This is a genomic window from Corynebacterium sp. HMSC05E07, assembly GCF_001807225.1.
Lineage (GTDB): Bacteria > Actinomycetota > Actinomycetes > Mycobacteriales > Mycobacteriaceae > Corynebacterium > Corynebacterium singulare.
Map to the genome: position 1 here is coordinate 55020 of NZ_KV788244.1, position 56550 is coordinate 111569.

57 protein-coding genes, 4 tRNA genes, 1 pseudogene and 1 riboswitch (1 of these 63 cut by a window edge) are annotated in these 56550 nt (G+C 59.9%); of the genes and pseudogenes, 18 read left to right on the forward strand and 44 right to left on the reverse strand.

Translation table 11 applies throughout. From position 1 onward, the window contains the following. Window positions 1–100: 100 nt before the first annotated feature. From HMPREF3149_RS08490 to HMPREF3149_RS08500, 3 genes are all read right to left on the reverse strand, one after another. Window positions 101–1003: a DUF559 domain-containing protein gene (locus HMPREF3149_RS08490; protein ID WP_070537460.1), complete on the reverse strand. Its 903-nt coding sequence runs from the start codon at window positions 1001–1003 to the stop codon at window positions 101–103. Window positions 1004–1221: 218 nt separating this feature from the next. Beyond that, window positions 1222–3252, reverse strand: a complete 2031-nt coding sequence (locus HMPREF3149_RS08495; RefSeq protein WP_070537461.1) for a sucrose-specific PTS transporter subunit IIBC — start codon at window positions 3250–3252, stop codon at window positions 1222–1224. Between the two features lie 111 nt (window positions 3253–3363). Next, window positions 3364–4686 (reverse strand): glycoside hydrolase family 32 protein, encoded by a 1323-nt coding sequence (locus tag HMPREF3149_RS08500; protein WP_070537462.1) that lies wholly within the window; start codon window positions 4684–4686, stop codon window positions 3364–3366. A gap of 21 nt (window positions 4687–4707) precedes the next feature. On the opposite strand from HMPREF3149_RS08500, the gene HMPREF3149_RS08505 reads away from it, so the two are divergent. Beyond that, entirely contained in the window at window positions 4708–5577 is an 870-nt protein-coding gene (locus HMPREF3149_RS08505; RefSeq protein ID WP_070537522.1) for a carbohydrate kinase family protein, read from the forward strand. Further along, complete coding sequence (locus HMPREF3149_RS08510; RefSeq protein WP_070537463.1) at window positions 5574–5978, forward strand: hypothetical protein; 405 nt, start codon at window positions 5574–5576, stop codon at window positions 5976–5978. Before HMPREF3149_RS08505 ends, HMPREF3149_RS08510 begins: the two co-directional genes overlap by 4 nt. A gap of 6 nt (window positions 5979–5984) precedes the next feature. Here HMPREF3149_RS08510 and HMPREF3149_RS08515 read toward each other — a convergent pair whose 3' ends face one another. The 12 genes from HMPREF3149_RS08515 to rpsJ form a co-directional block, all read right to left on the reverse strand. Then, the gene (locus HMPREF3149_RS08515) at window positions 5985–6347 is read right to left on the reverse strand and encodes a hypothetical protein (RefSeq protein WP_070537464.1); all 363 of its coding nucleotides are present in this window, start codon (window positions 6345–6347) and stop codon (window positions 5985–5987) included. A gap of 144 nt (window positions 6348–6491) precedes the next feature. Further along, window positions 6492–6773: a 30S ribosomal protein S17 gene (gene rpsQ, locus HMPREF3149_RS08520; protein WP_042529302.1), complete on the reverse strand. Its 282-nt coding sequence runs from the start codon at window positions 6771–6773 to the stop codon at window positions 6492–6494. 2 nt (window positions 6774–6775) lie between these two features. Further along, window positions 6776–7006, reverse strand: a complete 231-nt coding sequence (rpmC, locus tag HMPREF3149_RS08525) for a 50S ribosomal protein L29 (protein WP_005276944.1) — start codon at window positions 7004–7006, stop codon at window positions 6776–6778. Beyond that, window positions 7006–7422, reverse strand: coding sequence for a 50S ribosomal protein L16 (gene rplP / locus HMPREF3149_RS08530; RefSeq protein ID WP_039673713.1), 417 nt, complete (start codon window positions 7420–7422; stop codon window positions 7006–7008). The genes rpmC and rplP overlap by 1 nt, the downstream gene beginning before the upstream one ends. 3 nt (window positions 7423–7425) lie before the next feature. Then, complete coding sequence (gene rpsC / locus HMPREF3149_RS08535; RefSeq protein WP_042529299.1) at window positions 7426–8169, reverse strand: 30S ribosomal protein S3; 744 nt, start codon at window positions 8167–8169, stop codon at window positions 7426–7428. Further along, complete coding sequence (gene rplV / locus HMPREF3149_RS08540; protein WP_042529297.1) at window positions 8169–8531, reverse strand: 50S ribosomal protein L22; 363 nt, start codon at window positions 8529–8531, stop codon at window positions 8169–8171. Before rplV ends, rpsC begins: the two co-directional genes overlap by 1 nt. Window positions 8532–8534: 3 nt before the next feature. Further along, window positions 8535–8813 (reverse strand): 30S ribosomal protein S19, encoded by a 279-nt coding sequence (gene rpsS / locus HMPREF3149_RS08545; protein ID WP_010189646.1) that lies wholly within the window; start codon window positions 8811–8813, stop codon window positions 8535–8537. Window positions 8814–8826: 13 nt separating this feature from the next. After that, window positions 8827–9663, reverse strand: a complete 837-nt coding sequence (rplB, locus tag HMPREF3149_RS08550; RefSeq protein ID WP_042529295.1) for a 50S ribosomal protein L2 — start codon at window positions 9661–9663, stop codon at window positions 8827–8829. 39 nt (window positions 9664–9702) lie between these two features. Beyond that, window positions 9703–10008, reverse strand: a complete 306-nt coding sequence (gene rplW, locus HMPREF3149_RS08555) for a 50S ribosomal protein L23 (protein WP_042529293.1) — start codon at window positions 10006–10008, stop codon at window positions 9703–9705. Further along, complete coding sequence (rplD, locus tag HMPREF3149_RS08560; RefSeq protein ID WP_042529291.1) at window positions 10008–10670, reverse strand: 50S ribosomal protein L4; 663 nt, start codon at window positions 10668–10670, stop codon at window positions 10008–10010. The genes rplW and rplD overlap by 1 nt, the downstream gene beginning before the upstream one ends. Beyond that, window positions 10667–11323: a 50S ribosomal protein L3 gene (gene rplC, locus HMPREF3149_RS08565; protein ID WP_042529289.1), complete on the reverse strand. Its 657-nt coding sequence runs from the start codon at window positions 11321–11323 to the stop codon at window positions 10667–10669. Before rplC ends, rplD begins: the two co-directional genes overlap by 4 nt. A gap of 35 nt (window positions 11324–11358) precedes the next feature. Continuing rightward, window positions 11359–11664, reverse strand: a complete 306-nt coding sequence (gene rpsJ, locus HMPREF3149_RS08570) for a 30S ribosomal protein S10 (protein ID WP_003848085.1) — start codon at window positions 11662–11664, stop codon at window positions 11359–11361. Between the two features lie 661 nt (window positions 11665–12325). On the opposite strand from rpsJ, the gene HMPREF3149_RS08575 reads away from it, so the two are divergent. From HMPREF3149_RS08575 to HMPREF3149_RS08600, 6 genes are read left to right on the forward strand one after another with little or no spacing between them, the layout of a single operon-like run. After that, window positions 12326–12814: an Asp23/Gls24 family envelope stress response protein gene (locus HMPREF3149_RS08575; protein ID WP_070537465.1), complete on the forward strand. Its 489-nt coding sequence runs from the start codon at window positions 12326–12328 to the stop codon at window positions 12812–12814. After that, window positions 12815–13150: a hypothetical protein gene (locus HMPREF3149_RS08580; RefSeq protein WP_042529285.1), complete on the forward strand. Its 336-nt coding sequence runs from the start codon at window positions 12815–12817 to the stop codon at window positions 13148–13150. Window positions 13151–13158: 8 nt separating this feature from the next. After that, window positions 13159–13353 (forward strand): hypothetical protein, encoded by a 195-nt coding sequence (locus HMPREF3149_RS08585; RefSeq protein ID WP_042529283.1) that lies wholly within the window; start codon window positions 13159–13161, stop codon window positions 13351–13353. Beyond that, window positions 13353–14312 (forward strand): Asp23/Gls24 family envelope stress response protein, encoded by a 960-nt coding sequence (locus HMPREF3149_RS08590; RefSeq protein ID WP_246819972.1) that lies wholly within the window; start codon window positions 13353–13355, stop codon window positions 14310–14312. Before HMPREF3149_RS08585 ends, HMPREF3149_RS08590 begins: the two co-directional genes overlap by 1 nt. Beyond that, window positions 14305–14883 carry a DUF6286 domain-containing protein gene (locus tag HMPREF3149_RS08595; protein ID WP_070537466.1) on the forward strand — a complete coding sequence of 193 codons (579 nt, stop codon included), beginning with the start codon at window positions 14305–14307 and terminating at the stop codon, window positions 14881–14883. Before HMPREF3149_RS08590 ends, HMPREF3149_RS08595 begins: the two co-directional genes overlap by 8 nt. After that, window positions 14876–15442, forward strand: a complete 567-nt coding sequence (locus HMPREF3149_RS08600; RefSeq protein ID WP_070537467.1) for a hypothetical protein — start codon at window positions 14876–14878, stop codon at window positions 15440–15442. Before HMPREF3149_RS08595 ends, HMPREF3149_RS08600 begins: the two co-directional genes overlap by 8 nt. A gap of 136 nt (window positions 15443–15578) precedes the next feature. On the opposite strand, the gene HMPREF3149_RS08605 is transcribed toward HMPREF3149_RS08600, so the two are convergent. The 9 genes from HMPREF3149_RS08605 to HMPREF3149_RS08645 form a co-directional block, all read right to left on the reverse strand. Then, window positions 15579–16301, reverse strand: a complete 723-nt coding sequence (locus tag HMPREF3149_RS08605) for a hypothetical protein (protein ID WP_070537468.1) — start codon at window positions 16299–16301, stop codon at window positions 15579–15581. A gap of 97 nt (window positions 16302–16398) precedes the next feature. Then, window positions 16399–17589: an elongation factor Tu gene (gene tuf / locus HMPREF3149_RS08610; RefSeq protein ID WP_042529275.1), complete on the reverse strand. Its 1191-nt coding sequence runs from the start codon at window positions 17587–17589 to the stop codon at window positions 16399–16401. Window positions 17590–17951: 362 nt separating this feature from the next. Next, window positions 17952–20081, reverse strand: coding sequence for an elongation factor G (gene fusA / locus HMPREF3149_RS08615; RefSeq protein ID WP_042529272.1), 2130 nt, complete (start codon window positions 20079–20081; stop codon window positions 17952–17954). Between the two features lie 391 nt (window positions 20082–20472). Then, the gene (gene rpsG, locus HMPREF3149_RS08620) at window positions 20473–20940 is read right to left on the reverse strand and encodes a 30S ribosomal protein S7 (protein WP_042529270.1); all 468 of its coding nucleotides are present in this window, start codon (window positions 20938–20940) and stop codon (window positions 20473–20475) included. A gap of 6 nt (window positions 20941–20946) precedes the next feature. Continuing rightward, entirely contained in the window at window positions 20947–21318 is a 372-nt protein-coding gene (gene rpsL, locus HMPREF3149_RS08625) for a 30S ribosomal protein S12 (protein ID WP_005286791.1), read from the reverse strand. A gap of 216 nt (window positions 21319–21534) precedes the next feature. Further along, the gene (locus HMPREF3149_RS08630; RefSeq protein ID WP_070537469.1) at window positions 21535–22104 is read right to left on the reverse strand and encodes an isopentenyl transferase family protein; all 570 of its coding nucleotides are present in this window, start codon (window positions 22102–22104) and stop codon (window positions 21535–21537) included. Between the two features lie 55 nt (window positions 22105–22159). Next, window positions 22160–22951, reverse strand: a complete 792-nt coding sequence (locus HMPREF3149_RS08635) for an energy-coupling factor transporter transmembrane component T family protein (RefSeq protein WP_070537470.1) — start codon at window positions 22949–22951, stop codon at window positions 22160–22162. Window positions 22952–22976: 25 nt separating this feature from the next. Further along, window positions 22977–24386 carry an ABC transporter ATP-binding protein gene (locus tag HMPREF3149_RS08640; protein WP_070537471.1) on the reverse strand — a complete coding sequence of 470 codons (1410 nt, stop codon included), beginning with the start codon at window positions 24384–24386 and terminating at the stop codon, window positions 22977–22979. Window positions 24387–24418: 32 nt separating this feature from the next. Continuing rightward, window positions 24419–25048 (reverse strand): ECF transporter S component, encoded by a 630-nt coding sequence (locus HMPREF3149_RS08645; protein WP_070537472.1) that lies wholly within the window; start codon window positions 25046–25048, stop codon window positions 24419–24421. Then, a riboswitch (TPP riboswitch) is annotated at window positions 25037–25173 on the reverse strand. Its footprint overlaps the gene before it by 12 nt. Before the next feature lie 166 nt (window positions 25174–25339). Between HMPREF3149_RS08645 and HMPREF3149_RS08650 the strand changes: the two genes are divergently transcribed. Beyond that, window positions 25340–26347 carry an acyl-CoA thioester hydrolase/BAAT C-terminal domain-containing protein gene (locus HMPREF3149_RS08650; RefSeq protein WP_070537473.1) on the forward strand — a complete coding sequence of 336 codons (1008 nt, stop codon included), beginning with the start codon at window positions 25340–25342 and terminating at the stop codon, window positions 26345–26347. A gap of 501 nt (window positions 26348–26848) precedes the next feature. On the opposite strand, the gene HMPREF3149_RS08655 is transcribed toward HMPREF3149_RS08650, so the two are convergent. From HMPREF3149_RS08655 to HMPREF3149_RS08665, 3 genes are all read right to left on the reverse strand, one after another. Continuing rightward, window positions 26849–30841: a DNA-directed RNA polymerase subunit beta' gene (locus tag HMPREF3149_RS08655; RefSeq protein WP_070537474.1), complete on the reverse strand. Its 3993-nt coding sequence runs from the start codon at window positions 30839–30841 to the stop codon at window positions 26849–26851. Window positions 30842–30933: 92 nt separating this feature from the next. After that, window positions 30934–34413 (reverse strand): DNA-directed RNA polymerase subunit beta, encoded by a 3480-nt coding sequence (locus tag HMPREF3149_RS08660; protein ID WP_042529257.1) that lies wholly within the window; start codon window positions 34411–34413, stop codon window positions 30934–30936. Window positions 34414–34694: 281 nt separating this feature from the next. Beyond that, window positions 34695–35651, reverse strand: coding sequence for a cell envelope lipid trafficking protein PgfA (locus HMPREF3149_RS08665; protein WP_070537475.1), 957 nt, complete (start codon window positions 35649–35651; stop codon window positions 34695–34697). A 371-nt stretch (window positions 35652–36022) separates the two neighbouring features. On the opposite strand from HMPREF3149_RS08665, the gene HMPREF3149_RS08670 reads away from it, so the two are divergent. From HMPREF3149_RS08670 to HMPREF3149_RS08680, 3 genes are all read left to right on the forward strand, one after another. Then, window positions 36023–37018 carry an ATP-grasp domain-containing protein gene (locus tag HMPREF3149_RS08670; protein ID WP_070537476.1) on the forward strand — a complete coding sequence of 332 codons (996 nt, stop codon included), beginning with the start codon at window positions 36023–36025 and terminating at the stop codon, window positions 37016–37018. 244 nt (window positions 37019–37262) lie between these two features. After that, window positions 37263–38072, forward strand: coding sequence for a SagB/ThcOx family dehydrogenase (locus HMPREF3149_RS08675; protein WP_239180495.1), 810 nt, complete (start codon window positions 37263–37265; stop codon window positions 38070–38072). Window positions 38073–38158: 86 nt separating this feature from the next. Then, the gene (locus tag HMPREF3149_RS08680; RefSeq protein WP_256366436.1) at window positions 38159–39343 is read left to right on the forward strand and encodes an MFS transporter; all 1185 of its coding nucleotides are present in this window, start codon (window positions 38159–38161) and stop codon (window positions 39341–39343) included. Between the two features lie 17 nt (window positions 39344–39360). Here HMPREF3149_RS08680 and HMPREF3149_RS08685 read toward each other — a convergent pair whose 3' ends face one another. The 8 genes from HMPREF3149_RS08685 to HMPREF3149_RS08715 all read right to left on the reverse strand — a co-directional run bounded on the left by HMPREF3149_RS08685 (window position 39361) and on the right by HMPREF3149_RS08715 (window position 45322). Beyond that, window positions 39361–39705, reverse strand: coding sequence for a HigA family addiction module antitoxin (locus tag HMPREF3149_RS08685; RefSeq protein ID WP_371440967.1), 345 nt, complete (start codon window positions 39703–39705; stop codon window positions 39361–39363). Then, window positions 39683–39961, reverse strand: coding sequence for a type II toxin-antitoxin system RelE/ParE family toxin (locus HMPREF3149_RS13090; RefSeq protein WP_042529249.1), 279 nt, complete (start codon window positions 39959–39961; stop codon window positions 39683–39685). Before HMPREF3149_RS13090 ends, HMPREF3149_RS08685 begins: the two co-directional genes overlap by 23 nt. A 167-nt stretch (window positions 39962–40128) precedes the next feature. Next, window positions 40129–40515 (reverse strand): 50S ribosomal protein L7/L12, encoded by a 387-nt coding sequence (gene rplL, locus HMPREF3149_RS08690; RefSeq protein ID WP_039673587.1) that lies wholly within the window; start codon window positions 40513–40515, stop codon window positions 40129–40131. Window positions 40516–40600: 85 nt separating this feature from the next. After that, window positions 40601–41122, reverse strand: a complete 522-nt coding sequence (gene rplJ, locus HMPREF3149_RS08695) for a 50S ribosomal protein L10 (protein ID WP_042529246.1) — start codon at window positions 41120–41122, stop codon at window positions 40601–40603. A gap of 336 nt (window positions 41123–41458) precedes the next feature. Continuing rightward, window positions 41459–42253, reverse strand: coding sequence for an ABC transporter ATP-binding protein (locus tag HMPREF3149_RS08700; RefSeq protein WP_070537480.1), 795 nt, complete (start codon window positions 42251–42253; stop codon window positions 41459–41461). A 7-nt stretch (window positions 42254–42260) separates the two neighbouring features. Beyond that, window positions 42261–43313, reverse strand: coding sequence for a FecCD family ABC transporter permease (locus HMPREF3149_RS08705; protein ID WP_070537481.1), 1053 nt, complete (start codon window positions 43311–43313; stop codon window positions 42261–42263). After that, window positions 43310–44254, reverse strand: a complete 945-nt coding sequence (locus tag HMPREF3149_RS08710) for a FecCD family ABC transporter permease (protein ID WP_070537526.1) — start codon at window positions 44252–44254, stop codon at window positions 43310–43312. Before HMPREF3149_RS08710 ends, HMPREF3149_RS08705 begins: the two co-directional genes overlap by 4 nt. Window positions 44255–44377: 123 nt before the next feature. Continuing rightward, window positions 44378–45322, reverse strand: a complete 945-nt coding sequence (locus tag HMPREF3149_RS08715; RefSeq protein WP_070537482.1) for an ABC transporter substrate-binding protein — start codon at window positions 45320–45322, stop codon at window positions 44378–44380. Window positions 45323–45446: 124 nt separating this feature from the next. On the opposite strand from HMPREF3149_RS08715, the gene HMPREF3149_RS08720 reads away from it, so the two are divergent. The 5 genes and pseudogenes from HMPREF3149_RS08720 (at window position 45447) to HMPREF3149_RS08740 (ending at window position 50897) form a co-directional block, all read left to right on the forward strand. Continuing rightward, window positions 45447–46241 carry a siderophore-interacting protein gene (locus HMPREF3149_RS08720; RefSeq protein WP_070537483.1) on the forward strand — a complete coding sequence of 265 codons (795 nt, stop codon included), beginning with the start codon at window positions 45447–45449 and terminating at the stop codon, window positions 46239–46241. A 722-nt stretch (window positions 46242–46963) separates the two neighbouring features. Further along, a pseudogene (locus HMPREF3149_RS08725) lies at window positions 46964–47122 on the forward strand (FAD-binding domain-containing protein); the annotation flags it as partial. An 84-nt stretch (window positions 47123–47206) separates the two neighbouring features. Further along, window positions 47207–48214, forward strand: coding sequence for a pyridoxal-phosphate dependent enzyme (locus HMPREF3149_RS08730; protein ID WP_371440968.1), 1008 nt, complete (start codon window positions 47207–47209; stop codon window positions 48212–48214). Further along, complete coding sequence (locus HMPREF3149_RS08735) at window positions 48211–49512, forward strand: FAD/NAD(P)-binding protein (RefSeq protein ID WP_070537486.1); 1302 nt, start codon at window positions 48211–48213, stop codon at window positions 49510–49512. The genes HMPREF3149_RS08730 and HMPREF3149_RS08735 overlap by 4 nt, the downstream gene beginning before the upstream one ends. Then, complete coding sequence (locus HMPREF3149_RS08740) at window positions 49509–50897, forward strand: type III PLP-dependent enzyme domain-containing protein (RefSeq protein ID WP_070537487.1); 1389 nt, start codon at window positions 49509–49511, stop codon at window positions 50895–50897. The genes HMPREF3149_RS08735 and HMPREF3149_RS08740 overlap by 4 nt, the downstream gene beginning before the upstream one ends. 103 nt (window positions 50898–51000) lie before the next feature. On the opposite strand, the gene rplA is transcribed toward HMPREF3149_RS08740, so the two are convergent. From rplA to HMPREF3149_RS08785, 9 genes are all read right to left on the reverse strand, one after another. Then, window positions 51001–51705, reverse strand: coding sequence for a 50S ribosomal protein L1 (rplA, locus tag HMPREF3149_RS08745; protein WP_070537488.1), 705 nt, complete (start codon window positions 51703–51705; stop codon window positions 51001–51003). Between the two features lie 100 nt (window positions 51706–51805). Continuing rightward, complete coding sequence (gene rplK, locus HMPREF3149_RS08750) at window positions 51806–52249, reverse strand: 50S ribosomal protein L11 (RefSeq protein ID WP_070537489.1); 444 nt, start codon at window positions 52247–52249, stop codon at window positions 51806–51808. Window positions 52250–52413: 164 nt separating this feature from the next. Then, window positions 52414–53382 carry a transcription termination/antitermination protein NusG gene (gene nusG / locus HMPREF3149_RS08755; protein WP_070537490.1) on the reverse strand — a complete coding sequence of 323 codons (969 nt, stop codon included), beginning with the start codon at window positions 53380–53382 and terminating at the stop codon, window positions 52414–52416. Between the two features lie 125 nt (window positions 53383–53507). Continuing rightward, on the reverse strand, window positions 53508–53834 hold the full coding sequence (gene secE / locus HMPREF3149_RS08760) for a preprotein translocase subunit SecE (RefSeq protein WP_070537491.1): 327 nt from the start codon (window positions 53832–53834) through the stop codon (window positions 53508–53510). A 25-nt stretch (window positions 53835–53859) separates the two neighbouring features. Then, window positions 53860–53935, reverse strand: a tRNA-Trp gene (locus tag HMPREF3149_RS08765). A 129-nt stretch (window positions 53936–54064) separates the two neighbouring features. Continuing rightward, window positions 54065–54136 (reverse strand) — tRNA-Met (locus HMPREF3149_RS08770). Between the two features lie 34 nt (window positions 54137–54170). Continuing rightward, window positions 54171–54246, reverse strand: a tRNA-Thr gene (locus HMPREF3149_RS08775). A 278-nt stretch (window positions 54247–54524) separates the two neighbouring features. Continuing rightward, window positions 54525–54606: transfer RNA gene (locus HMPREF3149_RS08780), tRNA-Tyr, on the reverse strand. Window positions 54607–54682: 76 nt separating this feature from the next. Then, window positions 54683–55687, reverse strand: coding sequence for a polyprenyl synthetase family protein (locus HMPREF3149_RS08785; RefSeq protein ID WP_070537492.1), 1005 nt, complete (start codon window positions 55685–55687; stop codon window positions 54683–54685). Window positions 55688–55780: 93 nt separating this feature from the next. Here HMPREF3149_RS08785 and HMPREF3149_RS08790 point away from each other — a divergent pair, with 93 nt between their 5' ends. Further along, window positions 55781–56550: the 5' portion of a geranylgeranyl reductase family protein gene (locus HMPREF3149_RS08790; RefSeq protein ID WP_070537493.1), read on the forward strand. 472 nt of this gene lie beyond the right edge of the window; only the first 770 of its 1242 coding nucleotides appear in the window; the start codon lies at window positions 55781–55783; its stop codon lies off the right edge, out of view.

Below are 56550 nucleotides of genomic sequence, written 5' to 3' on the forward strand. Positions count from 1 at the left end.
GAGGCCAGACCTGCAAGGCGACTCATGCAGGTCGTCGCCAAGCAGTGCACATGCGCTTGGCGACGCCCACCTGCACCGTTCGGTTTTCACCTCTGCACTTTTAGTGCCTCGGGCCGCGCTGGAGATGCTCCCCGATTACCTTTTGAAAGTATTCTGGGCGCGAGTTCAGTTGCTCCGGACTGAAGCGCAGGACAACAAAGCCCTTATTGAGAATGTCTTGCTGGCGGCGATGCTCAGCGAGAATCACCTCATCAATATCGCGGCGATATTTCACGTTGCCATCAATCTCGACGACGAGCCACCCATTAATAACAAGGTCTGCGCGATAGGTCCCGATCTCGTACTGGGCTTTCACCGAGCGCAGTTCTGGATAGTCGGCTGCGATAATCAGGGCACGCGCATAAGATTCCCACGGCGACTCCGCGGTATTGATACTCGCCGCCACCGCCTGACGCGCCGCAGCGACGCCTTTGACCCTGCCCATCGCGCCCAACTCTTCATCGATCCAGACTTTCCCAACGTTTCGCCCCCGCACCGCATCAACGGCAACAAGGCCCTCCTCGAATCCGTGGAAGCGCGCTATGTCCAGTGCAGTTCGCTCAAGGGACGTGACACGAATCCCATGAACAACGCTTTCTTTCCCACGCAGATCCGTGCGTCGGTAGCGCACATTCCTCGACTTAGCTCTTTGTGGCACAGAATTCGAGGGAAGCGTTGCCTCCCATTCTTGGGGAGGGACAATGAGGGGAATGCCGTGGATGAGGGCTGCCGTTTTCCCCACTAGCGTCGCCTTCGGCAGGGTTAGCCCTAGCGCATACGCCCGTGCAGCCTGCTGCTGCCAAGACTTGAGTTGCCTCCACTGAACCATCGGCAGTACGTAACACCAGGCGAGTTTCGCCACCTTGTCGGCATGCACTTTCTTCCACAGCGGATCACTGTTGGGCAAGGCGCGAAGATCAATAAGGTTCTGATCGAGGTAGGTAAAGAGTTGTTCATTGTTCATGCACAACTTTTAACCCAATCCCTGCACTTTCGCCACAGATGCACCCGTGATGCATATGTGCAGACCTGGAAGCCGAACGGTGCAGGTGGGCTTCATCGCGCGGTGACGCAGCGCTTGACGACGACCTGCATGAGTCGACTTCCAGGTCTGGACACATGGAAATCCTTGCTGGACTGACAAGGCCCCGACGTATGCCGGGGCCGCGTGGCGATAACAGTTTAGGCGTTCGAGGCTGGGACGGCGGAGCTGCCCGCAGCTGAACCGGAGCCAGCCGACTCAGCAGCAGAAGCCGGTTTGGGGTCGACGGTGAGCAGGGCGTCGCCGAAGCTCACATCCTCCCCTGGGCGATACGCCGGCAGTACCGGTCCGGTTTTCTTGGAGTTGGACACCACAATCGGGGTGGTCACCGGATAGTCGGCGGCCTTGATGGCCTCGACATCGAACTCGCAGAGAAGATCACCAGCCTTGACTTCATCGCCCTTGGAGACATGCGCGGTGAAGTGCTCGCCTTTGAGGTTTACCGTGTCGAAGCCAATGTGCATGAGGATGTCCACGTTGTTGCCATCAGCGTCCTTGCCGCGGACGGCATAAGCGTGCTTGGAGGGGAAGGTGACGGTGACCTTGCCATCAATCGGGGAGACGAGGCGCCCCTCGGTGGGCTCAATCGCCGCACCCGCGCCGAGCTTCCCAGCAGCAAACATCGGGTCTGAGACTGACTCCAAAGCGATGGCCTTTCCAGCCATCGGGGAGGCCACACGGTAGGCATTCGGGTCCGCGGTGACGGCAGGAGCCGCGCTTGCCGACGCCCCACCAGCCCCCACCTCATCCGGATCAATCGAGCCGTTCTTGCCCCTGAGGTAATGGCCGTAGGCAAAGGCCACGCCGAAGGAGAGAATCAGGGAGACAAACGCGCAGATGAAGAACTGCGTGTAATCCTCCGGGCGCATGGAGACGAAACCGATGAAGCCGGCGGCGCCGAGTGCGGTGGCTTTGACGTCGAAAAGCGCAATGAGCGTCGAAGCAATGGCTGAGGCTCCCATGCCAATGTAGAACGGCCAGCGTAGGCGCAAGTTCACACCGAAGATGGCGGGCTCAGTAATACCGAAGAGCGCGGAGACGCCCGAGGCGCCGGAGAGGCCCTTGAGCTTCTCCGAGCGGGTGAGGAAGTACACCGCGAGGGCCACGCCGCCCTGTGCGATGTTGGCCATGGACGCCACTGCAAAGATGAAGGAGCCGCCCTCGTTCCACAGCATCGTCTCAATCGGCGGGAAGGACTGGTGAAGACCAGTGATGACGATGGGTGAGTAGAACAGACCGAAGATGAAACCGCCGACCGGTCCGGCAAAGGTGTAGAGGTCATTGAGGCCAGCACCGAGCATATCGCCGGCCGTGCGCAGCACCGGGCCCACCGCCATGAAGGTGATAAAACCGGTCACCAGGAGCGTGAGCAGCGGAGTGAGCAAGAAGTCCACCGTGCCCTTGAGGTGCTTGTGCAGGAATTTCTCAATCGTGGCCAGGATCCACGCGATGACCAAAATGGGCAGGATGGAGCCTTGGTAGCCTGCCTGCGCGACGTCGAGGCCGAAGATGTTCCAGTAGGACATCTCCCCTGCCTCGATGGTGGCAGCCACCTGGTAACCGTTGACCAGGTCCGGCATCACCATGGCCATGGCCATACCGGCGCCGAGGAACTCGTTACCGCCAAAGCGCTTGGTAGCGGTGAAGCCGACGAGAATGGGCAGGAAGGCAAAGGGGGCTGAGGCAAGCAGGTTAATAAGCCCGGCAACGTCCGCCATGGCAGGGAACATCTCGATGACTGACTGTTCGCCGAACAGCCCGTTGGCGGTCAACACGTTGTTGAGCGCCATAAGCAGACCGCCACCGACCAGAATCGGGATGAGCGGCACGAAGATGTCTGCAAGGATCTTCACCGCACGGGAGAACCAGTTGCCGGAATCCGCCGCGATATCCTTGAGCTTGTCCGTTGAGACAGCGATGTCCTTGGTGGTCAAGTTGTTGAGCTGGTCAAAGACTATGTTGACATCGCCCGGCCCAACGATGACCTGGAACATGCCCCCAGCCTCAAAGATGCCTTTAAGGTCCGGATCGTTTTCCAACGCGGCCGTGTCGACCTTCTTGCTGTCTTTGAGCACCATGCGCAGGCGGGTGGCGCAGTGGGCAAGCGCCACAATGTTGTCTTCGCCACCGATGGCTGCGAGTGTCCGCGCCGCGACCTGTGAGTGATCCATAACGGCGTGCCTCCTACTGTGAAATGGATTAAATAGCGTCAGACTCCATTAGACACGCCATACCAACATAAAGCCAAGTAATCGGGCAAAAATGTAGGAAAACTCACCGTCCTACCGGACTTCCCAGCCTCGCCAGCGACTGTCCTCCGCACCAAAGACCGCAGACGCCGCCGCAATCCTTCCATCACCCGCAAAAACCTCCACCGCACAACCATCCGCAATAAGTTCCAGCGAACCAGCCGGACAGGGCACGACACGTTCGTCATCCCCCAAGGACAACCGCAGCTCGCCAGAGCCATACTCAACACGGAAGGACTCAGCACCAGAGGAATCAACGAGTACGTACGTCCCCTCACCCCCAGTCAGCGTAGCCACCGAGCCGAACCCCTCACGTGCCGTCTTCTGTGGCACAGAAGCAAGGTCCCACAGCGGCTCCTGACGCAGCCAACCATCCTCCAGCCAGACGCGCCGCGGCAGCGTCAGCGTGTGAACCCACCCCTCGGCAACCGTCGGAGTCTCATCTTGCGCGGGCAAGCCCATCCAGCCCAGCATAATGGCTTCGCCCTCCCTTTCCACCAGCTGCGGCGCGTAAAACTGGTGGCCATAGTCCAGCTCGCTGAAGCCACGCTCAACGTGGAACACCGTGCCCTCTAGGCGTCCCACGAGGTAGCCGCACTGGTCGGAGGAGGCGTAATGGGTGGCGTCGTCAAGCACAGGCTCCAAACCCTGCGGGCAGATGACGAGGACGTCTTTGTCTTCCCCCGTGGCGCGGTCCTGCAGCGTAACAAGGTTAGGACACTCCCACATGTACCCACCCGGCACGAGGTCAGGGCTCAAGCCCAGCTCGGCCCTGGAAACATCGAAGGTGATAGGCCCCTGGTAGGACCACACCCCCAGATCCGTGGAACGGTAGAGCACCACGTGGCCAGTCTCATCGGAGGCCTGCGCACCGAGCACCATGCGCCAGCCCTGCGCATCACGAGTAATCTGCGGGTCGCGGTAGTGCCCCGTGAAGCCTTCAGCCGGACCATCGATGAGGGGGTTCGCCACATCGCGCTGGTAGATACCGCCTTCCGGGCCACCGGCCTCCACTACACGCACCCGATTCTGCGAGGGAATGCGCACGCCCCCGCGCTTGAGGTTGCCGGTGTAGAACAGCCACACATCCTTGCCATCAACAACAGCGCCACCCGAATAGCAGCCATGCGCGTCATACTCACGCACCGGGTACAGCGCATCCGGAGCATGACGCCACGGCTGCGGGCTACTCACCAACCCCACTGCGTGCCCCCAACCGGCCTGTTTTGCCGCGTGCGGGAAATAGGGGTCGTGCTGGTAATAGACGTGCAGTGTATCGCCATCGAGGAAAAGCCCGTTCGGGTCATTAAGGCGGCCGCTCGGCGGAGAGACGTGGAAATGCGGACGGTAATTCATGTCCTCGATACTATGGCGATTATGGACATTATGGTGTGTGGCGAAGGCCTCGTGGACCTTGTACCGCGCGAGCCTGGACGGCTGGCGGATTTACAACCGGCGTTGGGAGGCGGCCCCTTCAACGTCGCGGTAGCGGCGGGGCGTCTGGGCGCTGACGTGGGCTTCCAGTCGCGGTTGTCCACCGACGCCTTCGGGTGTGCGCTGGTGGATCATCTCACTAACCAAGGAGTTGATACTTCCCTCGTGCAGCGCGGCGACGAGCCCACAACCTTGGCGGTCTGCAGCATCGCGGAGGATGGCTCGGCCGCCTACTCCTTCTATACGGAGGGCACAGCGGACCGTGCCGTGGAGCCTGTGCTTGTCGACGTCCCCTGGGCCTGCTTCGGCACCGTCTCCCTCGCCCTCGAGCCGGGGGCGTCGCGCTATGCTGCGCTCCTCACAAACCTGGCCGCACGCGGCACGAACATCGCACTAGACCCCAACATTCGCCCCTTCTTCGCCACCGAGAAGCACCGCGAATTTCTCCTGTCGCTGCTCCCGCACGTGACTCTGCTCAAGCTCAGCGAGGAGGAAGTCGAATTCCTCGGGGCCGAGGCCCTCGAGGAGGTGCCAGTTGTGGTTACTACGCTCGGCGGTGAGGGCCTGAGCGTACGCACAAGCTCGGTGTCGGTGCAGGCTCCGCCGGTAGCCGTCGACGTGGCCGATACCATCGGCGCTGGGGACACCGTCATGGCCGCATTGCTCTCGCAGTTGGTTGACAAGGATCCGGCGGCGTTGACAGAAACAGAATGGCAGCGCGTGCTCCACTTTGCGGCCACTGCCGCTGCCATCACTGTCGCCCGCACCGGCGCGCAGCCGCCCACCCGCGCCGAGGTGGAGGCGAAACTGTGACTTATCCGCTGCGCACAGGCGCGCTCCAGGCCCTGCTCTTCATCCTGTCTATTGGGTGTTTCGTGCTTCCCGTCATTGCCGGCACAGGGGCGCTGCTTAGCGTGCCGATTGCCGCAGGGCTATCGGCACTACTGGCGGTGCTCATGCTCATCGATTCCTCCTACCACGCCTTCTCCCCCGACCAGCGCGCCACCCGCGGACTGCGGATGGTGTCTGCGCTCGCAGCAGTGGCGCTCATCGCGGGTTGGGTGCTGTGGCTGATGATTTACAACACCTTTGACAAGCCCATGGGCACCGAATATCGGCTTGGCACCTTCCTGCTGACGGTGGGTACGGTGCTTACTGCCTTTGGTGCCGCCATTGCGCTCACCCACCACCGAGCGCGCGACGCTGGGCGCTAGAGAACGTCACCAGACTTCTTCGCCAGCGCACCGGCGCGCGCCCCACCCCCGGAGGCCGCGCCGCACCAGAAGCTCAGGTACATCATCGCCCGTGGCTTCCACGATTGCGTACTGGAACCCGGACTTGGGCCCAGGCGTTCCAGTGTCTGGGCCGCGATCCTCATGGGGATAGTTAAACTCGATATGCTCCGAATCCGAGAGGACCTCTGTGTAGAGTTCACGGGCCGGCTCCGCCGGGTCGGGAGAACTGGCCTCCTGGGTCGTCGTCGTGGGGGCGGCATCACGTGAAAGCTCAGGGTCCTGGCTAGAGCAACCGACAAGGGACACCACGGCCGCCGTCGAGGGAGCGAGGGATGAGCGAGAGAGCATAGCAGAGAGCGCCTTTCTCATAGCCAACCCTATGAACGGGAGCAGTACGCGCTGCGGCCATGACAGCCCACGGGAAGCATTCTTGGCACAAAAATAACCCCCACGCGTCAACGTGGGGGTCATTTAGAGTGGGAGGGCTAGATTTTACTTAGCCTTCTCCACGATCTCGACGAGACGGAAGTGCTTGTCCTTCGACAGCGGGCGGGTCTCGGCGATGAGAACGCGGTCGCCGATGCCGGCGGTGTTCTCCTCATCGTGCGCCTTAACCTTCTTGTTAGAACGCATGATCTTGCCGTAGAGGGCGTGCTGCTTGCGGTCCTCGAGCTCGACAACGATGGTCTTGTCCATCTTGTCGGAGACAACGATGCCGGTGCGGGTCTTGCGAGCGCCCTTTTCCTTCTTAGTGTTCACGTTTGCCTCACTCATGATTAAGCCTCAGCTCCCGGAGCAACGGACAGGCCCAGCTCTCGCTCGCGCAGAACGGTGTAGATGCGGGCAATGTCGCGCTTAACCGTGCCGATGCGGCGGTTGTTGGTCAGCTGGCCGGTGGCCTTCTGGAAACGAAGGTTGAAGAGCTCTTCCTTCGCGTCCTTCAGGCGGGTTTCCAGCTCAGCATTGTCGAGCTCACGGAACTCGTGGGCGGGGGTACCGGTAGCCATTAGAACTGGTCCTCCTTCTTGATGATGCGGACCTTGCACGGAAGCTTCTGACCAGCGCGGCGCAGGGCCTCGATGGCGGTTTCCTCGTTCGGGTAGGTCATCTCGAAGAGGACGCGGCCCGGCTTGACGTTGGCAACCCACTTCTCGACGGGGCCCTTACCGGAACCCATACGAACACCGAGAGGCTTCTGGGTCAGCGGACGGTCCGGGAAAATGTTAATCCAGACCTTACCGCCACGCTTGACGTGGCGGTTGATGGCAATACGTGCGGCCTCAATCTGGCGGTTGGTGATGTACGCCGGCTCGAGAGCCTGGATGGCGTAGTCACCGAAGTTGATGCGGTTACCGCCCTTGGACACACCCGAGCGGCTCGGGCGGTGCTGACGGCGGTACTTAACACGCTTAGGAATCAGCATGGATTAGCCCTCCTGCTTCTGCTGTGCGCGCTGGCGACGCTGGCCACCGCGGCGGGAGCGACCATTGCGGTCACGGCCACGGCCCTGCGCCGGAGCGTTCAGTTCGGACTCACGCACGCCACCGACGACGTCACCCTTGTAGATCCACACCTTGATGCCAATGCGGCCAAAGGTGGTGTGGGCCTCTGCGGTGCCGTAGTCGATTTCGGCGCGAAGGGTGTGCAGCGGAACGCGACCTTCGTGGTAGCGCTCAACGCGGGACATTTCAGCACCACCCAGGCGGCCGGACAGCAAAATCTTGATGCCCTTAACCTGTGGCTGGCGCATAGCGGACTGGATAGCCTTGCGCATTGCACGACGGAATGCGACACGGTTAACCAGCTGCTCCGCGATGGACTGAGCAACCAGGGTTGCGTTAGCGTCGACCTGCTTGACCTCGAGAATGTTGAGGGCAACCATCTTGCCCGTGAGCTTCTCCAGCTCACGGCGGATGCGGTCGGCCTCAGCGCCGCGGCGGCCGATCACGATGCCCGGGCGGGCAGTGTGAATGTCGACGCGGACGCGGTCGCGGGTGCGCTCGATGACGACGTCGGCGATGCCGGCGCGGTCGAGGCCCTTCTCCAGGTACTGGCGGATCTTGATGTCTTCGGCTACGTAGTTGGCGTAGTCCTTATCGGCGTACCAGTGGGTCTTCCAGTCGGAAGTGATGCCCAAACGTAGGCCGTGAGGATGGATCTTCTGGCCCATTACTTGGCCCCTTCCTTCTGGCTCTCGACAACCACGGTGATGTGGCTGGTGCGCTTACGAATCATGAATGCGCGGCCCTGTGCGCGCGGCTGGAAACGACGCATGGTCGGGCCCTCGTTGGCGTATGCCTCGGAGATGACCAGGGTGCGCGGATCCAGGCCGAAGTTGTTCTCTGCGTTGGCAGCTGCGGATGCAACAACCTTGGCTACCGGCTTAGCGGCGCCCTGCGGAGCGTACTTCAGGATTGCAAGTGCCTCGGCTACGGACTTACCGCGGACCAGGTCGATGACGCGGCGTGCCTTCATCGGGGTAACGCGGACGTAGCGAGCCGTTGCGGATGCGGAGGTGATGGTGTCACTCATCGCTTATCGACGTCCCTTCTTGTCGTCCTTGACGTGACCCTTAAAGGTCTTGGTGGGTGCGAACTCGCCGAGCTTGTGACCAACCATGGAATCCTCGACGAACACCGGCACATGCTTACGGCCGTCGTGGACGGCGAAGGTGTGACCGATGAAGTCAGGAAGGATGGTGGAACGGCGAGACCAGGTCTTGATGACCTGCTTGGTGCCGGCCTCGTTCTGAGCATCTACCTTGTTGAGGAGGTGCTCATCGACGAACGGGCCCTTCTTCAGGCTGCGTGGCATTGTTTACCTCCTCTTAGCGCTTCTTGTTCGGGCGACGACGGCGCACGATCATGTTGTTCGAGTAACGGTTCGGGTTGCGGGTGCGGCCTTCCTTGTGGCCCCACGGCGACACCGGGTGGCGACCACCCGAGGTCTTACCCTCACCACCACCGTGCGGGTGGTCGACCGGGTTCATGACGACACCACGGACGGTCGGGCGGACGCCCTTCCAGCGCATACGGCCGGCCTTACCCCAGCGGATGTTCATCTGGTCAGCGTTGCCGACCTCACCCACGGTGGCGCGGCAACGGATGTCGACGCGACGGATTTCGGAGGACGGCATACGCAGAACAGCGTACTTGCCTTCCTTACCCAGCAGCTGGATGGAAGCACCAGCGGAGCGGGCCAGCTTAGCGCCAGCGCCCGGCTTGAGTTCCACAGCGTGGATGGTGGTACCGGTCGGGATGTTACGCAGCGGCAGGTTGTTACCAACCTTGATATCTGCGTTCGGGCCGGACTCGACGACGGTGCCCTGCTTCAGGCCCTTCGGGGCGATGATGTAGCGCTTTTCGCCATCTGCATAGTGCAGGAGAGCGATGTTAGCGGTACGGTTCGGGTCGTACTCGATGTGAGCGACCTTTGCAGGGATGCCGTCCTTGTCGGTACGACGGAAGTCGATCAGACGGTAACGGCGCTTGTGGCCACCGCCGATGTGGCGGGTGGTGATGCGGCCGTAGTTGTTACGACCACCAGTCTTGGTCAGCGGGCGCAGCAGGGACTTCTCCGGAGTGGAACGAGTGATCTCCTCGAACTGGGACACGGAGGATGCGCGGCGACCCGGAGTTGTCGGCTTGTACTTACGAATAGCCATAATTCTTCCTTTTCCTTATCGGCTCTTGGAGCCGTTCTGCTAGCTAGCAGAACCGCCGAAGACGTCGATGGAGTCGCTGCCTTCACGGAGCGTCACGTAGGCGCGCTTGGTGGACTTACGCTGACCGAAGCCGGTGCGGGTGCGCTTACGCTTACCTGCACGGTTCACGGTGTTGACGGAAGCAACCTTCACGCCGAAGATCTGCTCGACGGCATCTTTAATCTGGGTCTTGTTGGAGTCCGTGGAGACGTAGAACGTGTACACGTTCTGCTCCATCAGGCCGTAGGACTTCTCGGACACAACCGGTGCGATGATGACGTCGCGCGGGTTAGCGAGCTTAGCCATTACTTCTCCTCCTTAGCTTCCTCGGCAGCGCCGGTGGCGCGCTCGACGAAGGTGTGCAGAGCCTCAACGGAGAACACAACATCGTCCGAGTAGAGGACGTCGTAGGTGTTCAGCTGGCCGGCGTCCAGGATCTGGACGTTCGGCAGGTTGTTGGCGCTGCGGCGAGCATTGATGTCCTCGCGGCCGACGACCAGAAGAACGTTCTTGCGGTCGGTGAGGCGCTCGATGAAGGCCTTGGCCTGCTTGGTGGACGGGGTCTGACCCGGGACGAGCTCCTCGATGACGTGGATGCGCTCGTTGCGTGCACGGTCAGACAGTGCACCGTAGAGAGCAGCCTTGATCATGCGCTTCGGGGTGCGCTGGGAGTAGTCGCGCGGAACCGGGCCATGCACGGTGCCACCGCCGGTGTAGTGCGGTGCACGGATGGAGCCCTGGCGGGCGCGACCGGTGCCCTTCTGGCGGAACGGCTTACGGCCACCGCCGCGGACCTCGCCGCGAGTCTTGGTCTTGTGGGTGCCCTGGCGAGCAGCAGCAAGCTGAGCGTTGACAACCTGGTGCATCAAAGCGATGGATGCTTCGGTGTCAAAGAGCTCGGCCGGCAGCTCAACAGAGCCGTTGGTCTTACCGTCAGCGGTCTGGACGTCTAGCTTGAGGTTGCTCATGCGTGTGCACCGCCCTTCACTGCGGTCTTAACGGTGACGAGGCCACCGCGCGCACCCGGGATAGCACCCTTGATGAGCAGCAGGTTGGACTCGGCATCAATCTTCTGAATCTTCAGGTTCTGGGTGGTCACGCGGTCCTGGCCCATGCGGCCAGCCATGCGCTTACCCTTGAAGACGCGGCCCGGGAACGAAGCGCCACCAATACCACCAACGCGGCGGTGAGCGGCCTGGTTACCGTGGGCAGCGCCCTGGCCTGCGAAGCCGTGGCGCTTCATGGCGCCGGCGTAGCCGTGGCCCTTGGTGGTGCCGGTGACGTCAACGAAGGTTACACCCTCGAAGATGTCCACCTTGACCTCCTGGCCAACCTCATATGCAGAGGTGTCATCCATGCGGATTTCAGCAACGTGGCGACGCGGGGTCACGCCAGCCTTCTTGAAGTGACCAGCGGCCGGCTTGTTGGCCTTGCGCGGGTCCTTCTCGCCGAAGGCAATCTGGATGGCGTTGTAGCCATCGGTTTCTGCGGTACGAATCTGGGTAACCACGCACGGCCCAGCTTCGACGACGGTGACCGGCACAACGCGGTTCTCCTCGTCGAAGACCTGGGTCATGCCGAGCTTGGTGCCCAGAATGCCCTTGATCTCGTTTTCACTCATAATTAGTTCTCCACCAAATACGTTGTGTCGATCGCTTACTGGATATTCACGTCGACGCTTGCCGGAAGGTCGATGCGCATAAGAGCGTCAACGGTCTTCGGGGTCGGGTCGAGAATGTCGATGAGGCGCTTGTGAGTGCGCATCTCGAAGTGCTCGCGAGAGTCCTTGTACTTGTGCGGAGAACGAATAACGGCGTATACGTTCTTCTCGGTTGGGAGCGGCACCGGACCAACTACACGGGCACCCGTACGGGTAACGGTCTCAACGATCTTCTTGGCAGAAGCGTCGATAGCCTCGTGGTCGTAGGCCTTCAGCCGAATGCGGATCTTTTGTCCCGCCACGCTTATCCTCTTCCTCGCTTCCCCACTTTCACATTCCCGGCGTATCCGGGGCGTGAAGCGGTGGGAAATTGCTTCTCGATTTCTCTATAACGTTGTCCGGGCTTGGAGCCTTGGCGCAACGCCAGTTGTCTGACTGTCATGACGACCACGAGGTGCAGCAGAAGGCAAATGCCCACCGTGCAGTGCTCATGACGGGGTACAAGACCCGTAGTCAAAGTCAATAGGAAGAAGACTGGGGCGTTCGATCAGAGATCTGCAACCAAAGTCTTATTCATATACTGCCGCTGTTTATTTGCCATGCTCCTTCTCCGGTCCATCGTCTCGGGGGTGTCTCTGCTCAAACGCGGACCTAGCCCGATCGGATGACCTTCGAGTGCGGCCCTCACGAGCCTCACAACAAAGGTGTCATGTTCGCTTTACCAGCAACAACGCCCTACAAGCTCCTGCCTGCGGCCACGTTGCTGTGTTAAAGCAACCCCTGTATTTAAGCATGTAACCTCCCGTTTTCCAAACCGCTACGGAAACCGTGCCGAAAATCACGTTTTGGCTAAAGTTTTTGCTCTGCACCCCACGACTCAACTATTCGCCTCTAGACTCGGTGTATGGCGAGCGTGCGACGCTCGAATGACTAACCCCCGATTCGAACTGAGAAGGTTTCACCATGGCTGACAACACCACACCGAAGGACGTCGCAGAGAACACCAAGGCAGCTACCCCGGCTGCTCAGGCAGAGCGCAACGAGAATTTGGAAACCGATTTCGGCACTACCAGCATTGATGACGTCGTCGTCTCCAAGATTGCTGGCATTGCCGCCCGCGAAGTCTCTGGCGTCGCTGCACTCGGCGGCGGCGGTGCTCGCATGATGGGCTCAATTCGTGAGTCCTTTGGCGCTTCTGAGGACGTTCGTCAGGGTGTCACGGTCGAGGTTGCCAATGGATCCGCCAACATCGATATCGCCATCATCGCTGAGTACGGTGTGGCCATCCACGAGCTGGCTGAGGCAATCCGCCGCAACATCATGAATGCCGTGGAGCGCATGACTGGCCTGTCCGTCAACCGTGTCGACGTCGTTGTCCACGACGTCAAGCTGCCGAAGGACGAGAACGGGCAGGAGGACACCACCCCGGCAATCTCCCAGGGACAGGCCTAAGTGAGTCAGCAGCCCCCACAACTCACGGCGGAGGATGCCCACGCTATTGAGGAAGCGGTGACGGGCCTGCGGGGCGTCGCCAAGCTCAGCGGCGGACGCTTCGGCGAAGTCGCACTGCTCTTCCCAGGCGAGCGCATCTACGGAATCTCACGCCCCTCGCCGCGGGACGATACGCGCCTCGAAGTACACATCGTTGTTGACGTCAGCGCGGGCGAGCCTTTAGCGGCGCTCGGCGCCGCCATTCGTGACACCGTCCGCAGCACCTGGCCCGGAGCACGCACTGTCGACGTTGTCTTCGCGGATGCCGTTGAGTCCGCCGGATCCCCACAGAACTAAGGAAAACCATGAAGAACTACACCTCCCTCGGCGTCCTCGCCGGCTTGGTTCTCGCCTTTTTCATCTACCTCGGCGTCTGGTACGTCGTACTCGCGGTTCTACTGGCCGCGATTGGCGGCGTTGTCGGCGCACACTTCGACGGCCGCATCGACCTCACCGCCGTGTGGAAAGGCGTGGTCGGCCAGGATAGAGGCCAAGGCTAGTGACGACTCCGTTCGACGAGATCCCCACGGCGCAGGGCCGCACTCAGTTCTCGCTGCGGGCGATGGAAAAGGTTATTCATGCCGCCATCGCCAGTGTCCCGGGAACTGCGGCTGTCGACGCCAAACTGGCCGGCCTTGCTGGACGCGCTTTCCCGCGCGTCATGGCGCAGATGGATCCGGACGCGAAGGTCGTCGCGGTTGATGCCGATATCGCCGTGTATTGGCCCTCCCCGGTGACCGACGTGGCGTCGGCTGTACGCTCCGCCATTTCAGATACCGTCCGTGATTTCACCGGCTTTCGCACGACGCGCGTCAACGTGACGGTGGGCGGTGCAGTCGCTGGTGAACGGACCTCTGCACTGGCCGTATCGACGCGCACTCCGCTTGTCGCGCAGATTCCAGCGATTGTGTCTGCGCAGGAGCTCAAGGAGATTAAAACATCACAAGGTGTGGCGGTCCGCCAGATCGCTGTCCCCGCAGCTCCCGCCGTACGTGGCGTGGCGACTCCCCAGGCAGTACAGGTTCGCACCTCTGGTTTCGGCCCTTCCCCGCAGCGTTATGACGAGTTGCGTGACATCACCACGGCACCAGAGCGGCCTTTACGACACACCCGCGATCCGCAGCCAGCTACTGTGCGGTCGGTGACCATGCCAAGCGAATTCCGCCCACGTTCGGTCGACGTCCCCCGTCCGCTGCAACCACGACCAGTATCCGCACCGCACCCCATGGCCCTGCGCAAGGTCGACGTTCCACGCCCGGTAGAGCCGCACCACGTTACGGCCCCGCGCGCCACAGCGCTCCGCACGCCGCAAGTCGCGCCGAGCGCTACGTCGCGCAACCTCCGCCCGATTGAAATCCGGCCCTCGGCGGATTTCACCCGCCGCGTCGACATACCTCGCCCTACGCCACTGCGCGCAATTACCATCACCCCGTTTGCCGAAGGAGCCCACCATGAGTGATTCGACTCTGCCCGTCGGCTTAGGCCAACGTCCCAAGGCCTCACCGCCCGCACGCACGTGGACCGTTATCCTTGGCATCGTGCTCATCGCCGGTGCCGCCGTAGCAGGTCGCGAGGCCTGGGTTGTCGGCGCCGATGAGGGCGGTCAGTCATGGCTGCAACCGTTCATTGATGTCATGTCAAAGCCAGACATCGAGACGTGGATGCTGATTGGCGGTGGCATCGGCATCCTTGTCGGCCTTATCCTGCTGTGGGCGGCCTGTGCACCGCGTAAGACTACCCACGTCACTATCGCCTCGGAGGAAGCGTCGATGTGGTTGCGTGCTGTTGATATTGCGCGCGTGGCGTCGGCGTCTGCCCGCCGAGTACCGGGTGCCAGCGCCGCGCGCAGCCGCGCGAAGATTTCCTCGAACCGCGCCCAGGTCACTGTCACTGCGACGGGCGATCTCGAGGACTCCCAGCTCAAAGAACGCGTGACGGATGCAGTTACCGCTGCGCTCGCCGCCGTCTCCCCCACCCCCGAGCTCACCGTTCAGATCGAGAACGACCAAGAGGAGATCGCCAATGTCTAAGACACTCGCCGGCGTGGACCGGGTTATTCTCGCAATTCTTGGGCTCTTACTCATCGCGTTGGGTGCGTGGCCGATTCTCATTCACTTCGACGTCGGATTCGCTACGTACCTGGCCGATTGGGTCGACCACGAGGCGTGGGCAGGACTTCCGAAGCAGTCGTGGTGGGTCTATGCCCTCGCTGCTGCCACTGTGGTAATGGCATTGGTAGGCCTGTGGCTTATCATCGCGAATCTGCGCCACCGCCGCTTCAACGTGGTGCATTCCGACGCCTCCAATGAAGACGGCGCCATCAAAACCAGCATGAATGCCATCGCTGGTGCTGTCGCCGACACGTTGGCCAACGTCGAAGGCGTTGAGAAGGTCTCACGGCTCGTCGCCTACGACCGCGCACGCCCCACACTCCAGTACGAAATCCTCGCAGACCCGGACACCCCGATTCTGCGCATTAAGGATGCCATCGAAGTCAATGACCAGGACTTCCGTGCAGCGTTTCCTGATGCGGATGTGGACACGACGTACAAGGTACATTTCACCAAGGTGCGCAGCTCCGTCGTCTAGTTAGCTCGCTCTACTGGGGACTCCCCATAACCGCGCCACCTGACTCACGACCGAAAAGTCACGAGGCCACAGGCGCGGGCTTGATGCCCGCCAACCACACCACGGTTGGCGGGCATCTCGGCGATCCGGGAAACAGTTAGCGCGGGCACCACGGCTCCGATTCCACGAGGGTCACCTCTACCACCTCGCCGAAAGAGTGCTGTGTTCCGCGGGAAAGGTCGACCGTCAAGGGCACCCCGACAGCGCACTCGTCGATGCGATGCCATGAAAAATCTGTGCGGACTAACTCGCGGTTCTTTCGCTCCGTGACGTGAAGGCCATGGTCGAGAATGATCGTCTCCTCTGCGGTACGGATGAACCATACTCTGTCACCAACGCTGCGGCGCATGAGACCACTAAGCGAACGATTGTCTTCGCGAAGGCGCGTCACCGACTCGACGACGCCATAGCGGTGCTCAAATCCTTCGCTATCGGACAGGACGAGCGGACGGCCAGGGCCAACCGGCCGCAGCGCAGACACCTTCCACGCGACGGGCTGCCCCCTCTCCCCTTCCTTGGTCACAGGCCGCACAACCACCTGCGAGGAACCCTGGGTGGCTGCCAGCGTAACTCTGTGGGAATCGGTGACGGCGAGCCAGAGGCCATGGGTGATGAGGGAGGCGTCGGAAAGCGGGATGACCGGAGGATGCACCTGTGCCATCGCCTCTAGCCGGGCAGTGAGCTCGTCGTCGGACACGCCCCAGCCATATCCTTCCGCCGCGAGCATGCCGAAGAGAGTACCTAGGGGCAGATCAGGCTGACCCTCCCAGGCGGACCGAAGAGCCCCTAAAGTGCGGTCGATGCGAGTCGGATCAAACATGATACCCCAGCCTAGTCTTTCGTCGATCGCAAAAGCCGCCCAACCCCACTGGGATTGGGCGGCTCAAGGATGCTACTACATCCCGCTAATCAGCTGATTAGGCGATGATCTTGGTAACACGGCCAGCGCCGACGGTACGGGAGCCCTCGCGGATAGCGAAGCGCAGGCCCTCGTCCATAGCGACCGGCTGGATCAGCTCAACGGTCATCTCAACGTTGTCGCCCGGCATGACCATCTCGGTGCCCTCCGGCAGCTTGATGACGCCGGTAACGTCGGTGGTGCGGAAGTAGAACTGCGGACGGTAGTTGTCCATGAACGGGGTGTGGCGGCCGCCCTCTTCCTTCTTCAGGACGTAGACGGAACCCTCGAACTTGGTGTGCGGGGTGTAAGCGCCCGGCTTGATGCACACCTGGCCACGCTCAACCTCTTCACGCTTGGTACCACGCAGAAGCAGACCACAGTTGTCGCCAGCCTCGGTGTAGTCCATCATCTTGCGGAACATCTCGATACCGGTAACGGTGGTGGACATGGACTTGTCCTTGATACCGATGATCTCGATGTCTTCGTTAACGTTCAGGGAGCCACGCTCAACACGGCCGGTAACAACGGTACCGCGGCCGGTGATGGTGAAGATGTCCTCGATCGGCATCAGGAACGGCTTGTCCAGCTCGCGCTCCGGATCCGGAATGGAGTCATCGCAAGCCTGCATCAGGTCGACGACGGACTGTACCCACTTCTCGTCGCCCTCAAGAGCCTTCAGAGCGGAGATGTGAACGATCGGAGCGTCCTCATCGTAGTCCTGCTCAGCGAGCAGCTCGCGGATCTCCATCTCGACGAGCTCGATGATTTCCTCATCGTCAACCATGTCGCACTTGTTCAGTGCAACGAGGATGTACGGAACGCCAACCTGGCGAGCGAGCAGAACGTGCTCACGAGTCTGCGGCATCGGGCCATCGGTTGCAGCAACAACCAGGATGGCGCCGTCCATCTGAGCAGCACCGGTAATCATGTTCTTGATGTAGTCGGCGTGGCCCGGGGCGTCCACGTGTGCGTAGTGGCGCTTCGGGGTGGAGTACTCAACGTGGGAGATGTTGATGGTAATACCGCGCTCCTTCTCCTCAGGAGCCTTATCGATCATGTCGAAGGCGAAAGCGGTGTTCTCCTCCGGGTAAGCGTCAGCCAGAACCTTGGTGATCGCTGCGGTGGTGGTGGTCTTGCCGTGGTCGACGTGTCCGATGGTGCCGATGTTCACATGCGGCTTCGTACGCTCGAACTTCTCCTTTGCCACTGTTTGTCCTCCTGGACTCTATGGCGGCTACGTATTTCGCAGCCACGTGGTTTGTATTGCCATTGGCACTTCGGGCCGGGCCCATAAGCGCTAATGACGCTTTCTTTACGTGCCAGTTACACGATCCTAGATTTATGCCGCAGTTTTTTCAAACTGCCTCTTTAGGAGGTAACCCCGCGCATAACGTGCGGTCGTTGACCCTCGACAAGAATCAATTAGCAGGATCCTGGGAGGGTAACGGCCGGCTCAACACACACATCCTTTGGTGCGCACTCAGCCGACCGCTACCCCCAGTGCAGAGAGCTGGCGGTCTACTGGCGAAGACTACCAGCCCTGCAATGCGGGCTAAACGGCGGGGCCGCTTAGGCCTTGCTGCCGGTGCGCTCCTCAATGATCTCCTGTGCCACGGAGGACGGAACCTCAGCGTAGGAATCGAAGACCATGGTGAAGTTTGCACGGCCGGCGGTGGAGGAACGCAGGTCACCGATGTAACCGAACATCTCGGAAAGCGGTACCTTTGCCTTCACGACCTTGGCGCCGGAGCGGTCCTCCATGGAGAAGACCTGGCCACGGCGGGAGGAGATGTCACCGTTAACGGTACCCATGTACTCCTCCGGGGTAACGACCTCAACTGCCATGACCGGCTCAAGCAGAACCGGCTTTGCCTTGGCAACGGCCTCCTTGAGGACCTGGGAGCCAGCGAGCTTGAAGGCCATCTCAGAGGAGTCAACGTCGTGGTAAGCGCCATCCTCGAGGGTGGCCTTGATGTTCACCAGCGGGAAGCCAGCGAGGTAGCCGTACTGCATAGCATCCTGGATACCAGCGTCGACGGACGGGATGTACTCCTTCGGCACGCGGCCACCGGTGACGGCGTTCTCGAACTTGTAGGTTGCGGACTCGCCCTCTTCCAGGGTCTCCGGGTCCGGGTTGTACGGCTCGATGGTGCAGATGACCTTTGCGAACTGACCAGAACCACCGGTCTGCTTCTTGTGGGTGTAGTCCAGGGACTCGACCTTCTTGCGGATGGTCTCGCGGTAAGCAACCTGCGGGTTACCGATGTTTGCCTCAACCTTGAACTCGCGCTTCATGCGGTCAACAAGAACGTCGAGGTGAAGCTCGCCCATACCGCCGATAACGGTCTGGCCGGTCTCTTCGTCGAGCTCAACGGTGAAGGTCGGGTCCTCAGCAGCAAGCTTCTGAATAGCGGTACCCAGCTTCTCCTGGTCAGCCTTGGTCTTCGGCTCGATGGAGACCTTGATAACCGGGTCCGGGAAGTCCATGGACTCGAGGATGATCTGGTCATCCTTGTCACACAGGGTGTCACCGGTGGTGGTTTCCTTCAGACCAATGACGGCGTAGATGTTGCCGGCATCTGCCTGCTCAACCGGGTTCTCCTTGTTGGCGTGCATCTGGAAGAGCTTGCCGATGCGCTCCTTCTTACCCTTGGTGGAGTTCATAACCTCGGTACCCGGAACAACCTGGCCGGAGTACACGCGGGTGAAGGTCAGCTGACCGAAGAACGGGTGAGCAGCAATCTTGAAAGCCAGAGCGGAGAACGGGGACTCAATGGACGGCTTACGGGTGATGACCTCGTCCTCGTTGCCAACAGCGTGGCCCTGGATCTCGCCAATGTCGAGCGGGTTCGGCAGGTAGTCCACAACAGCGTCAAGCAGCGGCTGGACGCCCTTGTTGCGGTATGCGGTACCGCACAGCACCGGGTAGATCTCGGAGTTGATGGTCATCTTGCGGATGGCAGCCTTGATCTCTTCCTTCGTCAGCTCCTCGCCGCCGAAGTACTTCTCCATGAGCTCCTCATCAGACTCAGCGACAGCCTCGAGCAGCTTCTCACGGTACTCTTCAGCCTTCTCCTGCAGGTCGGCCGGGATCTCCTCGATGGTCGGCTCAGCACCGGTTTCGACCTTGCCGCGCCAGGTGATGGCTTTCATGTCGATAAGGTCGACGACGCCGTCAAAGTCATCCTCAGCACCGATCGGCAGCTGCATTACCAACGGCTTCGCGCCGAGGCGGTCGATAATGGTCTGGACGGTGAAGTAGAAATCCGCACCCAGCTTGTCCATCTTGTTCACGAAGCAGATACGCGGCACGTCGTACTTAGCAGCCTGACGCCACACCTGCTCGGACTGCGGCTCAACGCCCTCCTTGCCGTCGAAGACGGCAACGGCGCCATCGAGAACACGCAGGGAACGCTCAACCTCAACGGTGAAGTCCACGTGGCCCGGGGTGTCGATGATGTTGATCTGGTTGTTGTCCCAGAAACAGGTCACGGCAGCGGACGTAATGGTGATGCCGCGCTCCTTCTCCTGCTCCATCCAGTCAGTGGTGGAGGCACCATCGTGGGTCTCGCCGACCTTACGGTTGATACCGGTGTAGAAGAGAATACGCTCGGTCGTGGTGGTCTTACCAGCATCGATGTGAGCCATGATGCCGATGTTGCGGACCTTGTGCAGATCCTTAAGCACTTGTTGTGCCACGGTTTATACCCCAACTTAATTGTCGTCGACGCCGCATTTCCTCACTCATCAACTTCCACGTCAATGAGGCAAGTCCGACGTCTTCATGGATAGGTCTTGGTCTATTTTGCCACGTCTGGGCTAGCGCGGCAGCGCGAGGCGCCTAATACACCTCACTTGTGGGCTGCCACTGTCCCGTTGTGCATGTTACTGCATCCACTATGTGGCCGTGCATGCAGGGCGTTCAATTCCCAGATACAAAAATGGCCCGAACAACGCTATTAAAGTTTGTGGTCCGCACTGTGTGCGCCGCCATACCCCATTAAAGGGCGCCGGCGCGCACTGTTAGTGCAGGTAAACGATGATGTCGTTGTTCGGGCCATGATGCCATGTGGCGAATTTTCCGCAGGGATTACCAGCGGTAGTGGGCGAAGGCACGGTTGGCCTCAGCCATCTTGTGAGTATCCTCACGGCGCTTGACGGAAGCACCCAGGCCGTTGGAAGCATCCAGGATCTCGTTAGCGAGACGCTCGATCATGGTGTTCTCACGACGCTGACGGGTGAAGGTCACCAGCCAACGCAGAGCCAGGGTGTTAGCGCGAGCCGGCTTAACCTCAACCGGCACCTGGTAGGTAGCGCCACCCACGCGGCGGGAGCGAACCTCGAGGTCCGGGCGGATGTTGCCCAGAGCCTTCTCCAGGGTGCCGACCGGATCGGTACCGGTCTTCTCGCGGCAAGCCTCGAGAGCACCGTAGACGATGCGCTCGGCGGTGGACTTCTTGCCGTCCAGCAGGATCTTGTTCACGAGCATGGTGACCTGCTCGGAGTTGTAAACCGGGTCCTTAACTACAGGACGCTTCGGTGCAGCATTCTTACGCATTGTTGATTACTGTCCCTTCTTTGCGCCGTAGCGGGAACGAGCCTGCTTACGGTCCTTCACGCCCTGGGTATCCAGTGCGCCACGGATAATCTTGTAACGAACACCCGGGAGGTCCTTCACACGACCACCGCGGACGAGCACCATGGAGTGCTCCTGAAGGTTGTGGCCCTCGCCCGGAATGTAGGCAGAAACCTCGATACCGGAGGTCAGGCGCACACGGGCAACCTTACGGAGTGCCGAGTTCGGCTTCTTCGGGGTGGTGGTGTACACGCGGGTGCACACGCCGCGGCGCTGCGGGGAGCCCTTGAGGGCGGCCGTAGCAACCTTGGCCTTCTTGTCGTGGCGGCCCTTGCGGACCAGCTGCTGAATAGTTGGCATAGATCTTGTCTTTCTGTATGACTTCGGCTTCTACTGATCAAGGAAGGTGCGTCAAACATGCAAAAATAGGGGCTCTTCTCCGGGGCCCTTCCGCATGTCCAGAACTTCCCTCGACCACGAACGGCCGAGAAACTGATCAGACTTTTCATCTCACCAAAGATGAAACCGTTGGTTAGAGTACCACCAGCCCCCTGATCTGCCCAAATCCCAGAGTCGCTAGCTCCATTCCCAGGTCAGGTCGGCCTCAGCAGCCAGCTCGGCGAAGTAATTTTTCTCCTGGTTTTCCCACGTCTCAAACCACTCTTCATAGTCTGGGTCGCGCTCCAGCGCACGCTGGCGGCGCTGCTCGCGGGGGCCATCGATACGCACGGTCACCACAGAACCACGCTGCTGCGCTGCCGCGATGTTCTCCGCAGTGACGCAGCCAACGCCTTCAACGATAAGGTCGTCTCGCACGTCAAGGCTCGCCCAATCCCTAGGTGCGTTGGCCTCCCAATCCCAGCGCCAATAGCCTGGATTGTTCTCTCGCAGAACTTGCTCGGCCACCATGGCGGAGCCGGCCTCGAGGCCGTGCCAGCCTGGATAAAACTCGTCGAGGTGCACCACTCGCCACCCTGTGCGCTCGGCTAAAGCCACTGATGCCCAGGTCTTGCCGGCTCCGGATGGGCCGTCGATCAACACGGTCACTGGTTTCATCGGACGTTTTCGCGAGTCGGAGAGCTTGACGACGTCCTCCAACAGCCGTTCCATCTGACTGTTGTAGTCAGCATCTTGCGTGTCCTGCATGTGTTTGTTTTCACCACTTCTGGGTTTGCGCGTGCAGACAAGGTACCGCGGAGGCCTACAGACCGAAGAACCTCCACGAACCACTCAGCACCGAAACTACCACCGGTAGTGCGGCGAGGATCACACCCAGCACCATGACCAGCCAGTCTCGCTGCACAAGACGGGAAGGGCGCGCCCATGTGCGTTGGCCGCCTCCCGGCGGGGTTCGGCCAAATCCACGGGCTTCCATCGCGGTAGCCAGTTTTCCGCCTCGGCGCAGCGCTAGTACCAGTAGGCCGAAGGACATGGTGATGAGGTGCTTGACACGGCCTTCGTCAGTAAGCCCGCGGGCCCTACGCGCCATAGCGAGGTACTGCCAATCAGACGTGAACAGCGTCATCATGCGCACTCCGGCCACGGCACCAATGACGAAGCGGGACGGCAGCTTGAGGATTTGGGAGAGGGCGTCGCCCAGCTCGGTGGGATCAATAGCGCGCGCGAGCACTACCATGGGCAGCGCTACCGCAAAGACACGCAGGGTAATGGCAATGGCAAGCTCAATCGAGTTATCACTCACCGTAATGAGCCACAGCGTGAAGTATTCGCGCCCACCCGGGGCACCGTAGAGCAGCATGGAAATGCCAGAAATCGGCGCGATGAGGAAAAGGAACCAACCCGCCTTCAGCATGCGCAGCCACGACACCCCACACAGTGGCGCAAAGATCAAGGTCAACGCCAGTGATACTCCGCCGGACACCACGTCCACCGAAAGCAGCAACGGGGTAACCCACACGAACATGAGAAAGATTCGGGTCAGCGGATTAACTCCGCTCAAGAGGCCGGCGGCGGGCGCGCCCTTTGTACTCATCGAAGAAGGATGAGACGAAGAAGGATTAGGCACGGGTCACCTCCACGCGGTGATCCCCAAGGGCGGAAATAAAGAGCGGGTCATGGGTGACGGAGGCAATCGTCGTCCCCTCGTCAGCCATGCGTCGCAACAGCCACACCAACTCGCTGAAGGTGTGGGGATCTTGGCCGAACGTGGGTTCATCGAGCAGCAGCACCTCCGGCGTACTCACCAGAGCCGTTGCCACGGACAAACGGCGTTTCTCCCCTCCCGACAGCGTGAAGGGGTTGGCGTTGAGGAGGTGGCCCAAGCGGAGCGACTCCACCAGCTCGGCTATGTGCGCCTCAGGAACCTCGCGCCGCATGACCTTTGGGCCCACACGCAGCTCCTCGGCCACGGTACGGGCGACGAACTGGTGCTCGGGGTTCTGGAAGACGAACCCGATGCGGTCTGCAAGTTCCCGGGATTTCCACGTCAGCGGCGAGCCCTTCAAACCACGCCGCACGAAGTCCGCGACCCCAATCTCCCCCGACTCCGCAGGAAGGAGCCCAGCCACGGTCATCATCCAGGTAGTCTTACCCGCACCATTCGGCCCCGTGATAACCGTCGACGCACCGCGCGGAAGCTCAAAACTGCGCGGCGGCCCGAAGCGCGTGACCAGATCAGTGCTCCACAGGGCGGGTTCGCTGCGCTTTCCGACGCCTCTCGCCTCCGGTAGGTCAGCCACGGTACGGTTCGCCACAACGCTGGCCAGCGGCCCATCCGCCACGATGCGCCCGTCTTTGAGTTCGATGGCCCGGTCAAGCACCCCTTTCCACGCTGCGTGCTGGTGCTCGACCACGATCAGGGTAGCGCCGGTGCGTTCCGCCATAGTGGACACGGCTTCGATGACATCGCGCGCGCCGTCCGGATCCAGGTTCGCCGTGGGTTCATCGAGCAGAACAACGCCCGCGCCCATCGCAATCACCCCCGCCAAGGCGAGGCGCTGCTTTTGCCCACCAGAGAGCTGCGCGGTGGGAAAATCAAGGTCCACATAAGGCCCCACCATCTCAAGCGCGGCACTCACGCGCTGCCAGATCTCCTCGCGGGGATAAGCCAGATTCTCGCAGCCAAAAGCCACGTCATCGCCCACGCGGGCAGCAATCACCTGGGAATCCGGGTCCTGGAGCACTAAGCCCACCGGGATGGTTCGCCCCGGCTGCTCAACATTTCCATCAGCGCTCTCAAGAAGGATCTCCCCCACACGAGTTCCTTCATCATCCCCGCCGAGGACGCCTGCAATAGCAGCAAGCAGCGTGGATTTGCCCGAACCGGAATCGCCGCACAGCAGCACCTTCTCCCCCGGCTCGACAACAAAGTCAATATTCGCAAGCGCAGCCTCGCGCCTGCCCGCATGGGTCCAGCCGTAGCCGCGGGCGGTGACCTTCGTTGCCCCCGCGGCACCTACCTCACTCATACTCCGAAAATAACCTCACCAGCACTCAGCAACTAGGCGGAGTGCTGTTCACGGCCGACCGCGAAGCGGTCCAGTGCGCCTGTCTTCGCTAGCGCCTTGACCACAAAGAAGCCCACCGCACCGGCCAGAATCGCACCGGAGATACTCAGTGTGACGAAGTAGATGATGTTGAACTGCAGGGTCTTGCCCAAGTTTCCGGAGGTAAACAGCTCCAGCACGAATGCACCCCAACCGGCCGCCATACCGCCGAGCATGGCAACACCCAGACCAAAGCGGCGGTAGAGGAAGATGGCGAGAACGATTTCCACACCGATACCCTGCGCAATACCCGAGTACAAAGTACTAATACCCCACTGCGAGCCCAGTACAGCAGAGACGATCGCAGCAAGCAGCTCGACGTACAACGCTGCACCCGGCTTGCGGATGACGAGGCCACCGATAACGCCACCAATCAGCCAGATACCCGTGGCAATGCCACCCAGGCCCGGCGTGAGCGCATCCATGGCTTCGAACCAGGCATAACCCACGGTGTTCCATGCTAAGAACACGAAACCGCAGGCCACACCCAACACGGATGCCACCACGATGTCCACGATGCGCCAGTTCAGGCTCCGCTGAGGCGCCGCGGCCGACGATGCACCACTAGTAGATACAGAACTCATTTTTCCTCCCTCTCGCCGGCATTACCCGGATCAGGTTCGACGGTTCGCCGCCCCTCGGCGGCATCTCAGCCTCCTCCCGTGCGCTGGGAAGCACATGCGGACAGGAAGCACCCGTGACGTTGTGTAGTTAAAAGCGGCCAGCACCTCACAGCGCCGACCCAGAAAGCTCAAAAGCACTGACAGCTTAGCAAGCAGCCCCGATAAGGGCACATCCAGCACCTTCAGCACTTCCACGCAATACAATGGAGATAGCGGCACATGTCACATCAGTCAGTAAAGGAGACATTTGCCATGCGAGCTATCAAAGTTGTTCTCACGATCTTAGGGATTCTTCTCCTATGCTTGGTCCTCCTGATCGCTGGTGTATGGATTGCCCGTTCCATCAACACCAATCGTTATGCAATCCCCGAAAACCCCGAGGGCGGGGATGAACGAATTCTCAGCGAGAACGGCGTGGAGAAAATCAACGGCGACTACATGAAGGGGTTCCACCTCTCGCCGCTTGGTGACGCCCACCCCGGCACGGTCGTCGTCTTCGGTGGCTCCGACGGCGGCGCCAACGTGGAACAGGCTCAACTCCTCCGCGATAATGGCTACGATGTGCTCGACCTCTACTTCTTTGGACAACCCGGCCAAAAGGAATTTATTGATGAAGTCCCACTCGAATTCTTTGATGAGGTCATTGCCTATGCCAACGAGAAGGGCAATGGTGTTCAACCGCTGACCGTCATCGGCACCTCAAAGGGCGCGGAGCTCACTGCAAACTTGGCGGCTCGTTACCCAGAGATCAGCAACATTGTGCTCTACGCCCCTGGGGATCACACGTACGGCAACCTCAACTACCAGCGTGATACCGGCACACGGAGCAGCTTTACATGGAAGGGCGAACCCGTCCCCTTTGCTGCTGAGCAGGGAGCCGAGTTTGGCAAACTCATGACACGCTTGGCCCTTGGTCTGCCGGTGTCCTATCGCGCTAGCTATGAAGCCATCGCCGCCGCTGCCGACCCAGAAACCGTCATTGACCTCAGCCAGTTCGATGGTCATGGACTCCTCTTCGCCGGGACGGAGGACGCAATGTGGCAAGCCGATGTTGCCGCCAAGGCTCTGAACGAGCAGAACGACGACCTTGAACCTCACATCTACGAGGGTGCCGGCCACCTTTTTCACGAGAACATTGATGAGCTCGTCGGCCCCTCCTGGGAGGTCATGATGGGCGGTACCGTGGAGGCCAACCGTGAGGCAAAGCTGGAGTCTGACAAGATTCTGCTCGAACGCCTCGAAGAATGGCACGAGAGCTAAAAGTTGCGTCCGTTAGTCTCTTCCCCACGCCTCTCACATCGGCCCTAAAACTGCGCAGTGCCCCGCCGTGGTCTCTGACCTCCACGGCGGGGCACACTGAGGCCGGCTCTTAGTGCACCGACCCCCAAGGGGACTCTCGCCTACTGCTTAAGGAAAGGAAAAGCTTCATCGCGAGCCCCCAAGCCTGGATAGAGATGCTGGTGCGGTCTTGTGCGCAGCCAACTCTCCATATGAACAAAATAACTATTAACTTATCCTTTGCTCAGGTTAATGAGATGGTCGTTCAGGCGCAACTTAACACCGTTAACCAGGGAGATTGGGGCAGCTCAGACCAAAGGGAAGGGAATTCACCTTAAGACTAAATAAGAATTGGCCGAACGTACAACTCGACCAGGCTCACTGGTGGTAAAAGCCCCGATTCCCCACCTGCTGCACTGTGGCAGGTGGGGAATCGGGTCCTTAGCGGCGAGTGGTTTCGCCTCTCACTTCAGAATCGAAGCCTTAGTAGGTGTAGTCCTCCTCCAACGGCACGGAAGCGCCGGTGAACTCACCGAAGCCATCGTCGCCGTAGATGGAATCACCGTAGGTCGGAATGGAGTACGCAGCATTGCGTGCAGCCTCGGTCGGCTTAACGCTGATGTTGCGGTAGCGGGAAATACCGGTACCGGCCGGAATCAGCTTACCGATGATGACGTTCTCCTTCAGACCAATGAGCTGATCCGAGCGCTTGTTGATGGCGGCGTCGGTAAGCACACGCGTGGTCTCCTGGAAGGAAGCCGCAGACAGCCAAGACTCCGTAGCCAGAGAGGCCTTGGTGATACCCATGATTTCACTGCGCAGCTGAGCCGGCTGACCACCCTCAGCAACCTGAGCGGCGTTGACCTGCTTGGCCTCCGAAAGGTCAATGAGGTTACCCGGCAGCAGGTCGGTGGTACCAGCGTCGATGACGGTACCGCGACGCAGCATCTGACGGATGATGATCTCAATGTGCTTGTCGTGGATGGCCACACCCTGTGCACGGTAGACAGCCTGGACCTCATCAATGAGGTGCTTCTCCACACCACGGCGGCCGAGAACCTCAAGCACATCGTGCGGATCAGCGGCACCGCGCATGAGGCGGTCACCGGTGGTTACGTGGTCACCATCGCGCAAAGAACGCTCGATCATGGCATCCGGGTTCGACTCCATCGGACGACGGACCTGAGCCAGGCCCTGACGCTTCGAGAGCTTCTCATAAACCACGTTGTCGGAACCGTCATCCGGAGTGATGGTCAGAGTCCAGAAGTTGCCCTCATCGGACAGGGACACGGTGCCGTCGACGGATGCAATCGGGGCGCGGTTCTTCGGGTTACGAGCCTCGAAGAGCTCCTGTACACGCGGCAAACCACCGGTAATATCGCCACCGACACCACCTTGGTGGAAGGTACGCATGGTCAGCTGGGTACCCGGCTCACCAATGGACTGGGCGGCCACAATACCGACAGCCTCGCCGATATCAACGAGCTGACCAGAAGCCATGGACTTGCCGTAGCACTTCGCACAAACGCCGGCTGGGGTCTGGCAGGTCAGCACGGAGCGAACCTTAATCTCGGTAACACCAGCGCGCAGGATCTCTGCGGTGAGCTCCTCAGTCAGGTCGGTGCCAGCCTCAGCAACAACGGTGCCGTCCTCAGCCTTGACGTCAGAAGCGACAACACGACCAGAAGCGGAGGTCTCCCACAGCTCATCGAATACCGGGGTGCCGTTAACCAGCTCGCCCAGCGGAACGCGGACGCCCTGGCGGGTGCCACAATCCTCTTCGCGGACGATGACGTCCTGTGCCACGTCGACGAGACGACGGGTGAGGTAACCAGAGTCGGCGGTACGCAGAGCGGTATCGGCCAGACCCTTACGGGAGCCGTGGGAGTTGTTGAAGTACTCCAGAACCGACAGACCTTCACGGAAGGAGGTCTTAATCGGACGGGTGATGTAGTCACCCTTGGAGTTCACAACCATGCCCTTCATACCGGCCAGGGTCCAGATCTGACGCATGTTACCTGCAGCACCGGACTTCACGATCATCGGAATCGGGTTGTCATCCGGGTACATGTTCTCGACGGCCTCACCGACGGTGTCGGTAGCGTCCTTCCAGAGCTCAACCAGGCGGTCGTAGCGCTCGCGCTCGGTCAGAGCACCCTGCTCCCAGTACTTGCGCTCGATGCGCTCTGCTTCCTTCTCATAGGACTCGAGAACCTCGGTCTTGTTCGGGAGAACCAGAACGTCATGCATGGTGATGGTCACGCCAGAACGGGTAGCCCAGTAGAAGCCAGCGTCCTTCATCTTGTCCAGAACCTGGGCAACGGTGATCATCGGGTACTTCGCAGCAAGGTCATTAATGACGTCACCGAGGAGCATCTTGTTGGCGGAACCGCCCTTACGAACCATGACGCCCTCAAGGTACGGGTAGTTCCATGGCAGCAAGTCATTGAACATGATGCGGCCAAGGGTGGTCTCCGCCATCCAGGCCTGGCCCTTCTGCCAGCCATCAGGGAACTGCTCTGCCTCGATGTCTGCCGGCGGACGCAGGTGAGAAATGCGGACCTTGATCGGGGCCTGCAGGCCCAGTACGCCACGGTCACGAGCCATGATGGCCTCTGCGTAGGAGGAGTACACGCCCTGTGCCGGTCCGTTCTCGTTTGCGGGAGCGTAAGCTCCCGCGCCACCGATCTCGTCCTCGCCCTTGTCCATGGTGAGGTAGTACAGGCCGGTCACCATATCCAGACGCGGCATAGCAAGCGGCTTACCGGATGCTGGAGACAGAATGTTGTTGGACGCCAGCATGAGAACGCGGGCCTCAGCCTGTGCCTCAGCGGACAGTGGCAGGTGGACTGCCATCTGGTCACCGTCGAAGTCGGCGTTGAAGGCCTCGCAGGCCAGCGGGTGCAGCTGAATTGCCTTACCCTCAACGAGCTTCGGCTCGAAGGCCTGAATACCCAGGCGGTGCAGGGTCGGAGCACGGTTCAGCATGACAGGGTGCTCAGAAATAGCTTCTTCAAGGACGTCCCACACCTCAGGGCGCTGACGCTCCACCATGCGCTTGGCGGACTTGATGTTCTGAGCGTAGTCGTTCTCCACCAGGCGCTTCATGACGAAGGGCTTGAACAGCTCCAGCGCCATGAGCTTCGGCAGACCACACTCGTGCAGCTTGAGCTGTGGACCGACGATAATAACGGAACGGCCAGAGTAGTCAACACGCTTACCCAGCAGGTTCTGACGGAATCGGCCCTGCTTACCCTTGAGCAGGTCAGACAGGGACTTCAGCGGGCGGTTACCCGGACCGGTGACCGGACGGCCGCGGCGGCCGTTGTCAAAGAGCGCGTCAACGGATTCCTGCAGCATGCGCTTCTCGTTGTTCACGATGATCTCGGGAGCACCGAGGTCGATCATGCGCTTGAGGCGGTTGTTGCGGTTGATCACGCGACGGTACAGGTCGTTGAGGTCGGAGGTGGCGAAGCGGCCACCATCCAGCTGCACCATCGGGCGCAGCTCCGGCGGGATCACCGGGATAGCATCGAGGACCATGCCGGCCGGATCGTTACCCGAGCGCAGGAAGGCGGCGACAACCTTGAGGCGCTTGAGGGCGCGCATCTTCTTCTGGCCCTTGCCGTTGTTGATGATTTCCTTGAGCTCCTTGGCCTCAGACTCGAGGTCGAAGTTGCGGATGAGGGTCTGGATGGCCTCAGCACCCATACCGCCGGTGAAGTAATCCTCGTAGCGGTCAACGAGCTCCTCGTAGATGGTCTCATCGATGATCATCTGCTTCGGAGCAAGCTTGATGAAGGTGTTCCAGATTTCGTCGAGGCGAGCGACCTCGCGCTCACCGCGCTCGCGGATGTGCTGCATCTCCTTGTCGGCAGCGTTCTGGACCTTGCGGCGGGCGTCGGCCTTAGCGCCGGCGGCTTCGAGCTCAGCCAGATCCTGCTCGAGCTTGGCAGCGCGCTCAGCGATCTCGGACTCGACGTCATCCTCTACGTCCTTCTTCTCCAGAAGCATTTCTGCCTCAAGAGTGGACTGATCATTGTGGCGAGCTTCCTCGTCCACGGAGGTGATGATGTTGGCAGCGAAGTAAATGATGCGCTCAAGATCCTTCGGAGCCAGGTCCAGTAGGTAACCCAGACGGGAAGGAACACCCTTGAAGTACCAGATGTGGGTAACCGGCGCGGCCAGCTCGATGTGGCCCATGCGCTCACGGCGAACCTTGGACTTGGTCACCTCGACGCCGCAGCGCTCACAGATGATGCCCTTGTAGCGGACACGCTTGTACTTACCGCAGGAGCACTCCCAGTCGCGGGTCGGACCGAAGATGCGCTCGCAGAAGAGGCCGTCCTTCTCTGGCTTGAGGGTTCGGTAGTTAATGGTCTCAGGCTTCTTAACCTCGCCCTTAGACCAGCGGCGGATGTCCTCGGCGGTGGCCAGACCGATACGGAGCTCGTCGAAGAGATTTACGTCAAACACGTAATGTCTCCCTTTCATCCCCCTGGCGGGGGAAGTTGATGGCTTTTATGAGTTAGTGATTCGTTATGCCCGCCTAGCGGCGGACCGAGAAGCTAGGCGATATCGGCGTCGGAGCGCTCGTCGCGGGACAGGTTAATGCCCAGGGACGGAGCGCCGTCCATGTCGTCATCGTCGGAGCCGGACAGTTCCATCGGAGTACCGTCCGTGGAGAGAACCTCCACGTTGAGGCACAGGGACTGCAGCTCCTTGAGGAGGACCTTGAAGGACTCCGGAATACCCGGATCCGGGATGTTATCGCCCTTGACGATTGCCTCGTAGACCTTGACGCGGCCGACGACGTCATCGGACTTGATGGTCAGGAGCTCCTGCAGGGTGTAGGCAGCGCCATAAGCCTGCATTGCCCACACCTCCATCTCACCGAAGCGCTGGCCACCGAACTGTGCCTTACCACCCAGCGGCTGCTGGGTAATCATGGAGTACGGGCCGGTGGAACGAGCGTGAATCTTCTCGTCGACGAGGTGGTGCAGCTTGAGCATGTACATGTAGCCCACGGAAACCGGGTACATGTACGGCTCGCCGGAGCGGCCATCGAAGAGGCGGGCCTTACCGTGCTCATCCACCATGACGTCACCATCGCGGTTCGGCTTGGAGGAAGCCAGCAGGCGAGAGATTTCCTCGTTGGTAGCACCGTCGAAGACCGGGGTTGCGGTGAGGGACTCCGGCGGGACGTCGTACAGCTCTTCCGGCAGCTTCTTCAGCAGATCGGCGTTGGCCGGATCCTCGGTGTCGATCTTCCAACCAGCGTGAGCCAGCCAGCCGAGGTGAACCTCAAGAACCTGACCAATGTTCATACGACGCGGCACACCGTGGGTGTTGAGGATGATGTCCACCGGGGTGCCATCCTCCATGAACGGCATATCCTCCGGCGGGAGAATCTTGCCCACAACACCCTTGTTGCCGTGGCGGCCGGCCAGCTTATCGCCGTCCTGGATCTTGCGCTTCTGAGCCACGTAAACGCGGATCATCTCGTTGACGCCCGGGGCCAGATCGTCGTCATCCTCGCGGGAGAAGCGGGACACGCCGATAACCTTACCGGTCTCACCGTGCGGAACCTTCATAGAGGTATCGCGGACCTCGCGGGCCTTCTCACCGAAGATAGCTCGCAGCAGGCGCTCCTCCGGGGTCAGCTCGGTCTCACCCTTCGGGGTCACCTTACCCACCAGGATGTCGCCGGCGCGGACATCAGCACCGATGCGGACAATGCCGCGCTCGTCGAGGTCACGCAGAACGTCATCGGAGACGTTCGGGATCTCGCGGGTGATCTCCTCCGGGCCCAGCTTGGTATCGCGAGCATCAATCTCGTGCTCCTCGATGTGGATCGAGGTGAGAATATCTTCTTCCACGATGCGCTGGTTGAGGATAATGGCGTCCTCGTAGTTGTGGCCTTCCCACGGCATGAAGGCAACCAGGAGGTTGCGGCCGAGGGACATCTCACCGTTGTGGGTACCGGGGCCGTCGGCAAGCACCTGGCCCGCCTCCACACGGTCACCCAGGGACACCAGCGGCGTCTGGTTGTAGTTGGTGTTCTGGTTGGTGCGCTCGAACTTGCGCAGCATGTAAGTATCGCGCTGGCCTTCATCATCCATGATGGTGATGAGGTCGGCGGTGACGTTCTCCACCACACCGGCCTTCGGAGTGATGATGAGGTCACCGGCGTCGTAGGCAGCGCGCTGCTCCATACCGGTACCCACGTAGGGGGCCTCGGAACGCACCAGCGGCACAGCCTGACGCTGCATGTTCGCGCCCATGAGGGCACGGTTAGCATCGTCGTGCTCGAGGAACGGAATCATGGCGGTTGCCACGGACACCATCTGGCGCGGGGAAACGTCAACGTAGTCCACACCCGCGGCGTCGGTCACACCGATGTCACCGTCCTTGAGGCGGACCTCGATACGGTCGCCGGTCAGGGTGCCGTCGGCATCCTTCTCGACCTCAGCCTGGGCAATGGCGAAGCGATCCTCTTCATCAGCGGTGAGGTACTCAACCTGGTCGGTGACCTTACCGTCCACGACCTTGCGGTACGGGGTCTCGATGAAGCCAAAGGCGTTGACGCGTGCGTAGGACGCCAGCGAGCCGATCAGACCAATGTTCGGACCCTCAGGAGTCTCAATCGGGCACATGCGGCCGTAGTGCGAGGCGTGAACGTCTCGCACCTCAATGCCGGCGCGCTCACGGGACAGACCGCCCGGGCCCAACGCAGACAGGCGGCGCTTGTGGGTCAGGCCAGACAGGGAGTTGTTCTGGTCCATGAACTGCGAGAGCTGGGAGGTACCGAAGAACTCGCGGATGGCAGCGGAGACCGGACGGACGTTGATCAGGGAGGTCGGGGTGATCGACTCCGCGTCCTGGGTGGTCATGCGCTCGCGGACAACACGCTCCATGCGGGACAGGCCCACGCGGACCTGGTTTTGGATGAGCTCGCCCACGGTGCGCAGGCGGCGGTTGCCAAAGTGGTCGATGTCGTCGGTGTGGATGGAGATGGTCTCACCGTTCGGGGCCTTCATCTCACGCTCGCCTGCATGCAGGCGCACGAGATACTCGAGGGTGACAGCGATGTCTTCCTCAGTCAGGGTCATAAGACCCTCGTGGTCGCCGCCCAAGCCCAGCTTTCGGTTGACCTTGTAACGGCCGACCTTAGCCAAGTCATAGCGCTTGGCGCGGAAGAAGGAGTTGTCCAGCAGGGCCTGCGCGAGGTCACGGGTGGGCTGCTCGCCCGGGCGCTGCTTACGGTAGATCTCCAGGAGAGCCTCATCGGTGTTAGCCACGCCATCAGACTCGAGGGTGGACATCATGAGCTCGGAGAAGCCGAAGCGCTCCTTGATCTGCTCCTCGCTCCAGCCGAGCGCCTTGAGCAGCACGGTGACCGGCTGGCGGCGCTTGCGGTCAATACGAACGCCGACGGTGTCGCGCTTGTCGACGTCGAACTCGAGCCACGCACCGCGGGAAGGAATGACCTTCACAGAGTGCAGCGGGCGCTCAGTGGACTTGTCGATGGTCTGATCAAAGTAGACACCCGGGGAACGCACGAGCTGCGAGACAATAACGCGCTCGGTTCCGTTCACGATGAAGGTGCCCTTATCAGTCATCATCGGGAAGTCACCGATGAAGACGGTCTGGGACTTAATCTCCTGGGTGTCGTTGTTAATGAATTCTGCGGTGACGTACAGTGGCGCCGAGTAGTTGATGTCCTTCTCTTTACACTCGTCCACGGTGTTCTTCACCGGCTCGAAGCGAGGCTCCGACAGGGACAGGGACATGTTGCCCGAGTAGTCCTGGATCGGAGAAAGCTCCTCGAGGATATCCTCAAGGCCGCTCGTCACGCGTGCATCATCGCCGCGCTCTGCCTGCTCGCGTTCGCGCCATTCGGGGGTACCGATGAGCCACGCGTAAGAATCGAGTTGTAGATCGAGGAGGCCCGGGACGGCGATGGGTTCGCTGATTTTAGCGAAGGAGTATCGCTTCGGGGCTCCAGGGATGTTGGCCACTGACTTGGTCTGGCGGGAGACTGCCAAGATGGGTCCTTCCAGTACCTCTGGCGGATTGCGTCCCCACCCTGGCCGGTGAGGTGCAAAACCGCTGGTAGATTTAGCATTCGGTCTGCTGTGGAATGGCTGGGTTTAGAATGCACAAAATCACCTTGTCAAGTCGGTTTTTCCATCACCACTCGAAAGGCTAAATGTGCACTAAAGATCCAGATTCCAGCGCAACGAAATAGCCTATAGCATAATGGCAGCCTTGTAAAGGCGAAACGCACTTCTGGCGTGTCGCTACACCGATTCGCGCGTCCGGAAGGTTAGCGGGAGTGGCGCTGTGCGGGACGTCGGAAAGCGCCCAGCGCCCCGAACAACACCAGAAGCGCGCCACTGCCGACGCCACCCCAGCGCACCCACTGCCCCACCGCACTGCGCGGGAAGCGCTCTGCCTGGTGGAGGAGCTCAGTTCGGGATTGCTCGTCGGTAGCACCGTTAAAGGCAAACTGCACCTCGCGCTCGTTTCCTTCGCGATCGGCCCAGTAGTCACGTACGTCGACGTCCATGCCCACGACGAGCCCCGTGGCCTGGTCCACGAAGAGGTCCCGTGTTGCGGCGTGGAAGAGGTAACCCTGCTCGGTGGAGCCATCCTCGTTGGTTAGCGTGGTGGTCGTGTTGCCCGCATAAAGAGTAGCCACGTTGGTGGGCTCGATCTCTTGGCGGTAGCGGTAGACAGTGCGGCCGTCAATGTCGAGGGACTCCTCAAACACTGCGTCCGCTGCTGTGCGCAGTACCGGGTCAAACACTGGATAGGTGGTCTGCTCGGCATCGGCTGGCAGCTTGAGCCAATAGCCTTCGACTGGGACCTCCGCCGTGGGCGAGCCCATGGTGTGGGAAAGTGCCGCCGGACCCGTCGCCTTACCGCTGAGACGATCGACGGGATAGGCCCACACGCGGGCAAAGCTCAAATCCTCCACGTTTCCCGTGCCCCCGCGGATGGCGGACTCCCCCACCCGAAGTGTTGCGGTGTCCTTGTCCGCCGGCTCCTGAATGTCCATGTTGAGCTGATAGGTCATGGGCCCCTCATACTGCGAGACGCCCTCCGCGGACAGCGCCTGCGCAGTGGCGTTCTCATCGTGCATCGTCCACGTAGTGCCCTCGATATCCAGCGGCAGCCGCGGACTAAAACTCAAGAAGCTCGACGCCGCCAGGCCAGCAGCAATCAGCGCAACGCCGAGGCCGAGCAGGAGGACGGAGAAGATGCGGGACTTGGGCAGCATGGTGGCTTATCCTACCGATTCATTTGCTCAACACACACTTCCAGAAACAAGAACTTAAAACTTTTGTAGGATACCTGGATCCAAAGTGATCATGTAAATTCGAATTACCGCAAGTAATGCGGATCACACTACCAGGAGGTTTTACCTTGCATCACACAGAAATAGCACCGCGTCTCAGCACCCAGATAGCACGGGAGATTCTAAATCAGACAGAACCCCCCACACCACGCCCCAATCACAAGCTGGACACCTTTGTTAATGATTACAAAATCAAGGCAGCAAATCACGACGTAAAAAAGGACTTTTAGCTACCCCTGTGGATGCAAGCTCCTCAAGCATGCATCCACAGGAAACCCCCATACCATATACCTATGACGTTCCTTATAGACAAAAATATCGCCATAAGACTTCAAGGCCCAAGCAACGATTTTCAGCGAGCCTTCCGCCACAATCACCCCGAATCGCTTCCACCAAAAAGTGTAGTCTTCATAACCCGTCAAGATGACCGAGAATGTGACTTCCTGTCGCTGATTCTCGCAAGTCAGGACATAGGGGTCGTACGAATTGACAGCGACGGCGAGCTTAATAAAGAGCTATTACCAATTGATAACTTCGGAAGACTGGTTACGGAACATGGTAAAACGACGGTGGCAGTTGCCTGGATCCGCCATTTTTCGCGTGAATCTATAAAAAATATATCCTACGTTAAAGAAGAAACGATCTATATCAAAGATCAAGCAATATCCTACATACAAACGCTTGAAGAAATTGCCTTATTTAGCGTAAACCGCTTTTGCAACGCACGGTCACGGCTTGCACAAATTCAGCTCGCCGATACTATAGGATTTACCACTCCTCAAACGTTCATTGGATATGAAGAGGGGTTTCCCTTTTCAATTGCCAAACCGATTGGCCCCCACTGGGTAGAACCGACTCCGGGAACACTTCTTGGAGCTATGCCTAAACGCTTAAAGCTAGATCAATCAACTCACGATGAGCCGGTACCTCTCCTATTCCAGAGGTATATGAACTCAGAGTACGAGCTCCGCTGCTATGTGATTGACCAAGAAGTTATCGTTTTCCGAGTATCAGGATATGACACTGCAGGCGACCTGTGGTTAGAGAACAACGGCGTAAGCGTATCTCTATATAACCCCACTCAAAGGGTAAAAGATATTCTAATTGAATACTCCCAACTATCCGGTTGTAATTTATGTGCCATCGACCTCCTAATACAGGGAGGTGCCCCAATATTTCTTGAATGTAACGTTATCTTCGATTGGCTATTCTACGAAGAACGAGCTGGCACGAATATCGTCTCCGACGCCATTGCTAGATATTTACAAAGGACTTTAAACGATGCTTAGAATAGCAACAGTGGGCCATTTTCGGTTCAAGGGACCGTATCTCGTTTGGGACAACCCTCTAGAGCAAACTCAGACAATCTTAAACCAGAAGGCAAGGGAAGAACTCTCCCTATTACTCGATAGTCAAGTTATTAGTGGAGTAGCGGTTGCTTCTAGCGAAGATTCATTTCCAGAACTCCAGAACTTAGGGGTACTACAGCATTTTTCTAATGAGCCCCCCAATATCGAATGCACGGTTCTAGATATGTGGCCCGATACTCCTCCGCTCGCGCGCGACTACGCATTTGCCAGCGGGGTCCGTTCCGACGAGACTATCGCTCAACTAGATGAGCATCACCAGCATTTAAGGGAAAAACTCGCGCTCGCCGGCCCACCGCATCATGTATGGGAGAATCCGGCTTTGGCTAAGCGAGAATTGAGCCTTCCGCGCGGCGAGAGAATAAGCTGCACTAGAAGCTTCAAATCTGTTTTGAATTCTCGAAAATCTGCACGATTCACGAATACAGAGTTAAAATCAATTAGCCTTAGGTCACTAGCGTCAATCCTTTACGATTCCGCAAGCTTTTCAAAGCGCCCAACGACAAGCGAACAGAAGTCCGGAAACATCCATTTCCGTTCAGCCCCATCTGCCGGAGGATTGTGCTCAACCGAGATCATTGTCCGCGTTAGTAGATGCGATTCAATCGATAATGGTTACTATCTATACCACCCGAAAAACCATTCCTTACTGTTTCTCAATCATCTGGAGCCCTATAAGGAATGGAAGACCGCGGTTGGGAAACAATCGCATGTCGTGGATGCCCCAGTACATTTTATTACTGCTGGCGATCCCCGAGTCATATCCTGGAAATACGAAAGCCTGAACTCGATTCGAACGCTCTGGCTAGAAATTGGGCACCTTAGCCAAGTTATTCAAATGGTTGCTACAGCCACTGACCACCTTTCTCGGGGCATTTCTCTCTTTCGGGAAGACATCATCGCTGATAACGCGGGACTAGATTGGCGATCTTTCCTCTGGGGCATGCTAATTGCAATTGGGCCTAGAGACGACTGAGATCGCTTTTTGGAGGAACATTGAATACCAATAAAGTCGATCGCACCAACCTAAGTGATTTTAGACTATTCCTGTGGTCAGACCTTGTGGCTCAGATAGCTGGGGTAGGAGCCGGGCTTGCTATTCCGGTGGTCACTCTACGTTTGAGCGATAGTCTTACCCTTGCCGGCCTGTATGGAACCATCACTGGAATTGCGGCACTAGCGGGCGGCATCATTGGCGGCTCTCTTGCGGATATGTGGCGCCGCAAGCCACTCATCATTGTGACCAACGCGCTGGCTGGGGTACTCAACCTCGCGTTAGCGGGCCTCATCCTCTCCGGAGGCTTCTCCCCCATCCTCTTCGGCATGCTTCTCGGGAGCATGATGCTCTTTTACCGAATTGGTCAAGCTTGCTCCGACCCTTGCCTGCCCCAGCTGGTTGAGGAAGAACAACTCGCCGCCAAACAAGGGCTCATCCAAGCGCGCCTGCAATTTGCGGGACTCATCGGCCCCGCTGTGGGCGGCGCACTTCTAGAAGTCAATCTAGCACTGCCCTTTATGTTTGTAGGCCTGGCAAATTTCCTCACCATTGTCTTCTTCCTCTTTATCAGGGCTAGCCTAGACCCCGCAAAGAAGGCAGGGAACAAGCTCCTACGCACGACGAAGGAAGGCCTAGCCATTGTCGCTCGCTCGCCCCTACTTCGCGGGCTCATTGCCATGCAAACACTGTCGAACTGCGCAATTAACGGCTCACTGTTCATGGCTGTCCTCATACTTGAGGAGGGGAATAACCCTGGATGGGTAACGGGACTGGCCCGCACCTCAATCGGCCTCATCGGGATTGTGGGTGCTTTGTCGACGGGCTGGCTGCAGAAGAAGTTCTCCTTCGCAGCCCTTCAGGTAGGCACGTGTGTCTGGGTTGCTGCGTCAATCGCCTGTGGCGCCCTGCTCAGCTCCAGCCTGTTGATGATCATCCCGCTTGGACTATCCGTTCTTACAGCCCCAGCCGCCGGCGCGGTAACCTATGCCGCACTCCACCGGCTTATGGCTGAAGAAACATTTGGCCGAGTCACCAATATCCAAATGAGCACCGTTGTCTCACTCTCCAGTGTATGGTCGACCCCTCTGGCTGCGCTGTCTCATCGCTGGACCTTGACCACTGGATTATGGGCCAATGCGCTTGCCGGGATCCTCGCTATCGGGCCCGCCCTCATCTTTGCGCGCAGAGCCGATCGCGCCCTTGCACAAGCAGACGCGAAGGAGAAAAAGGACTCCCCTAGCCACTCATGAGCGCAAGTCAACTGTTTCTATGAGTGAGAGTCGCCTTCTTCTTTGTGATCCCACGGGACGATGGCGCTGATATCCGTGGTCTGGCGAGCTTTCCAGAGATCGTATTCCTCTTGAAGTCCGAGCCAGAACTCCGCGGAGTTCCCAAAGTAGGCCGACAAACGCAAAGCCATATCGGCACTGATACCGAGCGCGCCGCGGGTAATTTTGGAGACTTGGGAACGGGTAGTGCCAATGTCATTGGCCAGGCGATACTGGGTAATACCGCAGGGGTTGAGGAATTCTAGGAGAAGGATTTCCCCAGGATGCGGAACGGGAACCACATCAATATGAGTATGCGCTTCAGTGGTAGTCGATAAAGTCAACGTCAACAGCTCCTTCGTGCGTCCATTTGAATATGATGCGCCACTGCGAATTGACGCGAATTGAGTAGTAGCCCTCTAGGTCACCTTTTAGCTTCTCCAACCGATTTGCCGGAGGTATCCGAAGGTCCGTGACGCTTACAGATCTCCCGATCATGAGCAACTTGCGTCGTACTACTGAGCGTAACTCCGATGGGATATATCGCGGCGGAACGCCATCCTGATGAAACCGCTCGAGACTTCTCCGACGAAATTGCACATCCCCATAGTGTCATCTATTGACTCTAGTGTCAATAGATGAAACTAGCAGCATAGAAACCGGAGTTCCTACCAAAACGGGAACAACCCCGCTCCGCGCAGTGCGGAACGGGGTTGTGGGTACGCAGCACGTGTGCCGCGCGGAAAAGCTGAAGTAATTCAGGTGAATTACTTGAGCTCGACGGAAGCGCCAGCCTCTTCGAGCTTAGCCTTAGCAGCCTCAGCGTCGTCCTTGGAAGCGCCCTCGAGGATAGCCTTCGGAGCACCCTCAACCATTTCCTTGGCTTCCTTCAGGCCCAGGCCAGAGACGATCTCGCGGACAGCCTTAATAACGCCGATCTTCTTAGCGCCAGCGTCGGTCAGAACGACGTCGAACTCGGTCTTCTCTTCCTCAGCAGCACCGCCGGCAGCCGGGGCGCCAGCAGCAACAGCAGCAACCGGAGCAGCGGCCTCAACGTCGAAGACCTCCTCGAATTCCTTAACGAACTCGGAGAGCTCGATGAGGGTCATTTCCTTGAAAGCTTCAATGAGCTCGTCCTTGGTGAGCTTAGCCATGATTGGCATCCTTTCTCAGTGTTCCTGGCCGCCCTAGGCAGCCAGATGAATTTGTGTGTGTAATTGTGCGCCGTTAATCGGCGTCTTAAGCTTCCGCAGCCTTCTTGTCCTGCAGGGCCGCAGCAGTGCGGACCATCTTGGTAGCAGGAGCGTTGAATACGGCAGCAGCCTTTGCCATAGAACCCTTCATGGCGCCAGCCAGCTTGGCGAGAGTGGTCTCGCGGTTGTCCAGCTTGGAGATGGCCTCAACCTGGTCGGCAGACAGTGCGTTGCCGTCCATGTAGCCACCCTTGATAACGAGTGCCTTGTTGTCATCAGCGAACTTGGTGATGACCTTCGCAGCATCCACTGCCTCGCCCTTGATGAACGCAATAGCGGTCGGGCCAGTCAGGTGCTCGTCAAGACCCTCGATGCCAGCTTCGTTGGCAGCGATCTTGAAAAGGGTGTTCTTGGCGACGGAGTACTCAACGTCAAAGCCGAGGTTGTTACGCAGCTCCTGGAGCTGCCCCACGGTCAGGCCGCGGTACTCAGTGAGCACGATGGAGTGAGCACCATCGAGCTTCTCCTTAAGCTTTGCCAGGTCTGCAGTGTTCTTCGGGTTTGCCATTTTCTACTTCGCCTCCTTTCGAAACATTTATTGTGTTTTCCGCCGGGACTCTTCCTGCCCCAGCCGCCGGAGATGGCGACCGAAACAACAAAAGCCCCGTGCAAGAGCACAGGGCGCGCGCGGAAATCCGCGGTAATTCGCAAAGTGTCTCCTGCGTGGGCCGCCCTCTAGAATGAGGGACCTTCGATCCTTGTAAAGGATGACCGACGGTCTTCGGTGAACTTTGACGCGGCTCTAAGGCCGCTCAAACTTCGCTACGTACCTTACAACCCGACCTGCCGAAACTCCAAATCGCTCTTCTGAGAAATTTCTATTCGGTGTCTCTTTACGCAGGTTTTATTCGCTGAGCACCCCACGCGGAACGATAACCGGAGAGTCACCTCGCGGGTCATCCCAGATTTCCACGTCGATGCCATACGCGGCCGCCAGCACTTCTTTCGTCAACGCCTGGCGGGAAGTTCCCTGCGCGATGACCTCACCGTTGTTCATGACCACCATGGTGTCAGAGTACTGACCGGCCAACATAAGATCGTGCAACACGACGACGACCGTTTTCCCTGCATTGGCTTGTTTGCGCACAAGCTCTAAAACGCTAATGGCGTGGGCTGGGTCGAGGAAGGTGGTGGGTTCGTCAAGAAGCAGCACTGGCGTGTCCTGCGCCAAAGCAAGCGCTAGCCACACGCGCTGGCGTTGGCCGCCCGACAGTGCCGCGATGTCACGGTCGATGAAGTCCGTAATACCCGTCTCCACGCAAGCCTGCGCGATGATGTCGCGGTCTTTCGCGGACAGTCCCCGCCCGCGGCCCAGGTGCGGGTAGCGGCCGCGCGCGACGAGCTCGCCCACCCGCAGCCCGTCCGGTGCCGTCGGCTGCTGCGGAAGAAGCGCCACGTGGGCAGCTGCTTCTTTCGGGCTCATGGCGTGCACGTCTAGCTCGCCGATGCGCACGCGCCCCTGCCGCGGGCGAAGAATCTTAGACAAGGTCTTCAGCAGCGTGGACTTGCCGCAGCCATTGGGGCCAATGAGCGTGGTGATTTCACCCGGGCGGGCCACTAGGTCAACGCCGGACAGGATGTCTTCCCCGTCCTTATAGCCGGCATGAATACCGGTAGCTGTAATTTCTCTGTCTTTCACAAGCTTTTTATCCTCTCCGTCGTGCGGCGTTCCACACCAAGATGACCAGGGCGCCCCCTCCAATGATGGAGGAGACAGCGCCTACGGGAGCGTCCATCGGCAGCAATCCAGCAATGACAGCGCATACACTCAACAAAGCGGCGCCGGCAGCGCAGGAGACCAGGGGCACCGGCGTGGGTGTTCGGGCAACAATGCGCCCCACGTGCGGGGCCAGAAGCGCGATGAAACCAATGGGGCCGGCCACGGATACAGTCACCGCGCAGATGCCTGTAGCTGCTACCAACAGCAGCGCGCGTGTTCGTGTGATGTTAACCCCGAGGGAAAGGGCCGAGAGATCATCATGCGCAAGGAGCGGTAGCTCCTTGGCACACCACAGGCCGAGGAGCGCGAAAGGAGTCAGCCCCACGAGTAGTGGGACAATGACATCCATCCGCACAAAGCCCGTGGTTCCCGCCAGCCACAGCTGCGATTGCGCCGCGCGAAGGAGCTCGGCGGCGCGCAATAAATATGCCACCAGCGCTTGGAACAGCAGCGAGAGCGCGATTCCGACGATGACGATGCGGTTGCTTGTACCACTTCCTCCAAGTGCCACCAGCAGGAGAGCCGCTAGCACCGCGCCCAGCAGCGCGAGGCCTGCCCGCCACCAGAACGTGGAAAGCCCTTCGGCAAGCACAGGCCGGGAGAGTACCGTTCCGATGACCACCATGACAGACGCGCCACCAGTCACACCCAGGATGTCCGGCGAAGCCAGCGGATTGCGCGACATAGACTGCGTCCACGAGCCCGCCAGCCCGAGCGCGGCGCCCACGATGAGGGTCGCTAGCGCTACGGGCATGCGCAGGTCCCAGACAACCCGAATCTCGCTTCGGCTTCCCCCGCCATTGAGGATCTCCACAACCTGCCCCGGGCTCAAGGCCACAGGCCCCTGTCCCAGCAGGAGGACATAGGAGCTTGCCGCGACTAGGACAAAGAAACAGGTAGCTCCCCATATCCATGTCCGGCGCTGCCGCTCGTGGGAACGCAGATGCTTGACGACGTCCCCTTTCTGCAACCCACTCATAGCGTGCGCTCCCCGCGGTGTACGGCCCAGATGAGGAATGGTGCGCCCACAAAGGCTAAGACGATGGACATTTCCAATTCTGAGGGGCCCGCGATCAGCCGGCCGAGGATATCCGCAGCGAGTACGGAGCAACCACCAAGTAATGCGGCCGGAGCGATCATCGCGGTAACTTCTGGCCCCGTGAACCGGCGCAGCAGATGCGGGATGGCAAATCCGACGAAGGCAATGGGCCCCGTCGCCGCAGTTGCACATCCTGCTAGAACAACGATGCTCAAGGCAGCGCCGCGTCGCGCCAATGCGGGAGAACCACCTAGAGCAACCGAGGATTCCTCCCCCATTGCCAAGAGATCGAGCGGGCGCGCCACACGTGCGGCGATGATAAACCCGATGAGCAACCCAACACCTGCGATGGCGACATCCTCCGGGCCGCGCCCAAACGTGGAGCCGATGGTCCACCGGCGCATGCTATCGAGAACATCCGTGGAGTACAGGCCGAACAACATGGCGCTAGAGCTCAAGGCAGCAGCAACACCTGCGCCGACTAAGACCAGCGTCAAAGGATCCTGAAACCTGCGGGACACACCCAGCACTAATGCCGTGGCCAAGCCAGCGCCGAGGAGGGCGAGCGCTGTCCGCATCCCGGTTGAGGTCGCGATCCCTAGTGTTGTCCCGAGAGCTACAAGGAACGAGGCTCCCGCAGTGATACCGATGAAGCCCGGATCGGCCAAGGGGTTTCTAGTCCAGGACTGAGCGATAACACCCGATACCGCGATGGCGGCACCCGCGAAGTAGGCCACGAACGTGCGGGGGATACGCAAATCCCACACGATATTCTCGATGTCTGCTTCGCCCCCGTGAAGAAGTACAGAGAACAGATCAGGCAACGGGATAGTCCTGGACCCCACTACTAGCGAGCACAGGAAAAGGAGAAGGGTCGCAATAACGAGTGCCGTGGTCAGCCGCGCGCGGCTCCTCCCCCGCGAGTCCAGTGTGGCTGCCTTGTCGCCGTGGTGTGTGCCCGCAGCACCGTGGATAGCGTCAGCCTTCCTCGGTAGTGCGAGCACTTAGAGCTTCTCTTCGAACTTGTTGACGGCCCACGGGATCGTCAGCGGATTTGGCATGCTCATCGCATTGCCGGTGTCCGTGTCCAGGTAGCGAACACGGCCATCCTTGACCACGTCGAGGCCCTGGAACGTGGAGTCCTTCTTGAGTTCATCGGCCGCGCCGTTGTAATCCAAGACGAACAGGTAGTCCACGTTGTTGAGCTGGGAGTAGTTTTCCGGGGCATAGTCCACGAAAAAGCTGGAGCCATCACCCTGCAGTTCCTGCGGAATGTCAAAGCCGAGAGATTCGATGAACTGGCCGCGGCCGTCCTCTGCTGTGTAGAGGCCCAGCTTCCCTTCATAGGGCATGACGATGGCTGCTCGTTTGCCCTGCAGCTCCGGGTGAGAGTTCTTGAACTGCTCTAAGGCGTCCTCCGCTTGGTCAATAAGCTTCTCCCCCTCCTCTTCCTTATCGACGGCAGCGGCGATGGTCTTAACTTGCTCCTCCCAGGGAATCTGCCAGTCTTCGAAACCTTCGGGCTTCACGGTCAGCGGGGCGATATCCTCGAGGGATTTCTTCGCCTCCTGATCCACAGCTTGGTTCACGGCGATGATCTGTGTGGGATCCGAGGCCGTGACCTGTTCAAGAACCTCTGCCGTGAAACCGGAAGCGGTGTTATAAATCACCTCGGGCTGGGCATCACCCACAAGTTCCTTCGCCCAGGGGCCAACGCCGGAGCCATCACCGTCGCCTTGCGAACCCCACGGCGCCACGGCAATCGGAGTGATTCCGAGTGCCAGCACGGTATCGGCATCACCGAGCCCCAGGCTGGCAACGCGCACCTCCTCGGCACTGTCCGCACCCGCGCTGTCCTCGCCACTTCCGCGCGAGCACCCCGCTAAAGCAATCGCTGCCGCTGAGACAATAGCGAGCACGGTTTTCGCGCGCCGGTTGATAGCAACCATGGATTAAGCCTTTCCTTCACAGGGAAGGAGCACGCACATTAACGGGCCCCTAACTTATTTGAGGCTAGCCTAACTTCTTCTCTATAATGGTGACAAATTTCCCTCCCACCTAGGAACGCTTCCCTTGACGCATCACCGCCTATTGCCCGTCACCCTCACCGGGAACACCCGCCTCAAGCCGCGGCTGCACCGTTTAACTTTTCACTCGCCGGCTTTTGGTGACTACCTCTTAGCCGGGCCTGACGAGTATTTTGGGCTCCTCATGCCCCAAGACAAGCAGGAATTTTCACCCTTCCCGGTCGACGATGCCAATGTTCGCGCCGCCGTCACCCGATTGCCCGACGACATTCGCCCAGCATTGCGCTGGTACACAATTCGCAAGCTCAACCAGAAAGCGTGCACCATCGATGTCGACGTGGTGACTCACGGCGATAATGGCCCGGGCTCACGCTGGATCCTCAACGCCCAACCCGGGGATAGCGCTGGAATATATACCGGGCAAGCACGATGGCAGGCGCCTAAGAAGTCACAGCTGTTGCTTGCGGACGCCTCCGCCCTACCGGCCCTGCGGCATATCTTGGAGCACTACGAAGCCTGTTCACCGGAAACCTTGGACAGCGTCGACGTCGTTGCCATGATCGCCGACGATGCCGAAGTTGAAGACGGCTTTGAAGAAGCGTGGCGCGACAAAGTTCGCTCGCTCACCATGGTCCTGGCTCCACACGGCGAACACTGCACACGCGCCAGACAACTTCTCGGCTCCCGCTTCACCGCGGATACTGCACCGGATTCGGTATGGGTGTCCGGTGAAGGGGATCTCGCCAAAGCTGTGCGCTCACTAGCCGTGCACTACTGGGGCGTTCCGCGCGAAGACGTCATCTGGTCCGTCTACTGGATTCAAGGAAAGCCGCGGCCTTAACCCCCTCTGCACGCGCCATAACACGAGGACGGCCCTCCTCCAGCCCGCCACATATCCGTATGCCGAGCCTGCATGAGGGCTGAGACGGCATGAGGGCCGAGTCCACCGCAGAACAAAAGACCGCGTGCACTAATTGGCAGTGGACTAAAAGCAGCACAATGCGTTTCCAGATGGTTCCCATCAGAAGGTTTCATTCGAAAGGCTCACCTGACCCCAAACGAACCGTCATCGCTACTCCAGATGGTTTGTTTGCCCCCAAGAAAACCATCTGACTAAAACCTTTTAACTAGAACCATCGTGCACCACGGTTCTGTCCCCAGAACCGCTACCCCGCTACCCTTACCCCCTCAGCACCGCTGCCCCACCATCCGGTCCAACGAACTTGGCTCAGTTCAGGCTTCAGCCCCACCCAGGGCCGAGACTGAGACAGCACAACGCGGGCCCCGGAAAACCGGGACCCGCGTTGCAAGGGGTCTTGGTTATCAGGCGGTTTCTCACGCCGCCCGCCCTGCAAGACTCAGGGTGTTCTCTCTATCTCTCATGCGCCTCTCTCAAACGCACAGGATTATTATGCGGCACGTTCCTTGTAATGCCATACCACCAACCTGCCAATTGCCTGTTAGTGAAAAAAGTGCCTTTACCCTGTGCAAATCCAGCACTAGAAACGGGAAAGACCCCCGCTCGCAAGCGAGCGGAGGCCTTGACGCCGTTAACACTGATAGCACAACCGCGTGCGCATGGTGGTGGGCTCGTTCCTCCCGGAGAACCTGGGCATTCACTGGCGCCTATGCGAGGAATGGTTTTGGGACACCTTGGTGGATGCCGATGCCGCCTCCAACCCCTTTAATTGGCAGTGGGTTGCCGGCTGCGGCAAGGAATCGCGCAAAGCTGCCCTCGATGCCTATGCATAGGTCAAAGAACAAGCCGGCAACAAAAGCCGCAGGCAGAGGTCTACCATGGTATTAATGATGAGCCCACGGATTCATTCTCAAGCCCAACCACCTATTGGCCATACCCCGCTGATGCGCGTGGATGCCATTAATCCCCGTACCGATGTGCACCTCTACCTCAAGCTAGAGCAATTCAACCTGGGCGGATCCGCCAAGGACCGCACCGCACGCGCACTCATCCAAGCCGCGCTTGGCGCCGGCGACATAGGCCCCGGATCCACCCTGGTGGAGTCTTCCTCGGGCAACCTTGGCATGGCGCTGGCCCGCCAGGCCCCACTTGCGGGTATGAAATTCCACTGCGTGGTCGATCCTCGCGTCAATTCCTCCACCGTGGCCACGATGCGGGCCTACGGCGCCCACGTAGAATTACTGGATCACCCGGACCCGGAAACCGGCGATTGGCTCACCGCTCGCCGCACCCGCGTGGCCGAGCTTCTAGAAGAGATCCCCGATTCTTTCAATCTCAACCAGTACTCCAACGAGGCCGCCTTTTACGCCCACGCCGAAGGCACGATGACGGAAATCATGTACCAGCTCGGACAGGCGCCCACCCACTTGCTCGTCGCTATGAGCACCACCGGCACTCTCGGCGGCTGCGTCCGCAAGCTCACTGAGCTTGGTGCTGATACGGAGACCATCGGTGTCGATGCCGAAGGCTCCGTGCTGTTTGGGGGCCAGCGCGGCACCCGCATGCTGCCGGGCTATGGCGCTGGCATTGTCACCGATCTATCCACCAAATTCTCGCCGTCCTCAGTCGAGCGTGTGCCCGATCTGGATGCCATTGTGGCAGCCCGTCGCCTCGCCCAGGCCGAAGGCCTTCTGCCTGGGGCCTCCGGCGGCGCGGTCATCGCAGCATTCCAGCGTCTCGCGCCTACCCTTCCGGCCGGTGCGGAGGTCGTGGCTGTACTCCACGACGGTGGCCAGCCTTACCTCGATACCATCTACAACGATTCCTGGGTCTGCGAACATTTCGATATCTCTCCTCCCGAGCTCGCCGCGCGCGTCGAAGAGGATTCAGAGTGAGCTCGCAGGAACCTTCCCGCCGCATCGCCATCATCGGCGGCGGCCCACGCGGGCTGTGGGCCGTAGAAGAGCTCATCGGGCGCGCCGGCATCCCCGTGGATATCACCGTCTTTGATCCCTACCCCGCCGGCGCCGGCGCGGTGTATCGCCCGCAGCAGCCGCCGCAGTGGCGCCTTAACGTCAATTGCGCCATCGTCACCACCGCACACGATAGCTTCAACGCTTGGCGTACCCGCCGCGGGGAATCCACCACCGATGCCTTCCCGCCGCGCGCGCAGGTGGGGCAATTCTTGGCCGATACGTGGGCTGCTGCCCTGCACCGCGCCCCGCAGCACGTGCGCATTCGACACCTACCCCAGTGTGTGAGGTCGGTGTCTGCCGCTGACGGCGGGTTCATCGTCGATGGCTCGCCCTTCGACGAAGTCCTCGTCTGCACCGGCCACGATCACCTCCACCCCGGTGCCTTAGTCCACGAGCCTTCCCGCGTTCCGGTCACCGGACTCTACTTCGGCGCCGATTTGCCCAGTGCCCCGCGACGGATTGGGGTGCGCGGTGCTGCCTTGAGCTTCATCGATGTTTGCCTGCTGTACGGCGATACCTCCGAGGTCATCTTCCCAGTAAGCCGCAGCGGGCGTTTTATGGAGGTCAAACCCGCGCCGGGCACGCCGCAGCCCGAGATCCCGGCCCATGTAAGGCGCGCCTGTGCCGGCGTGCACAATGCCGATGAATTGCGCGACATCCTCCTGGCAGCCGCCGGATCGATGGGTGAGTTTTCCACCGGGGACCTCGCTGCAGTGCTCGACGGCCACGATTTTTCCGGTGATGCCGTCGCAGAACTGGACGCCTCCCTCCGAGTCGCTGAGGGCACAGGGCCCCTTACCCCGGCGGCGGCTGTGGGTGCGGCGTTTCGGGGGCTCTTTCAAGAATGCGTGGACTGGCACAAGGCTCATGGCCCCATGCCCGGCTTCCGTGAGCTCTCGCGCACTCTCGAGCGCGTGGCGTTTGGCCCACCCCCAGTCACCGCGCGGCGCCTGCTCGAGCTCATCCGCACAGGCGTGGTAGATACCCGCTACCTCGCCGCCCCGGACCAAATTGACCTTTGGCGCACACAAGGTGACATTGACCTGCTTATCGATGCCACCGTAGCTCCCCAAGCCACCCCCTCCCCTTTCCACGATGTCCCCGGCGTCGTGGAAATCGGCCGCATGAATGAGCTTGAGCTTCCCGGCCATGACTCGTTGAACCGTTCCGTGCACGATGGCATCCCCCGCTGGGCAGAGAAAGTAGGAAATCCATGACCCACTACACCACCCCGCTACCCGTTCATGGCACCGTTGCGCTGCGCGCCCGGTGGGAAGAATGGATGTCAAAATTGGTGGGTGACCCACAGCAAGTTTCCCGCCTCACCTCCGAATATGGTTCGCCCGTTAATGTGCTCAACCCTGCACCGTTACACCGCAACGCCCAAGAGCTCCTCGATGCCGGCGCCTCTCATGGCGTGGACACCCAGGTATTTTTCGCTCGTAAAGCCAATAAAGCCTTGTGCTTCGTCGACGCCGCCCGCGAGGCTGGCCTGGGCGTGGACGTCGCCAGTGAAAATGAGCTGCGCCAAGTGCTTAACCGTGGTGTTGCACCCGATCGGATTATCCTCAGCGCAGCTATTAAGACCGACGCGCTGCTTCGCCTAGCTATCGACCGCGGAGTCACCATTTCCTGCGATTCGCGCGCGGAGGCTATGCGCATCGCTGCCCTTGCCAGGGCCCTCCACCACACCGCACACGTAGCACCGCGCCTTGCTCCCAACCCGGATAACCTCCCGCCGACGCGCTTCGGTGAACTCCTCCACGCATGGCAAAGCCATGCCTGGCCCGAAACCATCCACGCTGACGGCGTCCACGTACACCTGCATGGCTATAGCGAATCGGACCGCCGCACCGCGCTCGCGGAGGCCATCGCCCTCATCGAGCACCTCCGCGCGGCCGGCCAGCCTGCTTCCTTCATCGATATCGGCGGCGGTGTTCCCATGAGCTACCTCGAATCCCGCGAGCAGTGGGAGTATTACCAGGAGCGCATCGCAGCCCAGCGCGCCGGCACCGGTGAGCCGTTCACCTGGAAGTCCGACCCGCTCTCAAATACCTACCCCTTCTGGCAGACACCCACCCGCGGCCAGTGGTTAGACCAACTCCTTTCTGGTGAGGTGGCCGGGTTTGGCCCTGCCGGCCGCGCCTTGGGCGAGCGAAAAATTTCTCTTCACTTGGAGCCGGGACGCAGCCTGCTCGATGGCTGCGGCATCATTCTCGCTGAGGTCAGCTTCCTCAAAGAGCGCTCCGACGGCCTGCCCCTCATCGGCGCCGCCATGAACCGCACCCAGTGCCGTACCGCGGCGGATGATATCTTGCTCGACCCGCTCCTCGTACCCACTGCCGGAGACCTCGGTGCGGTGGGCCGGGAACCGCGCACCGGGTTCGTGGTGGGGGCCTATTGCATCGAAGATGAAGTCATCTTGCGCCGCGAGCTCGATTTCCCCAAGGGCATTGCGGTGGGCGATACCCTCGCTATCCCTAACACCGCCGGTTACTTCATGCATATTTTGGAATCTGCCTCTCACCAGATTCCGTTAGCACGCAATGTCTACCTGGACGCAGACGGCCGGGGCTGGGCGCCGGACGATATCGACGCCTAGAGATCGCAGCCGCTATCTCCACGGGACTGGCTGGGCAAAGGAAAAGGGCTCCGAGGGTAAACCTCGAAGCCCTTTGTCAATTAGCGCGATGCGCCAGACCGATTTACTCGGTGTAGTTCTTCTCCACGGAAGCGTCGACCGGGATGCCCGGACCGGAAGTGGTGGAGATGGTGATCTTCTTGGCGTAGATGCCCTTGGCGGAGGCCGGCTTCAGACGAATGATCTCGTCGTACAGCGCGCCGTAGTTCTCAGCCAGCTTCTCAGCGTCGAAGGAAGCCTTACCGATGATGGCCTGCAGGTTGGAAGCCTTGTCCACGCGGAAGGAGATCTTACCGCCCTTGACGTCAGCAACAGCCTTGGTCACGTCAGCGGTGACGGTGCCGGTCTTCGGGTTCGGCATGAGACCACGCGGGCCCAGGACGCGGGCAACGCGACCAACCTTGGCCATCTGATCCGGGGTAGCGATAGCAACGTCGAAATCGATGTTGCCCTCGTTGATGGCGGTGATCAGCTCGTCGGTGCCCACGATGTCGGCGCCGGCGGCCTTAGCTTCCTCAGCCTTGTCGCCCTCAGCGAAGACGGCCACGCGGACGTCCTTACCGGTGCCGTTCGGCAGGGAAACGGTACCGCGAACCAGCTGATCAGCCTTACGCGGGTCAACGCCGAGGCGGAAGACAACGTCCACGGTGGCGTCGAAGTTCTTGGAGGAGGTCTCCTTGGCCAGCTTGGCGGCCTCGATTGGGCGGTAGAGGCGGGAGCGGTCTACCAGCTCAGCAGCAGCCTTGTATGCCTTGGACTTGGTGCTCATATGATGCAATTCCTTTTCTTGGATTGGTGTGGTCGAAGCGGGCCGTAGCTGGCCCTACCACGCGCGATACGGGGAGTATCGCGCATTAAAGATTCGATTATTACTTAGCCGGGATACCGTCAACGGTGATGCCCATGGAGCGAGCGGTACCAGCGATGATGCGGGCGCCGTTCTCGATGTCACGAGCGTTGAGGTCCTCAAACTTGGTCTGTGCAATCTCCTTGCACTGATCCCAGGTTACGGAGCCAACCTTGTCGGTGTGCGGAACGCCGGAGCCCTTCTTGATGCCAGCGGCCTTGAGCAGGAGCTTCGCTGCCGGCGGGGTCTTCAGCTTGAAGTCGAAGGACCGGTCCTCGTACACGGTGATTTCCACCGGGACAACGTTGCCGCGCTGGTTCTCAGTTGCAGCGTTGTAAGCCTTGCAGAACTCCATGATGTTGACGCCGTGGGCACCGAGTGCCGGACCAACCGGCGGAGCCGGGTTAGCAGCGCCTGCCTCGATCTGGAGCTTGATCAGGCCGGTAACCTTCTTCTTGGGAGCCATCGAATTACCTCTTTCCTGTGGTACCGAGGTGCCGCCACGATGAATAACAGCACCCCGTCCGGATGCTCACGCGCTGTGGGCCACCGGAGGATGAACGTTTATACATGCGCAAAAGCGCACGGCGTTCAAGTTTAGAACACCGTGCGCCCAGCACAAAATCGCTTTTAGGAGATGCGCTCGATCTCCGTCGGGGACAACTCCACCGGGGTCTCGCGGCCAAAGATGGACACCAAGCCCTGCATCTTGCCGGTTTCCGGGTCGATTTCTGAAATAGTGGCGGACACCGACGCCAGCGGGCCAGACAGGATGGTGACTGCCTCGCCCACCTCGAAGTCGTGGGCGTACGCCTTGGCGGCCTCCTTCTCCGGCATAGCGACGACCTGCTCGCCTTCGGAATCAGCAGCCGAGCTCTCGGGATCCACGGTGGCATCGTTCGGCATGAGGAACTTGGCCACATCGCGGATCTTCACCGGAGTAGCGTTGCCTTCGTTGCCCACGAAGGAGGTAACACCCGGGGTATCGCGGACGACGGACCACGCGGCGTCGTTAAGCTCCATGCGCACAAGCACGTAACCCGGCAGCAGCTTACGCTTCACGACCTTCTTCTTGCCGTCCTTCTTTTCAATCACCTGCTCGACTGGCACGACGACGTCGAAGATGGAGTCCTCAACTTCAAGGGTCTGGGCACGCATGTCCAGGTTGGTCTTCACCTTGTTCTCGTAACCGGAGTAGCACTGAATGATGTACCACTGACCCGGCTGCTTCTTCAGCTCGCGGGTAAAGGCACGCAGGCGGGTCTTGTACTCAGCATCTGCTGCGGCGGTATCCGCAGATGCGCTTTCCGACGTCTCCTCGCCCTCACCGCTGCCTCCCAGCGCGGCCTCCGCTGCCTTCGTCGCAGCCTCCTTCTCGGCGGCTTCCTTCTCCTCAGGGGACAGCTCATCCTGCTGTTCCTGCGGCTCCTCAGCAGCAGCGTCAGTACCCTCAGAGGCGCCAGCGGCCTCGGAGGTAGCTACAGCATCAGCGGTTTCCTCAGCATTAACCTCGGCTGCTTCCACAGCCTCGGAGGCTTGGTCTTGGACGTTGTCGATCATGGCCTGCTCAAGGGAAGTGCCGGTGGTTTCGTCGCTCATTGTCTGCTCCATCTTCGTGTTAATCCGTCTAGTCACCACCAGGGTACTCGGCGTGGCTAGGGCAAAAAGTATCCCGCCGTTCCCCAGGTGGGATTCGGCGGGATGAAAGTATGTAGGTGATTCTACTAAGGCGCGAGGACTGCTTCAACTCCGAGGCCGGTAAGCGTGTCCACGCCCCACACCAACGCGGTGAGAATAATGAGGAAGGCGAAGGTCACGAGAACGTACTGGACCATTTCCTTACCGGTAGGCCAGACAACCTTCTTGATTTCAGAAGCGACCTCGCCCGGGAAGGACGCCACAGAGCCGCCAGCAGATTCTTCCTTCTTATCCTCGACACGCACGACGCGCTTGTCGTTGTAGGACTCAGTAGAGGTGGTTGCTGCGCCAGAGAGCTGACGCTTGCCGGTTGGGCGCGCGGACCCGGTGCTCGGCTGCTTTTCATCGCTCACGGCGAGAACCTCCTTGGAAATGATGTGGCAGGGGCGACAGGACTCGAACCTGCAACCTACGGTTTTGGAGACCGTTGCGCTACCAATTGCGCCACGCCCCTTTGCGTGTCCCCTTTGGGACAACGCACAACCCTACCAGAACGGTGATCCTTCATGGAAACCACCTGCCGTGTAAGGCTGGGAGTCGGTAGTAAAAAAGCGCCCACGGGGCGGGCGCTTTTCTTTCCCGGTAGCGATGGCGAGAATTGAACTCGCGACACAGCGATTATGAGTCGCTTGCTCTACCACTGAGCTACACCGCCATATTCACTTTCCAGACATGTCTGGAAACATGAATGGAGCCCCCTGACAGAATCGAACTGTCGACCTTTTCCTTACCATGGAAACGCTCTGCCGACTGAGCTAAGGGGGCACAGCCTCTTTGAGTCACGGATTATCTCCGCTGTGCTCTCGTTGAAGCCTTGAAAAGATTAACCCGAAACGCTCAAACAACACAAATCGCCAGCGCACCCGATGTTTTTAAGCCCTTACAGCCTGTAAGCGTTGCGTCATCACGACCACTAGACCCCGCCCCGCACACACTAAGCCCATCTCCCCAAGGTCGAGGCCAGATTGAGGCTGAGAATTCGCCCCAAGTCCGCAACGCAAAAATCCCGCAGACGCTTTCTAACGTCTGCGGGACTCATTCTGTGCCAGGTAGAAGATTCGAACTTCTGAAGGCAATGCCGGCGGATTTACAGTCCGCTCCCTTTGGCCGCTCGGGCAACCTGGCATGCACTCTTGAGTGCGGTTATGTACTTTACTACGAAGCCCCGCCCTCGATGCAAATCAGCTGGCAGGAAGCCTATTTAACCCACGCGCTGCACGGTGTAATCCGCGAGCTGACGCAGCGCTTCACTCGCCGTGCATTCCGGTAACAGCGACAGCTGGTCCTCCACCACGCGCAGGTAGGCGTTGACATCAGCCATGGCCTTATCCCGACCGGTCGACTTCCAGAGAAGTTCGATCGCACGCTCAACGGCGGCATCCTCAGTCAGTGGGCCTGTCAGCAGGCCACGCAGCTCGTCCCCCACGTCACCTTCTTCCTCCAAGGCATAGAGAACCGGAAGGGTGAACACGCCCTCACGCAGGTCGGTTCCCGGGGTCTTTCCGGATTCTTCGGGGTCGGAGAAGATGTCAATGATGTCATCGACAATCTGGAAAATCATGCCCACGGCAGCGCCGATCTGACGCAGCGCCTCGCACTGCTCTGGGCCAGCACCCGCGTGGTAGGCACCCAGGTAACCGGCGGACGCGATGAGCACCGCGGTCTTTTCCCGAATGACCGCCGTGTAGTGTTCCACTGCGTTCGCCTCACCAGCGCCAATGGTTTCGCGCATTTGGCCAGTAACGAGCTCCTCGAAGGTCTCCGCAAAATGCTCAACGGTATGCGTATCGAGCTGGCTCATCAGACGCGAGGAGTGCGCCAACAGCGCATCGCCGGCCAAGATAGCCACCGAGTTGGTCCACCGAAAATTAGCAGATTCCACACCGCGACGGCGGTCTGCTTCATCCATGACATCGTCGTGGTAGAGCGTGGCTACATGAACCATCTCCACAGCTGTGGCTGCCTTAACCACGTCGGGTGATTCCGGGCGCTCACCAAACTCAGAGGCCAGCAATGCCATCATCGGGCGGAAACGCTTACCACCGGCTAAGGAGAGGTGACGCACCTTCTCCCTCAGGAAATCCTGCCCGCGATCGAGCTCTACGCTCAGCAGATCCTCAACAGCAGCCATCCCGGCGTTGATACGCTCGGTGAGCTGCGCATCCCCCAAGTCCACGTGCTTGGCGTGAGTTTGGCCGTGTGACATTAAACGCGTTCCTTTTAACTCAAAAATCCTAGTGTTTACTTACCGTAGCCCATAGCACGGCCCTCAACACACTCAAGGCCAGTATCCCGTGCAATGATAGTCCCCATGTCGGAGCAGATCGATTCCACCCTTGTAGACGTTGCCGTTGTTGGCGCGGGCCCCGCTGGCGCTGCCGCCGCAATCCATGCCGCGCGTGCAGGTTTTGACACCCTGCTAATCGATTCTTCTCCTTTCCCCCGTGACAAGACCTGCGGCGATGGCCTCACCCCGCGTGCTGTGCACCAGCTGGATCTTCTGGGTGTTGAAGTCAACGCCACCTACCGCAATCGGGGGCTCAAGCTACACGGATTTGGCGGGACAGTAACCGCACCTTGGCCGGCAACCTATCCTTCACGGGAAGGCACAGCGCTGCCTCGCTATGAGTTTGATGCACTGCTTGTCGCCGTTGCCCGGGACGCCGGCGCACGCCTCCTCACAGGCACAGCGACAACCCCGGTACTGGAAGGAAACCGTCTCGTTTCCTTTGACGTCGACAAGCAGCGCGTCACCGCACAGTGGGTCATCGTGGCCGACGGCGTGCGCTCCACGTTTGGCAAGCAGCTGGGACGCACGTGGCACCGCGACGAGGTGTATGGCATTGCTGCCCGCGCCTATGCAGCCTCCCCACACGATGGCGAGGAGTGGATGCATTCCCATGTCGAGCTCAAGGATCCTGACGGCGTTGTGCAGCCAGGATACGGGTGGATCTTCCCCTTGGGCCAGCACGTCAATATCGGTCTCGGGGCGCTGTCAACGGCCACGCGTCCCGCCCATCTCAACACGAAGAAGGCCCTTCACTTCTATGCCGAGCAGCAGCGAAGCGA

Coding starts and splice junctions, on each gene's coding strand:
- rplK (WP_070537489.1), bottom strand. CDS start 52,249: ATGGCTCCCAAGAAGAAGGTTACCGGCCTGATCAAGCTCCAGATCGAG.
- HMPREF3149_RS08740 (WP_070537487.1), top strand. CDS start 49,509: ATGACCCACTACACCACCCCGCTACCCGTTCATGGCACCGTTGCGCTG.
- HMPREF3149_RS08490 (WP_070537460.1), bottom strand. CDS start 1,003: ATGAACAATGAACAACTCTTTACCTACCTCGATCAGAACCTTATTGAT.
- rpsL (WP_005286791.1), bottom strand. CDS start 21,318: ATGCCAACTATTCAGCAGCTGGTCCGCAAGGGCCGCCACGACAAGAAG.
- rpmC (WP_005276944.1), bottom strand. CDS start 7,006: ATGGCTACCGGTACCCCCGCCCACGAGTTCCGTGAGCTCGACAATGCT.
- nusG (WP_070537490.1), bottom strand. CDS start 53,382: ATGAGCGACGAAACCACCGGCACTTCCCTTGAGCAGGCCATGATCGAC.
- rplW (WP_042529293.1), bottom strand. CDS start 10,008: ATGGCTAAGCTCGCTAACCCGCGCGACGTCATCATCGCACCGGTTGTG.
- HMPREF3149_RS08635 (WP_070537470.1), bottom strand. CDS start 22,951: ATGAGTACAAAGGGCGCGCCCGCCGCCGGCCTCTTGAGCGGAGTTAAT.
- rpsG (WP_042529270.1), bottom strand. CDS start 20,940: ATGCGTAAGAATGCTGCACCGAAGCGTCCTGTAGTTAAGGACCCGGTT.
- HMPREF3149_RS08705 (WP_070537481.1), bottom strand. CDS start 43,313: ATGAGTGGGTTGCAGAAAGGGGACGTCGTCAAGCATCTGCGTTCCCAC.
- HMPREF3149_RS08500 (WP_070537462.1), bottom strand. CDS start 4,686: ATGAATTACCGTCCGCATTTCCACGTCTCTCCGCCGAGCGGCCGCCTT.
- HMPREF3149_RS08715 (WP_070537482.1), bottom strand. CDS start 45,322: ATGGTTGCTATCAACCGGCGCGCGAAAACCGTGCTCGCTATTGTCTCA.
- HMPREF3149_RS08595 (WP_070537466.1), top strand. CDS start 14,305: ATGAGTGATTCGACTCTGCCCGTCGGCTTAGGCCAACGTCCCAAGGCC.
- rplJ (WP_042529246.1), bottom strand. CDS start 41,122: ATGGCAAACCCGAAGAACACTGCAGACCTGGCAAAGCTTAAGGAGAAG.
- rplC (WP_042529289.1), bottom strand. CDS start 11,323: ATGAGTGAAAACGAGATCAAGGGCATTCTGGGCACCAAGCTCGGCATG.
- HMPREF3149_RS08600 (WP_070537467.1), top strand. CDS start 14,876: ATGTCTAAGACACTCGCCGGCGTGGACCGGGTTATTCTCGCAATTCTT.
- HMPREF3149_RS08640 (WP_070537471.1), bottom strand. CDS start 24,386: ATGAGTGAGGTAGGTGCCGCGGGGGCAACGAAGGTCACCGCCCGCGGC.
- HMPREF3149_RS08575 (WP_070537465.1), top strand. CDS start 12,326: ATGGCTGACAACACCACACCGAAGGACGTCGCAGAGAACACCAAGGCA.
- HMPREF3149_RS08495 (WP_070537461.1), bottom strand. CDS start 3,252: ATGGATCACTCACAGGTCGCGGCGCGGACACTCGCAGCCATCGGTGGC.
- rplB (WP_042529295.1), bottom strand. CDS start 9,663: ATGGCTATTCGTAAGTACAAGCCGACAACTCCGGGTCGCCGCGCATCC.
- rplL (WP_039673587.1), bottom strand. CDS start 40,515: ATGGCTAAGCTCACCAAGGACGAGCTCATTGAAGCTTTCAAGGAAATG.
- rplA (WP_070537488.1), bottom strand. CDS start 51,705: ATGAGCACCAAGTCCAAGGCATACAAGGCTGCTGCTGAGCTGGTAGAC.
- rpsQ (WP_042529302.1), bottom strand. CDS start 6,773: ATGAGTGAGGCAAACGTGAACACTAAGAAGGAAAAGGGCGCTCGCAAG.
- HMPREF3149_RS08730 (WP_371440968.1), top strand. CDS start 47,207: ATGATGAGCCCACGGATTCATTCTCAAGCCCAACCACCTATTGGCCAT.
- HMPREF3149_RS08785 (WP_070537492.1), bottom strand. CDS start 55,687: ATGTCACACGGCCAAACTCACGCCAAGCACGTGGACTTGGGGGATGCG.
- rplD (WP_042529291.1), bottom strand. CDS start 10,670: ATGAGCAACCTCAAGCTAGACGTCCAGACCGCTGACGGTAAGACCAAC.
- rplV (WP_042529297.1), bottom strand. CDS start 8,531: ATGAGTGACACCATCACCTCCGCATCCGCAACGGCTCGCTACGTCCGC.
- rpsC (WP_042529299.1), bottom strand. CDS start 8,169: ATGGGCCAGAAGATCCATCCTCACGGCCTACGTTTGGGCATCACTTCC.
- HMPREF3149_RS08585 (WP_042529283.1), top strand. CDS start 13,159: ATGAAGAACTACACCTCCCTCGGCGTCCTCGCCGGCTTGGTTCTCGCC.
- HMPREF3149_RS08605 (WP_070537468.1), bottom strand. CDS start 16,301: ATGTTTGATCCGACTCGCATCGACCGCACTTTAGGGGCTCTTCGGTCC.
- HMPREF3149_RS08630 (WP_070537469.1), bottom strand. CDS start 22,104: ATGCAGGACACGCAAGATGCTGACTACAACAGTCAGATGGAACGGCTG.
- HMPREF3149_RS08670 (WP_070537476.1), top strand. CDS start 36,023: ATGACGTTCCTTATAGACAAAAATATCGCCATAAGACTTCAAGGCCCA.
- HMPREF3149_RS08645 (WP_070537472.1), bottom strand. CDS start 25,048: ATGAGTTCTGTATCTACTAGTGGTGCATCGTCGGCCGCGGCGCCTCAG.
- HMPREF3149_RS08665 (WP_070537475.1), bottom strand. CDS start 35,651: ATGCTGCCCAAGTCCCGCATCTTCTCCGTCCTCCTGCTCGGCCTCGGC.
- HMPREF3149_RS08515 (WP_070537464.1), bottom strand. CDS start 6,347: ATGCTCTCTCGCTCATCCCTCGCTCCCTCGACGGCGGCCGTGGTGTCC.
- HMPREF3149_RS08675 (WP_239180495.1), top strand. CDS start 37,263: ATGTGGCCCGATACTCCTCCGCTCGCGCGCGACTACGCATTTGCCAGC.
- rpsS (WP_010189646.1), bottom strand. CDS start 8,813: ATGCCACGCAGCCTGAAGAAGGGCCCGTTCGTCGATGAGCACCTCCTC.
- HMPREF3149_RS08505 (WP_070537522.1), top strand. CDS start 4,708: ATGGACATTATGGTGTGTGGCGAAGGCCTCGTGGACCTTGTACCGCGC.
- rplP (WP_039673713.1), bottom strand. CDS start 7,422: ATGCTGATTCCTAAGCGTGTTAAGTACCGCCGTCAGCACCGCCCGAGC.
- HMPREF3149_RS08650 (WP_070537473.1), top strand. CDS start 25,340: ATGCGAGCTATCAAAGTTGTTCTCACGATCTTAGGGATTCTTCTCCTA.